49 protein-coding genes and 1 riboswitch (1 of these 50 cut by a window edge) are annotated in these 56,485 nt (G+C 65.3%); of the genes, 20 read left to right on the top strand and 29 right to left on the bottom strand.

From position 1 onward, the window contains the following. The 3 genes from ACCQ08_RS22315 to ACCQ08_RS22305 all read right to left on the bottom strand — a co-directional run. On the bottom strand, positions 1-25 hold the 5' end (the start) of the coding sequence (locus ACCQ08_RS22315) for an ArnT family glycosyltransferase (RefSeq protein ID WP_373451034.1). The gene continues 1,580 nt to the left of window position 1, outside the view; only the first 25 of its 1,605 coding nucleotides appear in the window; it begins with the start codon at positions 23-25; its stop codon lies beyond the left edge, outside the window. A 3-nt stretch (positions 26-28) separates the two neighbouring features. Next, positions 29-625: a phosphatase PAP2 family protein gene (locus ACCQ08_RS22310; RefSeq protein ID WP_373451033.1), complete on the bottom strand. Its 597-nt coding sequence runs from the start codon at positions 623-625 to the stop codon at positions 29-31. A 126-nt stretch (positions 626-751) separates the two neighbouring features. After that, positions 752-1,465: an ABC transporter ATP-binding protein gene (locus ACCQ08_RS22305; protein WP_312835949.1), complete on the bottom strand. Its 714-nt coding sequence runs from the start codon at positions 1,463-1,465 to the stop codon at positions 752-754. 79 nt (positions 1,466-1,544) lie between these two features. Between ACCQ08_RS22305 and ACCQ08_RS22300 the strand changes: the two genes are divergently transcribed. Further along, positions 1,545-2,159 (top strand): arylesterase, encoded by a 615-nt coding sequence (locus ACCQ08_RS22300; protein ID WP_312415481.1) that lies wholly within the window; start codon positions 1,545-1,547, stop codon positions 2,157-2,159. A 145-nt stretch (positions 2,160-2,304) separates the two neighbouring features. Here ACCQ08_RS22300 and ACCQ08_RS22295 read toward each other — a convergent pair whose 3' ends face one another. The 6 genes from ACCQ08_RS22295 to ACCQ08_RS22270 form a co-directional block, all read right to left on the bottom strand. Beyond that, entirely contained in the window at positions 2,305-3,546 is a 1,242-nt protein-coding gene (locus tag ACCQ08_RS22295; protein ID WP_373451032.1) for a PLP-dependent transferase, read from the bottom strand. A gap of 58 nt (positions 3,547-3,604) precedes the next feature. Then, a complete protein-coding gene (tadA, locus tag ACCQ08_RS22290) occupies positions 3,605-5,119 on the bottom strand; it encodes a tRNA adenosine(34) deaminase TadA (protein WP_373451031.1) in 1,515 nt (504 codons plus the stop codon). After that, positions 5,116-5,361 (bottom strand): hypothetical protein, encoded by a 246-nt coding sequence (locus ACCQ08_RS22285; protein ID WP_373451030.1) that lies wholly within the window; start codon positions 5,359-5,361, stop codon positions 5,116-5,118. The genes tadA and ACCQ08_RS22285 overlap by 4 nt, the downstream gene beginning before the upstream one ends. Before the next feature lie 32 nt (positions 5,362-5,393). Then, positions 5,394-6,329: an ADP-ribosylglycohydrolase family protein gene (locus tag ACCQ08_RS22280; RefSeq protein WP_373451029.1), complete on the bottom strand. Its 936-nt coding sequence runs from the start codon at positions 6,327-6,329 to the stop codon at positions 5,394-5,396. A gap of 108 nt (positions 6,330-6,437) precedes the next feature. Continuing rightward, positions 6,438-7,052, bottom strand: coding sequence for an HAD family hydrolase (locus ACCQ08_RS22275; protein ID WP_373451028.1), 615 nt, complete (start codon positions 7,050-7,052; stop codon positions 6,438-6,440). Further along, positions 7,049-7,642, bottom strand: a complete 594-nt coding sequence (locus ACCQ08_RS22270; protein WP_373451027.1) for an RNA 2'-phosphotransferase — start codon at positions 7,640-7,642, stop codon at positions 7,049-7,051. The genes ACCQ08_RS22275 and ACCQ08_RS22270 overlap by 4 nt, the downstream gene beginning before the upstream one ends. Positions 7,643-7,783: 141 nt before the next feature. Between ACCQ08_RS22270 and ACCQ08_RS22265 the strand changes: the two genes are divergently transcribed. Beyond that, the gene (locus ACCQ08_RS22265) at positions 7,784-8,512 is read left to right on the top strand and encodes an NUDIX domain-containing protein (protein WP_373451026.1); all 729 of its coding nucleotides are present in this window, start codon (positions 7,784-7,786) and stop codon (positions 8,510-8,512) included. A 93-nt stretch (positions 8,513-8,605) separates the two neighbouring features. Beyond that, positions 8,606-10,609 carry a U32 family peptidase gene (locus ACCQ08_RS22260; RefSeq protein ID WP_373451025.1) on the top strand — a complete coding sequence of 668 codons (2,004 nt, stop codon included), beginning with the start codon at positions 8,606-8,608 and terminating at the stop codon, positions 10,607-10,609. Between the two features lie 135 nt (positions 10,610-10,744). On the opposite strand, the gene ACCQ08_RS22255 is transcribed toward ACCQ08_RS22260, so the two are convergent. Then, on the bottom strand, positions 10,745-12,097 hold the full coding sequence (locus ACCQ08_RS22255) for an MFS transporter (protein WP_239808721.1): 1,353 nt from the start codon (positions 12,095-12,097) through the stop codon (positions 10,745-10,747). A gap of 187 nt (positions 12,098-12,284) precedes the next feature. Between ACCQ08_RS22255 and cyoA the strand changes: the two genes are divergently transcribed. The 7 genes from cyoA (at position 12,285) to ACCQ08_RS22220 (ending at position 19,195) form a co-directional block, all read left to right on the top strand. Continuing rightward, positions 12,285-13,340 carry a ubiquinol oxidase subunit II gene (cyoA, locus tag ACCQ08_RS22250; RefSeq protein WP_373451024.1) on the top strand — a complete coding sequence of 352 codons (1,056 nt, stop codon included), beginning with the start codon at positions 12,285-12,287 and terminating at the stop codon, positions 13,338-13,340. Positions 13,341-13,370: 30 nt separating this feature from the next. Beyond that, positions 13,371-15,374, top strand: coding sequence for a cytochrome o ubiquinol oxidase subunit I (gene cyoB / locus ACCQ08_RS22245; protein ID WP_312460241.1), 2,004 nt, complete (start codon positions 13,371-13,373; stop codon positions 15,372-15,374). Continuing rightward, on the top strand, positions 15,367-15,996 hold the full coding sequence (cyoC, locus tag ACCQ08_RS22240; protein WP_239808723.1) for a cytochrome o ubiquinol oxidase subunit III: 630 nt from the start codon (positions 15,367-15,369) through the stop codon (positions 15,994-15,996). The genes cyoB and cyoC overlap by 8 nt, the downstream gene beginning before the upstream one ends. After that, the gene (cyoD, locus tag ACCQ08_RS22235) at positions 15,997-16,425 is read left to right on the top strand and encodes a cytochrome o ubiquinol oxidase subunit IV (RefSeq protein ID WP_239808724.1); all 429 of its coding nucleotides are present in this window, start codon (positions 15,997-15,999) and stop codon (positions 16,423-16,425) included. Between the two features lie 69 nt (positions 16,426-16,494). After that, positions 16,495-17,250 carry an SURF1 family protein gene (locus ACCQ08_RS22230; RefSeq protein WP_373451023.1) on the top strand — a complete coding sequence of 252 codons (756 nt, stop codon included), beginning with the start codon at positions 16,495-16,497 and terminating at the stop codon, positions 17,248-17,250. A gap of 81 nt (positions 17,251-17,331) precedes the next feature. Then, the gene (locus tag ACCQ08_RS22225) at positions 17,332-18,690 is read left to right on the top strand and encodes an ATP-binding protein (RefSeq protein WP_312460258.1); all 1,359 of its coding nucleotides are present in this window, start codon (positions 17,332-17,334) and stop codon (positions 18,688-18,690) included. Beyond that, on the top strand, positions 18,653-19,195 hold the full coding sequence (locus ACCQ08_RS22220) for a response regulator transcription factor (protein ID WP_239808726.1): 543 nt from the start codon (positions 18,653-18,655) through the stop codon (positions 19,193-19,195). Before ACCQ08_RS22225 ends, ACCQ08_RS22220 begins: the two co-directional genes overlap by 38 nt. Before the next feature lie 7 nt (positions 19,196-19,202). On the opposite strand, the gene ACCQ08_RS22215 is transcribed toward ACCQ08_RS22220, so the two are convergent. Further along, on the bottom strand, positions 19,203-20,102 hold the full coding sequence (locus ACCQ08_RS22215; RefSeq protein ID WP_312415446.1) for a LysR family transcriptional regulator: 900 nt from the start codon (positions 20,100-20,102) through the stop codon (positions 19,203-19,205). 164 nt (positions 20,103-20,266) lie between these two features. Here ACCQ08_RS22215 and ACCQ08_RS22210 point away from each other — a divergent pair, with 164 nt between their 5' ends. Then, positions 20,267-21,358: a YeiH family protein gene (locus ACCQ08_RS22210; protein WP_373451022.1), complete on the top strand. Its 1,092-nt coding sequence runs from the start codon at positions 20,267-20,269 to the stop codon at positions 21,356-21,358. Between the two features lie 115 nt (positions 21,359-21,473). Then, a complete protein-coding gene (locus tag ACCQ08_RS22205) occupies positions 21,474-22,757 on the top strand; it encodes an O-acetylhomoserine aminocarboxypropyltransferase/cysteine synthase family protein (RefSeq protein ID WP_373451021.1) in 1,284 nt (427 codons plus the stop codon). Between the two features lie 87 nt (positions 22,758-22,844). Here the strand turns inward: ACCQ08_RS22205 and ACCQ08_RS22200 are convergent, their stop codons facing one another. The 3 genes from ACCQ08_RS22200 to mntP all read right to left on the bottom strand — a co-directional run bounded on the left by ACCQ08_RS22200 (position 22,845) and on the right by mntP (position 25,734). Next, positions 22,845-23,456 (bottom strand): OmpW family protein, encoded by a 612-nt coding sequence (locus tag ACCQ08_RS22200; protein ID WP_230773008.1) that lies wholly within the window; start codon positions 23,454-23,456, stop codon positions 22,845-22,847. A 271-nt stretch (positions 23,457-23,727) separates the two neighbouring features. Then, positions 23,728-24,723: a DUF808 domain-containing protein gene (locus ACCQ08_RS22195; protein WP_313333016.1), complete on the bottom strand. Its 996-nt coding sequence runs from the start codon at positions 24,721-24,723 to the stop codon at positions 23,728-23,730. Between the two features lie 441 nt (positions 24,724-25,164). Further along, positions 25,165-25,734: a manganese efflux pump MntP gene (gene mntP, locus ACCQ08_RS22190; RefSeq protein ID WP_312415422.1), complete on the bottom strand. Its 570-nt coding sequence runs from the start codon at positions 25,732-25,734 to the stop codon at positions 25,165-25,167. A 17-nt stretch (positions 25,735-25,751) separates the two neighbouring features. Further along, positions 25,752-25,917: riboswitch (yybP-ykoY riboswitch) on the bottom strand. A 421-nt stretch (positions 25,918-26,338) separates the two neighbouring features. Here mntP and ACCQ08_RS22185 point away from each other — a divergent pair. Continuing rightward, entirely contained in the window at positions 26,339-27,871 is a 1,533-nt protein-coding gene (locus ACCQ08_RS22185) for an NCS1 family nucleobase:cation symporter-1 (protein WP_373451020.1), read from the top strand. Between the two features lie 15 nt (positions 27,872-27,886). Then, on the top strand, positions 27,887-28,621 hold the full coding sequence (locus ACCQ08_RS22180) for an aspartate/glutamate racemase family protein (protein ID WP_021027627.1): 735 nt from the start codon (positions 27,887-27,889) through the stop codon (positions 28,619-28,621). An 85-nt stretch (positions 28,622-28,706) separates the two neighbouring features. Here ACCQ08_RS22180 and ACCQ08_RS22175 read toward each other — a convergent pair whose 3' ends face one another. The 13 genes from ACCQ08_RS22175 to ACCQ08_RS22115 all read right to left on the bottom strand — a co-directional run bounded on the left by ACCQ08_RS22175 (position 28,707) and on the right by ACCQ08_RS22115 (position 45,475). Further along, the gene (locus ACCQ08_RS22175) at positions 28,707-29,828 is read right to left on the bottom strand and encodes a VWA domain-containing protein (protein ID WP_373451047.1); all 1,122 of its coding nucleotides are present in this window, start codon (positions 29,826-29,828) and stop codon (positions 28,707-28,709) included. Between the two features lie 116 nt (positions 29,829-29,944). Beyond that, positions 29,945-32,503, bottom strand: a complete 2,559-nt coding sequence (locus ACCQ08_RS22170) for a DUF5682 family protein (protein ID WP_373451019.1) — start codon at positions 32,501-32,503, stop codon at positions 29,945-29,947. Positions 32,504-32,551: 48 nt separating this feature from the next. Then, positions 32,552-33,634 carry an AAA family ATPase gene (locus ACCQ08_RS22165; RefSeq protein WP_312415408.1) on the bottom strand — a complete coding sequence of 361 codons (1,083 nt, stop codon included), beginning with the start codon at positions 33,632-33,634 and terminating at the stop codon, positions 32,552-32,554. A 43-nt stretch (positions 33,635-33,677) separates the two neighbouring features. Next, positions 33,678-35,387, bottom strand: a complete 1,710-nt coding sequence (locus ACCQ08_RS22160) for a DUF5691 domain-containing protein (protein WP_373451018.1) — start codon at positions 35,385-35,387, stop codon at positions 33,678-33,680. Beyond that, complete coding sequence (locus tag ACCQ08_RS22155; protein ID WP_373451017.1) at positions 35,384-36,796, bottom strand: SWIM zinc finger family protein; 1,413 nt, start codon at positions 36,794-36,796, stop codon at positions 35,384-35,386. The genes ACCQ08_RS22160 and ACCQ08_RS22155 overlap by 4 nt, the downstream gene beginning before the upstream one ends. A 126-nt stretch (positions 36,797-36,922) precedes the next feature. Then, positions 36,923-37,210, bottom strand: a complete 288-nt coding sequence (locus tag ACCQ08_RS22150) for a DUF3325 domain-containing protein (protein WP_373451016.1) — start codon at positions 37,208-37,210, stop codon at positions 36,923-36,925. After that, positions 37,207-38,913: a PepSY-associated TM helix domain-containing protein gene (locus ACCQ08_RS22145; protein ID WP_373451015.1), complete on the bottom strand. Its 1,707-nt coding sequence runs from the start codon at positions 38,911-38,913 to the stop codon at positions 37,207-37,209. Before ACCQ08_RS22145 ends, ACCQ08_RS22150 begins: the two co-directional genes overlap by 4 nt. Then, positions 38,910-39,236 carry a DUF3649 domain-containing protein gene (locus tag ACCQ08_RS22140; protein ID WP_373451014.1) on the bottom strand — a complete coding sequence of 109 codons (327 nt, stop codon included), beginning with the start codon at positions 39,234-39,236 and terminating at the stop codon, positions 38,910-38,912. Before ACCQ08_RS22140 ends, ACCQ08_RS22145 begins: the two co-directional genes overlap by 4 nt. After that, complete coding sequence (locus ACCQ08_RS22135; RefSeq protein ID WP_373451046.1) at positions 39,233-39,958, bottom strand: cobalt ABC transporter substrate-binding protein; 726 nt, start codon at positions 39,956-39,958, stop codon at positions 39,233-39,235. Before ACCQ08_RS22135 ends, ACCQ08_RS22140 begins: the two co-directional genes overlap by 4 nt. A gap of 120 nt (positions 39,959-40,078) precedes the next feature. After that, positions 40,079-42,424: a TonB-dependent siderophore receptor gene (locus tag ACCQ08_RS22130; protein WP_373451013.1), complete on the bottom strand. Its 2,346-nt coding sequence runs from the start codon at positions 42,422-42,424 to the stop codon at positions 40,079-40,081. Positions 42,425-42,550: 126 nt separating this feature from the next. Next, a complete protein-coding gene (locus ACCQ08_RS22125; RefSeq protein ID WP_373451012.1) occupies positions 42,551-43,864 on the bottom strand; it encodes a sigma-70 family RNA polymerase sigma factor in 1,314 nt (437 codons plus the stop codon). A 216-nt stretch (positions 43,865-44,080) separates the two neighbouring features. Further along, positions 44,081-44,881, bottom strand: coding sequence for an anti-sigma factor domain-containing protein (locus ACCQ08_RS22120; protein WP_312415390.1), 801 nt, complete (start codon positions 44,879-44,881; stop codon positions 44,081-44,083). Between the two features lie 18 nt (positions 44,882-44,899). Continuing rightward, positions 44,900-45,475, bottom strand: coding sequence for a sigma-70 family RNA polymerase sigma factor (locus ACCQ08_RS22115; protein WP_239808744.1), 576 nt, complete (start codon positions 45,473-45,475; stop codon positions 44,900-44,902). Here ACCQ08_RS22115 and ACCQ08_RS22110 point away from each other — a divergent pair. The 3 genes from ACCQ08_RS22110 (at position 45,474) to ACCQ08_RS22100 (ending at position 47,306) form a co-directional block, all read left to right on the top strand. After that, positions 45,474-45,674, top strand: a complete 201-nt coding sequence (locus ACCQ08_RS22110; protein ID WP_373451011.1) for a hypothetical protein — start codon at positions 45,474-45,476, stop codon at positions 45,672-45,674. The genes ACCQ08_RS22115 and ACCQ08_RS22110 overlap by 2 nt on opposite strands. 138 nt (positions 45,675-45,812) lie before the next feature. Then, positions 45,813-46,601, top strand: coding sequence for an SDR family NAD(P)-dependent oxidoreductase (locus ACCQ08_RS22105; protein ID WP_373451010.1), 789 nt, complete (start codon positions 45,813-45,815; stop codon positions 46,599-46,601). Between the two features lie 3 nt (positions 46,602-46,604). Then, positions 46,605-47,306, top strand: coding sequence for a glutathione S-transferase family protein (locus tag ACCQ08_RS22100; RefSeq protein WP_373451009.1), 702 nt, complete (start codon positions 46,605-46,607; stop codon positions 47,304-47,306). Positions 47,307-47,373: 67 nt separating this feature from the next. On the opposite strand, the gene purL is transcribed toward ACCQ08_RS22100, so the two are convergent. After that, entirely contained in the window at positions 47,374-51,384 is a 4,011-nt protein-coding gene (gene purL / locus ACCQ08_RS22095; RefSeq protein WP_373451008.1) for a phosphoribosylformylglycinamidine synthase, read from the bottom strand. Positions 51,385-51,566: 182 nt separating this feature from the next. Between purL and map the strand changes: the two genes are divergently transcribed. After that, complete coding sequence (map, locus tag ACCQ08_RS22090) at positions 51,567-52,382, top strand: type I methionyl aminopeptidase (RefSeq protein WP_239808748.1); 816 nt, start codon at positions 51,567-51,569, stop codon at positions 52,380-52,382. A 209-nt stretch (positions 52,383-52,591) separates the two neighbouring features. Continuing rightward, complete coding sequence (locus ACCQ08_RS22085; RefSeq protein WP_373451007.1) at positions 52,592-55,210, top strand: [protein-PII] uridylyltransferase; 2,619 nt, start codon at positions 52,592-52,594, stop codon at positions 55,208-55,210. Between the two features lie 12 nt (positions 55,211-55,222). Here ACCQ08_RS22085 and def read toward each other — a convergent pair whose 3' ends face one another. Next, positions 55,223-55,762, bottom strand: coding sequence for a peptide deformylase (def, locus tag ACCQ08_RS22080; protein ID WP_373451006.1), 540 nt, complete (start codon positions 55,760-55,762; stop codon positions 55,223-55,225). Between the two features lie 127 nt (positions 55,763-55,889). On the opposite strand from def, the gene ACCQ08_RS22075 reads away from it, so the two are divergent. Then, a complete protein-coding gene (locus tag ACCQ08_RS22075) occupies positions 55,890-56,333 on the top strand; it encodes a YbaN family protein (protein WP_373451005.1) in 444 nt (147 codons plus the stop codon). Positions 56,334-56,485: the final 152 nt, after the last annotated feature.

Raw genomic sequence — 56,485 nt, 5'->3', positions numbered from 1 at the left:
CGCGTGCAGAAGCAAGACTGTGCATGGCTTACTCCACCGGTGCGGGCTGCGGCGATGGGCGGGGCGCTGCGGCGTCTGGCAGCGCCAGCGCAGCAGGCTCTTGCACCACCGGACCGGCATGCCGCCACAGCCAGCCATACAACAGCGCGATCACCCCGCCCAGCGCTGCGCCGGCAGCGATATCGAATGGAAAGTGCACACCGCAGTAGACACGGCCCCAGCTCACTGCCAGCGCCACCGCCACCACTGCCACGCCACCCAGGCGCAGCTGGCGCAGCCACAGCAGGCAAAAACCCAAGGTAAACAGTGCGCTGGCATGCGCGCTCGGGAGTGAGCCCCGGGCGGCATGGTCAATATAGGCGGGGCTCAGCCCCATCACGAAGGGGCGGGGATGCCCCACCCAGATGGCGAGCTGGTGCGCCAGCAGCACCGCAGCGGCGCAGCACAGCATGCTGCCCAGCAGGTACAGGCGGTCCGCCGGCCGCTTCCACCACAGCCACAGCAGCGCCGCGCCTGCCAGCGCAACGCCGTCCATGCCCAGCCAACGGGCCAGCTCCAGCACCCAGGCCGTCGGTGCAAAGCCCCCGGCCATCCATGCAAACCACTGCAGATTCCATGCATCCATCGCAAACCCCTCGCACAGAAGGCCGCTCTGGATGGGTGTTCACCCGGCACCGCGCATTCTGTAGGTTGGCACTGTCGCGGGCGGAACTTACCGATGTCTTAATGCATTAAAAAAGCGATAAAGAATTTAAATTCGGCTGTCCTGCACGACCGCGCCGGCGGCAATCGTGATCACGCGCTGGCACTGGGCGGCAATGGCCCGGTCGTGCGTGACCATGACCAAGGTCGTGCCCGCCTCGCGGTTCAGGTCCATCACCAGCTGCATCACCGCCTCGCCGGTGGCAAAGTCCAGGCTGCCGGTGGGCTCGTCGGCCAGCAGCACGGCAGGCTGCACCACAAAGGCGCGCGCCAGTGCCACGCGTTGCTGCTCGCCACCCGACAGCAGCTTGGGGTAGTGCGACAGGCGCTGGCCCAGGCCCACGCGCTCGAGCATCGCAGTCGCCTGCTTGCGGGCATCGCGCTGTCCGGCCAGCTCCAGGGGCAGCATCACGTTCTCCAGCGCTGTCAAATTGCCCATCAATTGAAAGTTCTGAAACACAAAGCCCATCGTACGCGCACGCAGCGCGGCCCGGTCATCTTCGCTCAGCGCAAACAGGTCCTGGCCAGCAATGCACACCGTGCCCACGCTGGGCGTATCCAGGCCCGCCAGGATCGACAGCAACGTGCTTTTGCCCGAGCCCGATGCACCGACAATCGCTACGGTTTCCCCTTGGGCGATGCTAAAGTCCACATCACGCAGAATGGTCAGACTGCCGGTCGAATCCGAGACCGATTTGCCCAGGCCCTGGGCCACCAACACCGCTTCAGGCGCCTGCGATTGAGAAAGCACTGCATCTGTCATGACAACCAATCTTTCCTCCAATGGTCGAGCACCCGTCACACGACGCCGGTGTCTGCGCAGCATCGTAACGGGGGCGATGATGACCTCCATCGCTATAGGTTTTACAGCACAGGCGGCTGCACCACAGGCGCCTGCCACAATTTTGGTCGTGGGCGACTCGATCAGCGCCGAATACGGCATCGCACGCGGAACGGGCTGGGTGGCGCTGCTGCAGGACAAGCTCGAAAAAAGCAAAACCGCCAACGCCTACCAGGTGCACAACGCCAGCATCAGCGGCGACACCACCGCCGGCGGCCGGGCCCGTTTTGGCCAGCTGCTGACGCAGCACAAGCCCGGCATCGTCGTGCTGGAGCTGGGCGCCAACGATGCGCTGCGCGGCCTGCCGCTGGCCAGCACCCAGGCCAACCTGGCAGCGATGGTGGACAGCGCGCAAAAGGCCGGTGCCCAGGTGCTGCTGCTGGGCATGCAGGTGCCCCCCAACTACGGCACCAAGTACACCACGGACTTTGCCCAGGTCTTCACCACCTTGGCGCGCGAGAAGAAAACCGCTGTCGTGCCCTTCTTGCTGCACGGCGTGGCCGATGTGCCCAACGCCGAGAAGAACTTCCAGGCCGACCGCATCCACCCGCTGGCCAGCGCCCACCCGCAGCTGCTCGCCAATGTCTGGCCCGAGCTGCAAAAGCTGATGAAATAAAAAAAGCCGCCAGCGCAATGCGGGCGGCATTCATGGGTTTGGCTCCACGGATCCTCTGCAAGACCCTCGCCAAGCGGGATGGACGCGGATCGCCCGAGCCCGCTTTCAGACCACGGCAGGGCGTTCTGCAGAGGGTCCCTTGCGTTCAGCCAAAGGCTTTTTGCAGCGCCTGGGCCAAATCCTGCTGCAGGTCGCTCACATCCTCCAGCCCGATCGCAAAGCGCACCACCATGCCGGGCTGCAACTGCGACTCGCCCAGCGCGCGCATGCTGCCGATCTTGTAGGGCACGACCAGGCTGACCGGGCCGCCCCAGCTGTAGGCCAGCTTGAACAGACGCAGGCTTTCGCAGAACAGGTCGATCTGCTTCTGGCCGTAGCGCGGATCGATCACCACGCTGAAAAGACCGGCTGCCGTGCCCTGCTTGCCGGCCACCGCACCAGCGCCGCACAGCTGCTGCCAATGCGCGTGGCCGGGCGATCCAGCAAACGCCGGATGCAGCAGTTGCACGACGGCGGGATGCTCGGCCATGAAGGCGGCCAGCTGCCGGGCAGCGGCATCTTGCGCGTGGTAGCGCAGCGCGATGCTGGGCAGGCTGCGCAGCACGGTTTCGATATCGTTCACCCCCACGCCCAGGCCCAGGTGCATATGCGTGGCCTGCACCTTGCGGTGCACGGCGGCATCACGGGTCACGATGGAGCCCATCAGCACATCGCCACCGCCGCTGGGGTACTTGGTGAGCGCATGCGCCGAGACATCCACGCCCAGGCGGTAGCTGCCATCGCCATCCAGGTCAAAGCAGTTGAAGGCCAGGCCCGCGCCCCAGGTGTTGTCCAGCGCCGTGGCAATGCCTTTTTGCCGGCATAGGCGCACGAGGCCCACCAGATCGGGGAACTCCATGCTGACCGAGCCGGCCGCTTCCAGCCACACCAGCCGCGTGTTGTCCTGGATCAGGCTGGCGCAGTGGTCCACACGCATCGGGTCGTAGTAGCCGACACTGACGCCATAGCGCTGCAGCTCGCTCTCGGCAAAGCCCTTGCTTGGGCCGTAGACGTTGTCGGGCAGCAGCACATGGTCACCGCTCTTGAGCAGCGCCAACCCGATCACCGAGACCGATGCCAGGCCACTGGGCACCAGCACGCAGTGGGTGCCGCCTTCCAACGTGGCAATGCGCTCTTCCAGGATATAGGTGGTGGGCGTGCCGTGCAGGCCATAGGTGAAGGCGCTCTTGTCCTTCCACTCCCAGTTGCGCATCGCCGCCACGTTCGGGAAGAACACGCTCGATGCCTTGAACACGCCGGGCTGCGGCGCGGCAAAGGGCGCATCGACCGTGTAGGGGTGGTGGATGATGCCGGTGATCGGCGCCTGGTTTTTGGGGGTGGAGCTCATAACAAAAAATGTCGGTCAGAAAACAGAACAGCTGCGGGCTATTGTGCAGCAGATAGGCTCAGCGCAAAGCCGCTGCCGCCAAGCCCAGTGCTGCGGGCTGCGCACCGGCGTCAAAGAAGCGGCTGGCCTGCAGCAGTGCGGTGCTGTTTTGCAAGGGCAGCCAGTCGCCGCCAGCGCAACGCTGCCAGGCCAGCGGCCCGGTGCCGCCCGCTTTGGTAGCGACATCCGCCAGCCAGGCATCCAGTCCGTCCACAGGTGCAGGCCACCAGCGGGCCTGCTCGCCCAGGCTGACCAGCACAGGCAGCGCTTGCACTGATGCGGCCGGCGCCATAGCCGGGGCATCCAGGGCGGCCAAGGCATCACGCGCCCAGGCACGCAGCGCTGCGCGGTAGCCCTTGTCAGGAAACTGCGCCGCCCATTGCTGGCGGTCCGCATCCATCTCGGCACCGATTGCGCTGCTGCCCAGCGCGGCGGCCATATCCAGCGCCGGCTTGCGCGCCAGTTGCTCCAGCCAGAGCCGGTAGTCCGCACTCGGCACTGCGGCATTGGGCGGGTTGACCAGCCACAGCCCTTGTACCGGCCGGCCCAGTGCCGCCAGCTGCGCCACCAGGGCCTGGGCCAGGCGCGCGGCATCGCCATGGGCGACGACGACCAGCCCCTGCTCGCCATCCAGATGCAAATGCTCGATGAGGTCCTGCAGCATCGCCAGCTGCTGCGCATCGCCCAGGCGCTGGTCCTTTTTGGGCTTGTCGCTGCGTCCCAGGCCCAGCCAATCCGGGGCCACGACGCGATCACCCCGCGCGGCCAGGCCTGCCGCCAATTCACGAAAAAGCCCTTGATGGGCCGGCATGCCGGGCAACAGCAGCCATTGCCGGGCTGCGGCGGCTGGCAGGGGGTTCTGGCCCGCGCTGTCTTTGACATGCAGGCGCAGGCCCGCCAATGCGGGCCAATCGCTGTAGAAGCAGCTGGGGCAGCCGCAATCCAGCGCCGCTGCAAACAGCGTGTCGGGCGTGCGCAGTGCGTCGTCGCGCAGCGGGTGGCTGGCCAGTGCCTGCTGCCTTTGCTGCACGCGGCGTTTGCCAAAAAATGCCGTCAGCAGCGCTGCAGCCTCGTCCGCCAACACCCCCGGGGTCACCGCGGTGTGGTGGTTCAGCGCGGCCTGCGCAAACAGGTCCAGCACCGAACCGCCGGCACCGGTGCGCGGCTCGGCAGCGCCCCAGACCACGCGGTCCAGGCGCGCATGCAGGATGGCGCCTGCACACATGGCGCAGGGCTCCAGGGTCACATACAAGGTGCAGCCCTCAAGCCGGTAATTGCCCAGGCGCTGGGCCGCATCGCGCAGGGCCTCGATCTCGGCATGGGCGCTGGGGTCATGGGCGCCAATCGGGTGGTTGAAGCCCTGGCCTACGATCTGGCCATCACGCACCACCACCGCCCCCACCGGCACTTCACCCGCCTCAGCCGCAGCGCGCGCCTGCGCCAGCGCGGCGCGCATCCAGTGCACATCGCCAGGCTGGTGGGGCAATGGGCTGCCGGTAGCGGCGGGAACGAGGCTGTCGGCCAATGCGGTCATTCTTCGGCCTGTTTCAGACGCTGGGCATCCTGCTGCAGCGCCTGGTTCAGCTGGTCCTGCACCTGCTGCTGGATCTGCCGGCTTTGTGCATTCACATCCTTGCTGGTGTCGATCTGCGGCACGGGTACGCCTTCCACGGCGGCCGGTGCAGGCGCCTTGGTCACGGCCATGTTCTGTTTCATCAACAGCGCGACAATCGCCATCACCACCAGCAACCCGGCCAAACCCAATACAGCCCGCATAGCATCCTCCCTCATTCCGCATGCGGGTCTGATTATCGCGCGGCATTGCAGCCCGTGGCCGGCAGGCCCTGGTTGGCCTGCCACAGCTGCCCAGCCAGCGCCCGGATGTCATCGGCCAGGTGCAGGCGCTGCAACCAGTGGCTTGGTATGCCCTGCTCGCCCCAGAAGGCGCCCGCTATCTGCCCGGTGATCGCCGCCGTGGTGTCGGCGTCATCGCCCAGATTTGCGGCCTCCAGCACGGCATCCTCAAAGCAGCCATGCCGGGCAAAGCACCACAGCGCCGCCTCCAGGCTGCGCACCACATAGCCCGAACCGCTGATGTCCTCCCGGCTTTTGGCCAGGTAATGGCCCTGCGCAATCTGCTGCAGCGGGGGGCTGGCCAGCCGCAGATCCGCCAGCGCCAGCACCTCGTGTTTGGGGCTGCCCTGCAGCGCGCGGGCGATCGCTACGGCCAATAGGCGGCAGGCATCCACGCACTCGGCCGCGCCGTGGGTGGTTTGCGAGCTGAGCGCCGCCTGGTCCTGCAATCGCTGCGCATCACCGCAAAAGCGCAGCGCCACAGGCGCCAGCCGCATGATCGAGCCATTGCCAGCGCTGTGCGGGTCGGTGCTGCCCGCCAGCGGATTGCCGGTGAGCAAGAACCTTTGCAAAGCTTCCCGCGTGGCCATGCCAATGTCAAAGCAATGGCCGGTGGAACTCCAGTAGCCCCACTGGTACCAGTTCGCATAGCGCGCCATCTGGTCTGCCGGGTCGCAGCCGCCCTTGGTGACCAGGCTCTCGGCCAGGCACAGCGCCATCGAGGTGTCGTCGGTCCACTGCCCCGCCCGCAGCGAGAACGGCCCCCCGCCCACCATGTCGGTCAGCGGCACAAAGCTGCCGCGCGGCTGAAACTCGACCGTGGTGCCCACCGCATCGCCACAGGCCAGGCCCAGCAATGCGCCTTGAAAGCGGTCCAGGCTGGGCGGCATCACTGGCCTCCGGCGCGCAGCTGCGCGCGCGCCGCCATGAAGAACCTGGCCCGGCGATAGGCACGCCGCGCCAGCGCGGGCCGCTGGATGGGGTTGGTGTATGTCATGTCAATTCTCTTGTCTCTCCGCCAGCCACCAGTGCGCAAACGCGGCCAGGCTGGCATGGGTGGAATGCAGTTGTTGCAATGCCGGCCCGCAGTTGGGGCTGCCCTCGGGTTCGCGCAGCACCAATGCGCGATGGATACCGTCTGGCAGGCCCGCAAAGTTCGGTAAATAGTCATCCACAAAGGCCAGCGGCTGCAGTTGGGCGAGCGCTGTCGCCTTGGGACTGCCGGAGCTGCCACCACTGCCAGTAGCGATCACCCGCTCAATCGGAAAGCCGAGGGCCCGCAGGTTGCCAAGCCTTGCCTGGGCAAACTGGGGCTGCAGGGCAGTCAGGCAGACCAGCTCAAAGCCGCCGGCCACCAGCTGCTGGCAAGCCTCTAGCGCACCGGGTACAGCAGGCAAAGCGGACCAGAACTGCACATCCAAGCCTGCACGAAACTGGTGCAGCGCCTCGCCACTCAGGCGCTCGACATCCCAGCGGTCTGCTGCCCAGTAGGCGTGGGGATTGCGCAAGGCAGGCCGGCGGCCGAAAGCGCGCTGCCAGGCACCGGCATAAGCCAGGTTGTAGTCGAGCAGCACGCCGTCAGCATCCAGCGCCAACACGCGATGGCTGCTCATGCGTCCAGCCTCTGCAGGTAGGCCACGGGTACAGCGTCAGTCAACCAGACGCCATTGTCCGAGCAATAGAACACATGGCCATCGGCGACCATGCCTGCCGCATCTACCCGCAGCAGGGCCAGCTTGCCATGGCGCCGCCCTACCGCGCCAGCCGTCTCGATGCTGGCCGACAGGTGCACATGGTGGCGCTTTTGGCGTTGCAGGCCTTGCGCCAGGATCGCGTCAAGAAAGCGGGTCGCCGTGCCATGGTAGAGCGCGTCCGGTGGGGTGCTGGGGGCCAATTGCAGCTCGACGGTGACCGAATGCCCCTGGTTGGCCCGGATGCGCTTGCCATCCGCGCTGAACGCAAAGCGCTGCTTGGCGCAGCTTGCCACCACCGCGTGCAATTGCGTCAGGCTCATGGCTTTGCCACTGCGGGCCAGGCAGGCGAGCAGTTCGTCCGTATGCGCCCAACCTGCATCATCGAGCTGCAGCCCGATGGTCTGGGGGCTGTGCCGCAGCACCAGACTGAGCAGCTTGCTGCGGCGGGTCATGGCGGCGGACTGCTCGCCGGCCTGGATGCCGTTGGTTGGTGGGTTAAAAGTCATCATCTATCTTTCTTTTGTTGTAGTTATGCATCCTTGGGAGCGCCCGCCTTCGGGCTGCTCCACGCTTTCAAGCCTTAAGTTGTATTAGGCAACTTATAAGAGTTGTACAATACAACTAGCTTTTTCATCCGTCAAGGTTTTTCTATGGCCTCCAGCACTGACAGCCTCCAACCCGTTGATTTTGAACGCCCCTACACCACGGTGGATGTGGTGATCTTCAGCGTGGTGGACGGGGCCTTGAAGGTTTTGCTGGTGCAGCGTCCGGCGTCCGGCTCGGAGCCGTTCCCGGGGCTGTGGGCGCTGCCCGGTGGCTTCGTCGATGTGGCGCAGGACAGCGATCTGCAGGCCTGCGCCCACCGCAAGCTGCGCGAGAAGACCAATGTCGCCAGCCCCTACCTGGAGCAGCTGGGCAGCTGGGGCGGCCGCAGCCGGGACCCGCGTGGCTGGTCGGCCACCCATGTCTACTTTGCGTTGATTGCTGCGCAGCCGCTGACCTTGGCCAAGGGCGCCAATGCGGCCGATGTGGCCTGGTTCGAGGTCGATGCGCTCGGCGGCGAGCCGGCACTCGCCTTTGACCACAGCGAGATCCTGCGCGCTGCGGTCGAGCGCCTGCGCGGCAAGGTGGAGTACACCTCGCTGCCCGCCTTTTTGCTGCCCGAGCCCTTTACGCTGCCCCAGCTGCAGCAGGTGTACGAGACGGTGCTGGGCCGGCCGGTGGACAAGAGCGGCTTTCGCACCCGCATGCTGGCGGCGCAGTTTCTGCATGAGGCCGGACATGTCGCGGGCCCCTCCAACCGCCCGGCGATGGGCTACCGCCTGGCCGACCGCAGCGCGCCGGTGGTGTTTCCGCGCACCTTCAGCCCGCGCGGCTGAACGAGGCTGCCAGGGTGCTTGGGCTGGCACGGCAGTCAGCTTATCGCCCAGCAACGAAGGCATAGTGCAGCGACCTGAGATAATCCGGCCCCTATGTCCCTCCTGCCCCACCAGCTCGAACTGCTCTCCCCGGCCCGTGATGCCGATATCGGTATGGAAGCCATCAACCATGGCGCCGATGCCGTCTATATCGGAGGTCCGGCCTTTGGCGCACGCGCCACGGCGGGCAATGACATCCGCGACCTGGAGCGCCTGATCAACCACGCGCACCGCTTTGGCAGCCGCATCTTCATCACGCTCAACACCATCCTGCGCGATGATGAGCTCGAAGGCGCGCGCCAGATGGCCTGGCAGGTATATGAGGCCGGCGCCGATGCGCTGATCATCCAGGACATGGGCCTGCTGGAGCTGGACCTGCCCCCGATCCAGTTGCATGCCTCCACCCAGAGCGATATCCGCACGCCCGAGAAAGCCCGCTTTCTGCAGGATGCCGGCCTGTCGCAGATCGTGGTGGCGCGTGAGCTGGATCTGAAACAGATTGCCGCCGTGCGTGCCGCGACCGACCCGGCGCGCACGACGATTGAATTCTTTGTCCATGGCGCCTTGTGCGTGGCCTATTCGGGCCAGTGCTACATCACCCACGCCCACACGGGCCGCAGCGCCAACCGGGGCGATTGCAACCAGGCCTGCCGCCTGCCCTATGAGGTGCTGGACGCCCAGGGCCGCATCATTGCGCATGAAAAGCATGTGCTGTCGATGAAGGACAACAACCAGAGCGACAACCTGCGCGCGCTGATCGATGCCGGTGTGCGCAGCTTCAAGATCGAGGGGCGCTACAAGGACATGGGCTATGTGAAGAACATCACCGCCCACTACCGCAAGCTGCTCGACGAGATCATCGAGGAGCGCGAGTTCTCGGATGCGCCACTGGCACGCTCGTCGTCGGGCCGCACCAGCTTCAGCTTCACGCCCGACCCGGACCAGAACTTCAACCGCGAGTTCACCGACTACTTCGTCAATGGCCGCAAGGACGATATCGGCGCCTTTGACACCCCCAAGACGCCGGGCCGTGCGATCGGCTGGGTCACCAAGGTGGGCGAGAACTTTGTCGAGCTCGAAGCCTCCAGCCGCGACACCGTGCTGCACAACGGCGATGGCCTGTGCTACTACGACCTGCAAAAAGAGCTGGTCGGCATGCAGATCAACCGCGCCGAATCGGTGGATGCGAAGAAATCGCTGTGGCGCGTATTCCCCAAGGACCCGATCGCCGGCTTCAAGGACCTGCGCAAGGGCCTGGAAGTGAACCGCAACCGCGACATGGCCTGGGTGCGCACGCTGGACAAGAAATCCAGCGAGCGCCGCATTGGCCTGTGGGCCCAGCTCAGCCAGACCCCGGACGGCTTTGCACTGATCCTGACCGACGAGGACGGCTTTGTCGGCAGCGCCAGCCTGGTGCAGCCGCACCAGCCCGCCACCGACAGCGAACGGGCCGAGGCGACCTTGCGCGACCAGCTCGGCCGTTTTGGCGCAACGATCTTCTCGGTGCATGACATCAGCCTGCAGCTGGACCAGCCCTGGTTCATTCCGGCTTCGGCGCTGAACCAGCTGCGCCGCGATGCGGTGGCCGCGCTGGAAGCGGCCCGCGAGGCCGGCTTTGTGCGCCTGCCGCGCGCGCTGCCGGTGGAGCCACCGGTACCCTTCCCGGAAGACACCTTGACCTACCTGTCCAACGTGTTCAACCAGAAGGCGCATGACTTCTATGTGAAGCATGGCGTCAAGGTGATCGACGCGGCCTACGAGAGCAAGGAAGAGGAAGGCGAAGTCTCGCTGATGATCACCAAGCACTGCGTGCGCTTCTCGATGAGCCTCTGCCCCAAGCAGGCCAAGGGTGTCATCGGCGTCAAGGGCACCATCAAGGCTGAGCCGCTGCAGCTGATCAATGGCAAGGAAAAGCTGACCCTGCGCTTTGACTGCAAGCCCTGCGAAATGCATGTGGTGGGCAAGATGAAGCGCTCGGTGATCAACCAGCATGCCAAGGAGATGCAGGAGTTCCCGATGCATTTCTATCGCACCCGGCCTGCGGTGGTGCGCAGCTGATCGCCGCTGCTGGCCTGCGCCCATAAAAAAAGCTGCAAGAGCTTCGCTCTGCAGCTTTATTTTCACCAAGGTCCAGGCACCGAGGTCAATCCTTGGCCTGGCTGCCCGCAATGGGCAGTCCCTTGATAAAACCGGTCACGCGCCGGACTCGGCGCTCTCGCGCGACTCCAGCGCGCGATTGATCCCCAGCGCAGCCAACGTACAGATGGCACCCGACAGCAGGTACAGGCAGACGGCGATCAGGCCGAACTTGGCCGACAGCCCCAGAGCCACCAGCGGTGCAAACGCAGCACCCACCAGCCAGGCCATGTCGGTGGACAGCGCGGCCCCGGTGTAGCGGTAACGGGCGGAGAAGTTGGCAGTGACCGTACCCGAGGACTGGCCGTAGGACAGGCCCAGCAGCACAAAGCCGACAATGATGAAGATGTTGTTACCGGTGACGCCGCTGGACAGCAGCTTCGGTGTGGCCAGGCTGAACAGTGCAATCAACACGGCCATCGCACCCAAGGTATTGCGCCGGCCAAAGCGGTCTGCCAGCGTGCCCGAGGCCACAATGGCCAGCGCCGCACAGAAGGCGCCCAGTATCTGCACGCCCAGCACATGCGTGATGGGCTGCTGGGAGTACAGCGAAATCCAGGACAGCGGAAACACCGTGACCAGATGGAACAGCGCAAAGCTGGCCAGCGCGGCAAACGCACCGATGGCCACGTGGCTGCCTTCCTCGTCAATCAGGCGGGTGACGCTGACAGGCTCCAGCTCCCGCTCCTGCATGGCCTGGGTGTAGGTCTGGCCCAGCACCAGCTGCAGCCGCGCAAACAAGGCCACCACGTTCACCGCAAAGGCGACATAGAACGGATAGCGCCAGCCGAAGCTGAGAAACTCGGCCTTCGACAGCGCGCTGTACAAGTAGGCAAACAGACCGGCCGCCAGCACAAAGCCCAGCGGCGCACCCAGCTGCCCAATCATCGCGTACCAGCCTCGGCGGTTGCTGGGGGCATTCATCGCCAGCAGCGATGGCAGCCCGTCCCAGGAGCCGCCCAGCGCCAGCCCCTGGGCAAAGCGAAACAGCGCCAGCAGCCAGATGGCCGTACGGCCCAGCACGTCATACCCGGGTAAAAAGGCGATGCCGACCGTGGAGACACCGAGCAGGAACAAAGCCACGGTCATCTTGGCGGCCCGGCCCCAGCGGCGCTGGATGGCCATCGAAATCGCAGTGCCCACCGGTCGGGCAATGAAGGCGATTGCAAAGACCGCAAACGACAGCAAAGTGCCGTTCAGCTGAGAGAAATTGGGGAAGAAAACGCTTGGAAAGACCAAGACGGCCGCTATACCAAATACGAAAAAGTCGAAGTACTCTGACGAACGGCCGATAATAACGCCGACCGCGATCTCGCCAGGTGTTACATCTTCGTCAGAATGGGCACGGGAATGGGGATCAGCACCGGGGGTGCCGCCGACAGGAGATGCTGTGTAACCGAGACTACTCATACAAAAGCTCCTTCCTCAAGCTGTTACCGGCCTGCTGAGACCGTACCTTCACCAGGAGCCTAGCTGGGTACTTTCTGAGAGGGCGTAGGACAAAATGTCCAATCGACAGGCCTGCCTCTAGCATTTACATTTGGGGGGATTTTGCAATCCATGTTTATACCTAAGCGCGCTTGCCGTGCCCTTTCGCATGCCTGATCTCAAAAAACTTCGCGGGCCTTCACGGCTCGTTGCGGCGTTACTGGTTGCCGCCAGCCTTGCAGGCTGTAATACCGTTGTCCTCAACCCTGCGGGAGACGTGGCGGCGCAGTCCGGCAATCTGGTGATCATCGCCACGTTGCTGATGCTGATCATCATCGTTCCGGTGATCGTGCTGATCCTGCTCTTCGCGTTCAAGTACCGCGAAAGCAATGAGCCCGCGGACTACGATCCCGAATGGCACCACTCCACGGTGCTGGAGCTGGTGATCTGGTCGGTACCGCTGTTGATCATCATCGCGCTGGGCGCGCTGACCTGGATCTACACCCACAAGCTCGATCCCTACCGCCCTCTGGACCGCATTGACGCCAACCGCCCTCTGGCCGCTGACGTCAAGCTGCTCGAAGTGGAAGTGGTGGCGATGGACTGGAAGTGGCTCTTCATCTACCCAGAGCAAGGCATTGCGACCGTCAACGAGCTGGCTGCACCTGTCGACCGCCCTATCCGCTTCAAGCTGACGGCGACCACGACGATGAATGCTTTCTACGTTCCTGACCTGGCAGGCATGATTTATGCCATGCCTTCGATGCAGACGCAGCTGAACGCCGTGATCAACAAGCCCGGTGTGTACAAGGGCATGAGCTCGCACTACAGCGGCTCGGGTTTTGCCGGTATGACCTTCAAGTTCCATGGCCTGAGCAATGGCGATTTCGACGCCTGGGTGCAAAAGGCCAAGACCGAAGGCGCTACCTTGGACCGCGCCGAATACGTGAAGCTGGAAAAGCCCAGCGAGCGCGATCCGGTCCGTTTGTTCGGCACCGTTGACAACACCCTGTACCACGCCGTGCTCAACCGCTGCGTTGAAGCCGGCAAGATGTGCATGGACGAGATCATGGCCAAGGATGCCATGGCCAACATCAAGGCCCGTGCAGCTGCAGGCAAGAGTGTTTCGCTGATCCCTGAAGACGACGTGTGCACGGTGGCCAACGCCCCTGCGGTGGTCGCCTCCCTGGGCGAGCAGGCGCCTGGCACCCCCGTGGCGCAGTAACCCCATCGAGAATTTTCAAAGAGACTCAATATGTCCGTAGCTACAAACGTAAGCCATGACCCGCTCCTCGGGCGGCTGACATGGAATGACATACCGATGGTGCATGAGCCCATCGTGTTGTGGACCTTCATTGCCGTGGTCCTGGGCGGCCTCGTCGTCTTCGCCGGTATCACCAAGTTCAAGCTTTGGGGTCCGCTGTGGAAGAACTGGATCTGCTCCATCGACCACAAGAACATCGGGATCATGTACATGATCCTCGGCCTGGTCATGTTCCTGCGCGGCTTTGCCGATGCGATCATGATGCGTGGCCAGCAGGCGCTGGCTGCCGGTGAATCGATGGGCTACCTGCCTCCGCACCACTACGACCAGATCTTCACCGCCCACGGCGTGATCATGATCTTCTTCGTGGCTATGCCTTTTGTGACCGGCTTGATGAACTACCTGGTGCCGCTGCAAATCGGTGCGCGTGACGTGGCCTTCCCGTTCCTGAACAACTTTAGCTTCTGGATGACCACCTCCGGTGCCGTGCTGGTGATGGCCTCGCTGTTCGTCGGTGAGTTCTCCACCCTGGGCTGGCTGGCACTGTCGGGTCTGGGCGAGTACCACCCGGGCGTCGGTCTGGATTACTACATCTGGGCGCTGCAGATTGCCGGTGTCGGGACGACCTTGTCCGGTATCAACCTGATCGTGACCATCATCAAGATGCGCGCACCTGGCATGAACCTGATGAAGATGCCTATCTTCACCTGGACCTCGCTGTGCACCAACGCGCTGATCGTGGCCTCGTTCCCGATCCTGACCGCCGTGCTGGTGCTGATGACCCTGGACCGCTACGTCGGCACCAACTTCTTCACCAACGAGCTGGGCGGCAACCCCATGCTGTACGTGAACCTGATCTGGATCTGGGGCCACCCTGAGGTCTACATCCTGATCCTGCCTGCGTTCGGCGTGTTCTCCGAAATCGTCGCCACCTTCTCGCGCAAGCGCCTGTTCGGCTACACCTCGATGGTGTATGCGACCGTCTGTATCACCATCCTGTCCTGGCTGGTGTGGCTGCACCACTTCTTCACGATGGGGTCCGGTGCCAGCGTGAACTCGTTCTTCGGCATCACGACGATGATCATCTCGATCCCGACCGGCGCCAAGATCTTCAACTGGCTGTTCACGATGTACCGTGGCCGCATCAAGTTCACCGTGCCCATGCTGTGGACCGTGGGCTTCATGCTGACCTTCACCATCGGTGGTATGACCGGTGTGCTGCTGGCCGTGCCGCCTGCTGACTTCGTGCTGCACAACTCGCTGTTCCTGATCGCCCACTTCCACAACGTGATCATTGGTGGCGTGGTGTTTGCCGTGTTTGCCGGTATCAACTACTGGTACCCCAAGGCCTTCGGCTATCGCCTCGACGAGTTCTGGGGCAAGGCGTCGTTCTGGTTCTGGTTCATCGGTTTCTGGGTGGCCTTCACCCCGCTGTACGTGCTGGGCCTGATGGGTGTGACCCGCCGTGTCAACCACTACGAAGACACCTCGCTGCAGATCTGGTTCATCATCGCTGCGTTCGGCGCCGTGCTGATCGCTCTGGGTATCGCGTGCTTCTTCATCCAGTTGTTCGTCAGCTACCTCAAGCGCGACCAGCTGCGTGACGTGACCGGTGACTGCTGGAACGGCCGTACGCTGGAATGGGCGACCTCTTCGCCTCCTCCTCAGTACAACTTCGCCTTCACGCCAGCGGTGCATGACAGCGACGCCTGGTGGGACATGAAGAAGCACGGCTTCAAGCGCAAGCTCGACGGTTTCGTGGAAATCCACATGCCCAAGAACACCGGCGCAGGCTTCGTGATCTCGATGATCGCCCTGGTCTTCGGCTTTGCCATGATCTGGCACATGTGGTGGCTGGCGGGTCTGAGCTTTGCCGGCATCGTGTTGGCCTCGATCATCCACACCTTCAACTACAAGCGTGACTACTACATCCCTGCAACGCAGGTAGCAGCCACCGAAGAAGAACGTACCCAACTGTTGGCCCGCCATGTCTAATCACAACACACTCGCTGGGGCGCCCGGCGCCCTGAACCGCGACTACTTCCTCAAGGAAGAGCCGCATGTTGAAAATGGCACCGCTCTGGGCTTCTGGCTCTACCTGATGAGCGACTGCCTGATCTTTGCAGCCCTCTTCGCCACCTACGGCGCGCTGGGCCGCAACTATGCCGGCGGCGCCGGTGGTGCCGAGCTGTTCGACCTGAGCCTGGTGGCCATCAACACGGCATTGCTGCTGTTCTCGTCCATCACCTTCGGCTTTGCGATGCTGGCCAAGCAAAAGGGCTCGGTCAAGGGCACCGTCGTCTGGCTGATCATCACCGGCCTGTTCGGTGCGGGCTTCCTGGGCGTGGAACTGTATGAGTTCCACCACCTGATCCATGAGGGCGCTGGCCCGCAAAGCAGCGCTGCGATGTCGGCCTTCTTTGCACTGGTGGGCACCCACGGTCTGCACGTGACCTTCGGTCTGGTGTGGCTGGTGGTGCTGCTGCTGCAAATCGGCAAGCACGGCCTGACCCGTGAGAACAACCGCCGCCTGATGTGCCTGTCGATGTTCTGGCACTTCTTGGACGTGGTCTGGATCGGCGTCTTCTCCTTCGTTTATCTGATCGGAGTGCTGTAAATGAGCGCACAACACCACCACGCTGCACACGGCCATGACGACCACCACGGTCATGACGATGGCCCGCACAGCACCTTCTCGGGCTACATGATCGGCTTTTTCCTGTCGATCATCCTGACGGCCATCCCCTTTGCCGTGGTCATGGGCGATGTGTTTGAGAACCGCACCACCACCGTCGTCGTGATCGCCTTCTTCGCAGTCGTGCAGATCATCGTGCACATGATCTATTTCCTGCACATGAACGGCAAGGTCGAAGGCGGCTGGACCCTGATGTCCACGATCTTCACCATCGTGTTCGTGGCCGTGACCCTGGCCGGTACCTTGTGGGTCATGTACCACATGAACACCAACATGATGCCGGGCCACAACCACAGCCCCACGGTCGTGAACCCGCAGCAACCTGCCGGCGAAGGCCACACCAACCACTAAGCTGTTTTGACCAACGAAACGCAACGGAATGCACCGGGTCTGCCCCGGCATTCCGCACTTTTTCAGGCGATGCTCGCGACCGTGGGCATCGCCTTGTTCTTGGGCTTTATCGCCTTGGGCACCTGGCAGGTCTACCGCCTGCAGTGGAAGCTGGACCTGATCGAACGGGTCGAGCGCCGGGTGCACAGCGCGCCCCAAGCGCTGCCCGCCCCGGCCAGCTGGTCCCAGCTCGATGCCAAGGCGGTGGAATACCAGCCCAGCAGCCTGCAAGGCCAGTGGCTGACCGACAAGACCGTGCTGACCCAGGCCGCCACCGCGCTGGGCTCGGGCTTTTGGGTGCTGACCCCTTTGCAGCAGGCCGATGGCAGCCAGGTGCTGGTCAACCGGGGCTTTGTGCCTGATGCCTTGCGCCGTGACTGGGCAGGCGGCCCGCAGCTGGCAGCTGCTACGCCAACGGACGAGGTCCGCGTGACGGGCCTGCTGCGCGCCACCGAGCCCAAGGGCGGCTTTCTGCGTGACAACGACCCGCAATCCCAGCGCTGGTTCTCCCGCGATGTGCAGGCCATTGCACAGGCCCAGGGCCTGACGCAGGTGGCACCCTTCTTCATCGATGAAGGCCTGCCCGATGGCAGCGCCGAGCTGGTGGGCGAGCAAAAGCGCAGCAGCGCCAGCGACCTGCAAAGCCAGCAATGGCCACGCGCCGGTCTCACGCAGGTGCGCTTTGTCAACAACCACCTGGTCTATGCGCTGACCTGGTACGGCCTGGCACTGATGGTGGCAGGCGCGACCTGGCTGGTGCTGCGCAAACGCAAGCGCGCGCGTTAATCACCCTCAGACTTACCGGCGCCTGGCGGCGCTGGTAACACTGGCAGGCGCAAGGCCTGCCGACTGCGGCACAATCGCACGGTGCCACTGTCCATCCCCTCCCCCTTTCAGGTCACCCACACCACCGACCGCCAGAACATGCAGCTGCTGATCCAGCTGCGCTGGCTGGCCGTGGTGGGGCAGGTGGTCACCATCTCGCTGGTCCGCTGGGGCTTTGACATCTACCTGCCGCTGTACGAGATGCTGGCCGTGCTGGCCGGGCTGGTCATCACCAACCTGATCTGCATCTGGTGGCTGCGCTGGCGCCAGCACGATATCTCGTCGAGCGATCTGTTCGTGGCACTGCTCGCCGATGTCGGTGCGCTGAGCCTGCAGCTCTACCTCAGCGGCGGCGCCAACAACCCCTTCATCACGTTGTTCCTGCTGCAGGTCACGCTGGGGGCGGTACTACTCAAGCCCTTCTATGCCTGGGGCATTGTGGTGGTCACCGGCTGCTGCGCGGTGGCGCTGGCCTTTTTCTACCAGCCGCTGCAGATCATGAGCCACCGCAGCGGCGCGATGCACTCGCTGTACCTGCTGGGGCTGCTGATCAGCTTCGGGCTCAATGCGATCTTGCTGGTCTCGTTCATCAACCGCATCATGTCCAACCTGCAGCTGCGCGATACGCGCCTGGCGGACCTGCGCCAGCGCGCCGCCGAGGAAGAGCACATCGTGCGCATGGGCCTGCTGGCCAGCGGCGCAGCCCATGAGCTGGGCACGCCGCTGTCGACCCTGGCGGTGATTCTGGGCGACTGGCAGCGCATGCCCTCGATCGCGCAAGACAGCGAGCTGATGGAGGACCTGCACGAGATGGAGCACCAGGTGCAGCGCTGCAAATCCATCGTCACCGGCGTGCTGCTGTCGGCCGGTGAGACGCGAGGCGATGCGCCCGAGACCACCACCCTGGTCACCTTCATGGACCGCGTGGTGGCGCAGTGGCAAAGCCACCGCCAGCCCGGCAATTTTGTCTACCGCAAGCAGGTGGCACGCGACGTTCCCATCATCTCGGATACCTCGTTGCAACAGATGATTTTCAATGTGCTGGACAATGCACTGGAGGCCTCGCCAGATTTTGTCCAGCTGGTGGTGGAATGCCCCGCGCAGGACGACGCCCAGCTGGTGCTGCAGGTGACCGACAGCGGCCCGGGTTTCAAGAGCGAGATCCTGGCCCATCTGGGCAAGCCCTACCAGTCGACCAAACAACGCCCCGGCGGTGGCCTGGGCCTCTTTCTGGTGATGAATGTGGCCCGCTCGCTGGGCGGCCATGTCGAGGCCCGCAACCGCGAGCAGCACCTGGGCGGCGGTGCAGCTGTACGCATCAGCCTGCCGCTGGCCTCCATTGCCCTGGATGATGAACCACACCATGACCTCCACCCAAGAACGCCTGCTACTCCTGGTTGAAGACGATGCCGCTTTTGCCCGCACGCTGCGCCGCTCCTTTGAGCGCCGTGGCTACCGCGTGCTGCATGCCAGCAGCGCTGACGAGGTGGCCCAACTGCTGCAGACTGAGCGCCCGCAGTACGCGGTGATGGACCTGAAGCTGGCCGGCCATGCCTCGGGCCTGTCCTGCGTGCAGCTGCTGCATGCGCAAAACCCCGATGCGCTGATCGTCGTGCTCACCGGCTACGCCAGCATTGCCACCGCGGTCGAAGCCATCAAGCTCGGCGCCTGCCACTACCTGGCCAAACCGTCCAACACCGATGACATCGAAGCGGCCTTCAGCCGGGTCGAAGGCAGCACCGAGGTCGACCTGACTGCCGCCACGACCTCGATCAAAACGCTGGAGTGGGAGAAGATCCACGAGACCCTGGCCGAGACCGGCTTCAACATCTCCGAAACCGCACGCCGCCTGGGCATGCACCGCCGCACCCTGGCCCGCAAGCTGGAAAAGCACCACGTCCGTTGAACAGCGCTCAGGCAGCGTCCTCACAGGCCTGCACCAGCGCCTGCAATACCGGTGAGCGCTGCTTGCCCTGGCGCTGCAACAGCGAGAACTGCCGCCGCATCGGCGGCAACAGGCTGTGCAACACGGCCAGCTCGCCCCGGTCGATCCAGGGCTGGGCAATCACCCGCGACAGACAACTGATGCCCGCCCCCCGCGCAACGGCGGTGCAGATCGCCTCCGAGCTGCCCAGCACCGCCGCAATCGGCCATTCCCGCAACTGGGAGAGCACGCTGAACTCCACGGCCTCGCGCGTGCCCGACCCCTCCTCACGCAACAGCCAACGGCAGGCGCCCAGCTGCTGCGCGCTGACAGGGCCGTGGCCTGCTGCCGCCACCAGCGCATGGCCAGGCGCGGCAATCAGCACCAGCTCATCCTCGCGCCAGGGCTGGACCTCCAGTGCCGGCCAGTGGCTCACCCCTTCGATAAAGCCCAGGTCCACACTGGCCTCGCTGACCGCCTCGGCCACCTCGCGGGTATTGCCGATCACCACCTCAAACTGCACCTGGGCATAGCGCTGCATGAAGTCCGCCAGGATGGCCGGCAGCACATGGTTGGCAATGGTGGTGCTGGCCGCCAGCCGCAGCACCACGGGCGCCATGGGCTCGCTGTGCTGGGTGGCCTGCTCCAGCTGCAAGGCCAGCTCCAGCAAGGCCTGTGCTTGCGGCCACAGGCTGCGGCCCAGGTCGTTGAGCACCAGGCGCTTGCCGCTGCGCGCAAACAGCTGCGCGCCCAGGCCTGCCTCCAGCTGCTGCAGGGCGGCACTGACCGCCGACTGCGACAGGCCGATGGTCCGCGCCGCAGCGACGGTACTGCCGCTATGGGCAATGGCGCAGAAAACCTCCCACTGGCGCAGGCTGAGATGGAGCATGGTGAACAGAAACTCGGTCGGTTGATGGGCCTATATCTACCTATTTTATCGATAGAACTTAATCAAACAATCCGTTATACAGATATAAGAAGAATTTCTATAGTGACCCCATACCGCCCAGCAGCCTGCCGCTTCCGGCCCTGCCTGGGCCTCTGGAACCGCCCATGTCACTCGCCCACCTCCCCCTCCCCCGGCTGCGCCACGGCCACTGGCTCGATACCGCCAGACGCCTGGCGCCCGGCCTGCTGCTGTGCGCGGCCATTGCCTGGCTGGCCAGCGGGCTGGCGGCACTGCCCTGGTTTAGCAGCCATGGGCTGAGCGCGCTTACGGTGGCCATCGTCATCGGCATGCTGGTGGGCAATACCGTCTATGGCGCGGTACAGGCGCCGGCGGCAGCGGGGGTCGGGCTGTCCAAGCAGCAGCTGCTGCGCCTGGGCATCATCCTCTATGGCCTGCGCCTGACCTTCCAGGACATCGCCGCCGTGGGCCTGGCCGGAGTGCTGACCGATGCGCTGATGCTCATCAGCACCTTTGTGCTGGCGCAATGGCTGGGCCGGCGCTGGCTGGGGCTGGATGCACGCACCAGCATGCTGGTGGGCGCAGGCAGCGCCATCTGCGGCGCAGCGGCCGTGCTGGCCACGGCTCCGGTGGCCAAGGCGCGTGCCGATGATGTGGCGGTCGCGATTGCCACCGTGGTGGTCTTTGGCACGGTGGGCACCTTTCTGTACCCCGTGCTCTACCAATGGCTCGCACCCAGTCTGCAGATGACCGAGGCCGGCTATGGCCTCTGGGTCGGCTCGACGGTGCACGAGGTCGCCCAGGTCGTGGCGGCTGGCGGCGCCGTCAGCAGCAGCGCGGCCGATACTGCCGTGGTCGCCAAGATGGTGCGGGTGATGATGCTGGCCCCGTTTCTGATCGCGCTGTCGCTGTGGCTGGCCAGGCGCCCTGGCAGCGCTGCAGCGGTCCGGCAGCCGGCAGCCGGTGGCGCCGTGCAGGCCCGCCAGATCACCATTCCCTGGTTTGCGTTGGGCTTTGTCGCAGTCGCGGGCATCCATTCGCTGGGCGTCATCCCTGCGCAGGCGCTCGCCATCGGTGTGCAGTGGGACAACGCCTTGCTGACGATGGCGATGGCCGGCCTGGGGCTCACCACCCATGTGCGCGCCGTGCGGGCTGCGGGCATCAAGCCCTTGCTGCTGGGGCTGGTGCTGTTTGTCTGGCTGGTGCTGGGCGGGCTGGCGGTCAATACTTGGCTCTGAGCGTGTTGATGGCGCTGAGCGCTCATAAGCTCATACCCAAAAAATCGTTGGTCTGCCGCACAAAACTGCTACAACCGGGAGGCATATTTCTGCCCACAAAAAGGATTCCAACACCATGCGCATCGAGACATTGGCCGTTCACGCAGGCTATTCGCCCGACCTGACCACCAAGGCTGCGGCCGTGCCCATCTACCAAACGGTGGCCTACGCCTTTGACAGCGCGCAGCATGGCGCCGACCTGTTTGACCTGAAGGTGCCGGGCAATATCTACACCCGCATCATGAACCCGACCACCGATGTGCTGGAAAAGCGCGTGGCCGCGCTGGAAGGCGGCATTGCCGCGCTGGCACTGGCCTCGGGCATGGCAGCGATCACCGCAGCCATCCAGACCTTGGCCGAAGCGGGCGACAACATCGTCTCGGCCAGCACCTTGTATGGCGGCACCTACAACCTGTTTGCCCACACCTTTCCGCAGCAAGGCATCGAGGTGCGCTTTGCCGATCCGCGTGACCCGGCCAGCTTTGGCGCACTGATCGACGACAAGACCAAGGCCGTGTTCATCGAGTCCATCGGCAACCCGCTGGGCAATGTCACCGACATCCGCGCGCTGGCCGATGTGGCCCACCGCCATGGCGTGCCGCTGATCGTCGACAACACCGTGCCATCGCCCTACCTGCTGCGCCCCATCGAGCATGGCGCCGACATCGTCGTGCACTCGCTCACCAAGTACCTCGGCGGCCATGGCACCAGCGTCGGTGGCGCCATTGTCGACAGCGGCACCTTCCCCTGGGCGGAGCACAAGGCGCGTTTCAAGCGCCTCAACGAACCCGATGTGAGCTACCACGGCGTGGTCTATACCGAAGCGCTGGGCCCTGCGGCCTACATCGGCCGCGCGCGCGTGGTGCCGCTGCGCAATATGGGCGCGGCCATCTCGCCGCAGAACGCGTTCCAGATCCTGCAAGGCATCGAAACACTGGCGCTGCGCATGGACCGCATTTGCGAGAACACCCAGAAGATTGCCGAGACCCTGCAAAAGCACCCCAAGGTCGCCTGGGTGCGCTATGCGGGCCTGCCAGACCACCCGGACCATGCCATTCTGCAAAAGCAGTCGGGCGGCCGCGCCTCGGGTATTTTGTCGTTCAGCCTCCAGGCCGCCGATGGCGAAGGCCGTGCCGCAGGCGCCCGCTTTCTGGATGCTTTGCAGCTGTTCACGCGCCTGGTCAATATTGGCGATGCCAAATCACTGGCCACGCACCCGGCCTCGACCACCCACCGCCAGCTCGACAGTGGCGAGCTGGAGAAGGCCGGCGTCAGCGAAGGCATGGTGCGTCTGTCCGTCGGCATCGAGCATGTCGATGACCTGCTGGCCGATCTGGAGCAGGCGCTGGCCAAGGTCTGAGGGGCCGTCGCACGCAAAAAAAGAGCCGCTTGCAACAAGCGGCTCAATCACAGTGCTCTTTGATCCGTGGTCGGCTTCAGACCCCGTTTAGAAGCGGTAGCCCACACCGACACCCAGCAGCCAAGGATCGACCTTGAAGGTTCCCACCTTGGTGCCCGCCGAGCGCACATCGGTCTTGATGTAGACCTTCTTCACATCCACGTTGATCGACCAGTTCTTGTCGAGCATGTAGTCAAAGCCGATCTGCAGTGCGGCGCCAAAGCTGTTCTTCTTGATCGATGGATCGAGCGCGGCCTCAACCGCCGGTGCGAAGTTCACGTTCGAGAAGCGCGTGTAGTTCACACCAGCGCCCAGATAGGGCTTGAACGCGCCCATGTTGGTGAAGTGGTACTGCGCCAGCAGGCTGGGCGGCAGGTGCTTGAGCGTGCCGATCTTGGCGCCGTCAGAGCGCAGGTCGTGCTTTTGCGGGTAGGTCAGCACCAGCTCGGCCGCGATGTTGGGCGTGAAGAAGTAGGTCACATCCACTTCGGGAATGGTCTTGTCATTGATCGACAGACCCAGGCCGGTGGAGTCCTTGTTGGCGCTGTCCAGGTGCACCGCACGCAAACGCACTTGCCAGGGGCTTTGCGCCTCCTGCGCCATCGCGGCGCCCGACGCCATTGCACATACAGCCGCCGCTGCCAACATCATCTTTTTCATCATCATTGCCCTCGCTGCGATCTTGCTCGCATGGATTGAAAAGTAGCTGAAACGAGCCAGCATCTGCATGCCCGGCCAGCGCCAAGCGCCGGATAGGTGGGTGGCAGATCTGCCTGCTGTCCATGCCCTGCATCTTCTTCCTCTGCGCGCCAGGCGGCCCTGACCCAGATCAACGAGACAAAACATGCCATGAAAAAAGGCGGCCCGCTGTTGCGATGCCGCCTTGAGGTCTTACTGCAGCCGCATCCCAACGATGCGGCGCTGCTGCTGGTCAGTGCCCGCGCAGCTTGTGCCAGGCCTCCACCGCCAGCACCACCAGGCCACCAATGGCCGCGCCGACGGCCACATGCACCAGCGTCGGTGCCAGCAGGGCCACCACGCCGCCCATCGGCGTGACCGTGCTCTGCAGCCAGTGCTCGATCGGGCCGATGCCATGCACCAGCAAGCTGCCGCCCACCATGAACATCGCAGCCGTACCCACAATTGACAAACCGCGCATCAGCCAGGGCGTAAAAGCGATCAGGCCCCGGCCAAACGCCTTTGCGGCGGCACTGGTCTTGCGCATCAGCCACATGCCCACATCGTCCATGCGCACAATGCCGGCCACCAGGCCGTAGACAAACACGGTGATCGCCAGCGCCACAGCGACCAACACCACCAACTGCTCGGCAATCGGCTTGCTGGCGACGGTGCCCAGCGCAATCGCCATGATCTCGGCCGACAGAATGAAATCGGTCCGGACGGCACCCGCCACCTTGGCCTTTTCATAGGCCACCGGGTCCATGTTCTTCTCGTTGGCGGCCTTGACCGACGAAGGGGCTACACCCATTTGTGCAGCCTGCTCTGACTCCTTGACGGCGTCATGGGTGTGCTTGGGCTTGTGGAACAGGCTGAGCACCTTCTCCACCCCCTCAAAACACAGGAAAGCGCCGCCAATCATCAACAGCGGCGTGATCAGCCAGGGCGCAAAAGCACTGATCAGCAACGCTGCCGGCACCAGAATGGCCTTGTTCTTCAGTGAGCCCTTGGCCACCGCCCAGACCACCGGCAACTCCCGGTTGGCCTTGACGCCGGTTACCTGCTCGGCATTCAGCGCCAGGTCATCGCCCAGCACCCCCGCCGTCTTTTGCACCGCCACCTTGGTCTGCGTGGCCACATCGTCCAGGATGGCCGTGCTCTTGCCCGCAGCCGTCTTGGTCATCAGCGCCACATCGTCAAGCAAGGTCGCAATATCATCGAGCAACATCAATAAACCAGCACCAGCCATTACGCACTCCCTGTCTAAATTCGGTGGCAAATCATAGCGATTTCACAATGCAATGCCGTCTCAAGCCCCGTAAAACGGTGATTTCTACGTTTTGTTGGAGGTTGTTCACAAAACTTTATGCAGGCCTTGTCAACCACCTCAGCGCGCGGCCCGTTGTACACCCATCTACACCAGAAAGGTGAAAGGACTGAAATGACTGAAGTGTTTGCTATTTGGCCTGAAGACGAACGTGACCGTAAGCGTGCTCCTGCCCGCTTCTGATACCAGCGCAGCTTGCCAGCGGTTGAGCCAGAACTGAAACCCGGCACCCGCAGCGATTGCAGGCTCACTGATCTCTCTCACTTTAGCCCCGCTCTGCGGGGCTTTGTTTTGTCTGGCGCCGTCCTCCTACAGGGCCGCACACCAAAGCCCTCTGCCGTGGCAACCGCAGACGGCCTGCTTTTATACCGCCACCAGGTGCTCGTACAGAATCAGCGAGCCAATCGCGATCAGCACCACGCCACCCACCGCCTCTGCCCAGCGGCCGGTGATATGGCCCAGCACACGGCCCACCATCACCCCCAAGGTCACCATTGCAAAGGTCGCAAAGCCGATGCTCAGCGCGACCACGGTGATGTTCACATCCAGGAAAGCCAGGCCCACGCCAACCGCCATCGCATCAATGCTGGTGGCAAAGCCGGTGGCGACCAGCAGCCAGAAGCCATGGCGCGCCGGGCGGCCCATCTCGGGTTCATCGGCACTTTTGAAAGCGCCCAGCACCATGCGGCCACCCAGAACCAGCAGCAGCACAAAGGCAATCCAGTGGTCCCAGGCCTTCACATAATCGGCAGCGGCGTAGCCCAGCGCCCAGCCCACCAGCGGGGTGATGGCTTCGATGACACCAAAGATCAGGCCGGTGCGCAGCGCCTCGGACCAACGGGGTTTGACAAGGGCAGAGCCTTTGCCAATCGCCGCGGCAAAGGCATCGGTAGACATGGCAAGCGCCAACAGGGAAATGGAAGCAGCATTCATCGGAGGTTCTTCTGGGACAGTCGGGCATGAGCACAACGGCATGCCACCACTGCCCGACCGAGGTCGTGCTGGCATGCCGATGGTCTCGCCAACCGAAGAACGGATGTCTGCGCCACAGCATGCGAAATGCCGAGTATGTTGACGCAGACGCTTCCAGCGCGGAAGCAGGCTACTCCCCAAGGGAGCCCGCAGTCTAAACCTTGCGCAGCGCGTTGCGGCGCATGGCCCCAGAGGCGCCAGGCTCTTTAGAAATGGATCGCATTTCTGCCTGGTGCCCAAGCGTTGGTGCAGCGAAACGGCCGATAGCTACAGGCCGAAACAAGAGCAACCTCATGTACTCGCGCTGCTGCGATGCGCCCTCTGGCAGCGCCGGTAAACGCGTCTCCCAGGCAACAGCAACGGCGCCCTTTCAGGGTTGGCCCTAGTTCATTTTTAGACGCTTTGTATACACTTAATGTATGCATATGTGCACACAAAGCATAGCCATTGAGGCCCCGCTTCTCTGCTGCACATGCCATGCATGGACCCGCGCACATGACGAGACAAATCAGGCCGCCAGGCCGTTACTAAGGCGCACCTGGATGCGCCCGATCCAAGGATGTCAATGACCGATCTTGCAGCAGACCAGAACGCAGGCTTTGCCTTCAACCCCGCCCAGCAGCGGCCCGCGGCCACCACCGATTTGCCCGCTGGTGTATGCCCCTCGCTCTACAACAAGGACCTGGCACCCACCCGGAAAGACAGCCGGTCCTGGGGCGCTTACAGCCTGTTCACGCTGTGGGCCAATGATGTGCACAGCCTGGGCAACTATGCCTTTGCCATCGGCCTGTTTGCGCTGGGCCTGGGCGGCTGGCAGATTCTGACGGCGCTGATGATGGGCGCCGCACTGCTGTTTGTGCTGCTGACCTTGTCGGGCTTCATGGGCCCCAAGACGGGCGTGCCCTTTCCAGTGATGAGCCGCATCAGCTTTGGCACGCGGGGCGCGCAGATCCCGGCGCTGATCCGGGGCGGCGTTGCGATTGCCTGGTTCGGCATCCAGACCTACCTGGCCTCCAAGGTGCTCGATGTGCTGCTGATCACCCTCTTTCCCAGCCTGCAGGCGCTGCTGGCGCACCAGGTGCTGGGCCTGCCGGTGCTGGGCTGGATCAGCTTCAGCCTGCTGTGGGTGGTGCAGACGATGATTGCCTGCTGGGGCATGGAGAGCATCCACAAGTACGAGGCCTTTGCCGGCCCGGTGATTCTGGTGACCTTCATCTCGCTGGCCGGCTGGGTGCTGTACAGCTCGGGCGGCAAGATCCAGTGGACGGCGCCCCAGCCCAGCACCGGAGGGGCGATGTGGGTGCAGATCATGGGTGCGGCCTCGCTGTGGGTCGCCATCTATGGCACCTTTGTGCTCAATTTCTGTGACTTCACCCGGGGCGCCACCTCGCGCAGCGCCGTGGTCAAGGGCAACTTCTGGGGCATCCCCATCAACATGCTGATCTTCGGCCTGATCGTCGTCGTGCTGACCGGCGGCCAACTGGCCATCGATGGCACCCTGATCCTCAGCCCCACCGACATCGTCGAGAAGATCCCCAACAAGCCGCTGCTGATCCTGGCCAGCCTGTCGCTGCTGATCCTGACCATCGCCGTGAACCTGATGGCCAACTTTGTCGCCCCTGCGCTGGCCCTGGCCAACCTGCTGCCGCGCCAGCTCAACTTCCGCCGCGCGGCGCTGGTCAGCGCCATCCTGGGCTTTGTGATCCTGCCGTGGAACCTCTACGATTCGCCGCTGGTGATCCTGTATTTCCTCGGTGGCCTGGGCTCCTTCCTGGGCCCGCTGTTCGGCATCGTGATGGCCGACTACTGGCTGATCCGCAAGGAGCGCGTGCATGTGCCTGCACTGTACAGCGATGACCACCGTGGCCCTTACCATTACCACAACGGCGTCAACCGCCGCGCCATCCAGGCCCTGGTGCCCTCGGCACTGATTGCGCTGCTGTTCGCCTTTCTGCCGGCGCTGGAGTCGGTGTCCCATTTCTCCTGGTTCATTGCAGCCGGGCTCGGCGGCCTGTTCTACTGGCTGCTGACCCCCAAGGGCCAGCACTACGAAGACCAGGACGGCGAGGCCATTGCCGTGAACCATGCCCAACATTGAGACGGAGTTTTTTGCATGCGCATTCTGATCGTGAACGTCAACACCACCGAGAGCATGACCGAGGCCATTGGCGCCCAGGCGCGCCGGGCAGCGGCACCGGGCACCGAGATCGTCGCCCTCACCCCGCGTTTTGGCGCCGAGTCGGTGGAGGGCAATTTTGAGAGCTACCTCTGCGCTGTCGGTGTGATGGATGCGGTCATGCGCTATGACCAGCCCTTTGATGCCGTCATCCAGGCCGGCTACGGCGAGCATGGCCGCGAAGGCCTGCAAGAGCTGCTGGAAGTGCCGGTGGTGGACATCACCGAGGCAGCGGCATCGACGGCCATGTTCCTGGGCCACAAATACGCCGTGGTCACCACCCTGGACCGGGCCGTGCCGCTGATCGAAGACCGTCTCAAGCTGGCCGGTCTGGATGCGCGCTGCGCCTCGGTGCGCGCCAGCGGCATGGCCGTGCTGGAGCTGGAGAGCCAGCCCGAGCGCGCGGTCGATGCCATCGTGCAGCAGGCGGCCAAGGCTGTTGAAGAAGACCATGCCGAGGTGATCTGCCTGGGCTGCGGCGGCATGGCCGAGCTCGAAGACAAGGTGCGCAGCCGCACCGGCGTGCCGGTGGTCGATGGCGTGGCTGCAGCGGTGACGATTGCCGAATCGCTGGTACGCCTGGGCCTCAAGACCTCCAAGGTGCGCACCTATGCACCGCCGCGCGCCAAGCGGATTACCGGCTTTCCGCTGCCCGATTCGCTGGGCCGCTGAACGTCTTCAACCACCCCTCCCTGTTTACTCCAACCGCCCTGCTCCGCAGGGCTTTTTTCTGGCCGCTGTTGGCCGCTGCTGTCCTTTATTGGCTGGTCTTGAAGCCCTGGGTCGCCGCCCAGGCGGCCACATCATCGCGGCGGATCGCAGCGGCCATCAGTTGCGGGAAGGCGTCCGGCGTGCAGGCAAAGGAAGGCACGCCCAAGGCGGCCAGCTTCGCCGCCAGTGCGGCATCGTAAGCGGGGGCACCTTCGTCGCTCAGCGCCAGCAAGGTGATGAACTGCACGCCCGACTCCACCAGCTCATGGGCGCGGCGCAGCAGGCCTGACTCCACGCCCCCCTCGTACAGGTCCGAGATCAGCACCAGGATGGTGTTGCGCGGCTCGCTGATCAGGCTCTGGCAATAACCCACGGCGCCATTGATGTCAGTGCCGCCGCCCAGCTGCACGCCAAACAGCACATCGACCGGGTCGTCGAGCTTCTCGGTCAGATCCACAACCGCCGTGTCAAACACCACCAGCTTGGTCGCGACCGCAGGCAGGCTGGCCATCACCGCACCAAAGATGCTGGAATAGACCACCGAGTTGGCCATGGAGCCGCTTTGGTCGATGCACAGAATCACTTCGCGCTGCGGGCGGCGCGCCTTGCGGCCATAGCCGATCAAGGTCTCGGGAACGATGGTCTTGTACTCGGGCTGCCAATGGCGCAGGTTGGCGCGTATTGTGCGGTTCCAGTCGATCTCGGCATGGCGCGGGCGGCGGTTGCGCTGGCTGCGGTCCAGCGCGCCGGCCACGGCACTGCGCATCGGCTCTTCGAGCTTTTTCATGAGCTCGTCCACGACCTTGCGCACCACCAGGCGCGCGGTGGCCTTGGTGTTTTGCGGGATGACCGAACCCAGCGACATCAGGTTGGCCACCAGGTGTACATCGGGTTGCACGTTCTCCAGCATCTCGGGTTGCAGCAGCAACTCGCGCAGCTGCAGGCGCTCCATCGCGTCGCGCTGCATCACCTGCACCACCTGGCTCGGAAAGTACTTGCGGATATCGCCCAGCCAGCGCGACACCGACGGCGAAGAATTGCCCCGGCCACCCTTGCGTGGGCCCAGCTGGCTGTCGCCCTCGTAGAGCGCGGCCAGCGCCTGGTCCATCTCCTGCAGGCGCCCGCCCACGGTCCCGCAGCTGGCATCGGCTGGGCTGCCCAGCACCATGCGCCAGCGTTGCAAGCGGGTGGTTGGCTGCAGCGCCTCTGCCGCGTCGGCGGCCAGGGTTTGGCTATCGTTTTGCGCCGGGCCTGGCGCGGAATGGGTGGCATTCGTCATCGTCATCACTCCAGCGTGGGGGCGTCGTTGCGGGGGGCCGAGGCAGCGGCTATCTGCGCCAGCAACTCGGGCGGCAGCTCCAGCCCCAGCAAGGTGTTGAGCAGCGGCAGCGCCAGCACGGCGCGCGCCTCGTCCCAGGGCGAATGGTCATCCCCCGCAGCCAACGCAGCAGGCGCGGCAGCACCGGCCACCGGCGCGCGCCGGGCCTTGTCGCCCAGGCTCTGGCGCTCATGCTTGCTGAAGTGGGCAAAACTGCGCCGCACCAGCGGCAAGATCTGTGCAAACTGCACTTCGCCCAGTCCGGCCAGCCAGGCATCGACGGCGCCCCAAATCGCCTCGTCGTGCAGCAGCACCAGCGCCTGCTGGTTCAAAAAGCCATCCAGCCAGGCGGCCACATCCAGCGGCGCCGCGCCCAGCGACAGGTTGCGGTTGAACTGCAGCACCACCTCGGCGCTGTCCAGCAGGTGCTCGTCCAGCAGCAACCGGCAGGCCATGCCGCGCAGCAAGGCCGCAGCGGCATCGCCCATCGCCAGGCTGCGCAGCGCAGCGCGCCAGGCGTCCACGGCGGCCTGGGCATCGGTGCCGCGCAGGCGCAGTGCCTCGTGCGCGGCCAGCACCTTGCCCTTCATCGCCGCAGCAGCCTCTTCGTCCATCGCCATGCAGGCCACTGGCAAGCCAATGGCTGCGCGCAGCACCAGCGAATCGATGACCGTGGCCAGCAGGGCGGTATCGGTCTGGCGCACGCTGCCATAGCGGTACACATTGGCCAGTGGCGGCAGGGTCTGCAGCAACTGGGCCACATCACCGGTGGTGGCCGCGCGATCAGCCAACGTGGCAATCAGCGACTCGACCAGCTGCGGCAGGTTCGCCAGCAGCGCGTCGTCAATCGCCTGTGCAATCTCGGGCAAGGGGGTATCGGGCGAGAGGCTGGCGCGCAGGCGCGCGGTGGCGGCCTGCGCCACGGTGGCGCCATGCACGCTGGCCTCGATGATGCACACGGCCAGCTCCGGCTCCCACTGCATCTGCCAGCTCTCGCGGAAGGTGCCGCGGTTGCGCTGCGCATCGGCGGCGCGGGTGCCCCAGCCAATGCCCAACAAACGCAGGCGGTGCAGAAAATGGCTGCGCGCCAGGTCGGTCTCCTTGCGCAGATCCAAGGCCAGCAGCTTGCTGGCTGCCTCGGGCTTCATGCGCAGCGATTTCTGCTGCTGCTCGATATCGCGCTGCAACGGCACCTGCGGCACATCGGCGGGCACCGTGCCCAGCACATGGCCGACGGTCAGCTCGTCGTCGATCAGGTTCAGCGGCGCGGTCTCGCCCATGCAGACCACCGTGACGATGGCCTCGTTGATCTCCTGCAATCCCGGTATCGGCTGGCCGCGCATGGCAGCCAGGCCTTCGGCCAAGCGGGTGGCCTCGATGATGTGGGCGCTGGAGCAGTCCAGGTCCTTGTCGCGCAGCAGCCGTGCCACGCGGGTCAGCCAGCCTGCGGTGCGCAATGTGGCGGCATCGCGGGCGCTGCGCGCAGGCACGGGCAGACCTTCTGCCACTTGCTGGGCTAACGCCGCATCGGCCCGGTAGCACTGCCACAGGTGCTCGTACCAGCCCGGCGAGGTGACGCCTGCGCCATAGCCGCTGCGGCTGGCCAGGTTGCGGTAGGTCCAGGGCGCCCAGGTCGCCAGCACCTTGGCCTTGGGCAGGCCCTTGAGCACGGCGCTGTCGGCCTTGGCAGTGGTGCTTTGCTGCAGCGCCGGCACATGCCAGGCGCCGCAGACCACCGCAATGCGCTGGTAGCCCGCCTTGACCGCCTCGCGGATGCACTGGCGCATATGCGCCTCCCGCTGGGCCTCGCGCAGCACATGGTGGGGGCCGCGCCAGGCCTCGCCCTCGTCGCCCAGTTCGCTGCGCACCGCCGTCATCGCCTCGTTGATGCTGGTAAACAGCGCTTCGCTGTTGCCGCGCTCTTCCACCAGGCGGTTCCACCAGCTCTCGCCATCCTCAAAGCCGGCCGCATGGGCGAGCCAGTCGAACGGGTCGCGCATCGGCGCCTGCGGGGGCGCAGTGGTATCCGCTGCATCGCTGTCCACATCCGCGGCCGGGGCCGTGTCGGCGCTGGGCTCGGCGGCATCGCCTGGCGCCTCGTCCGCTGCGTCCACCGCATCGTCCTCGCCCTCTTCGCCATCAACGTCTTGCGCAGGCTCCGGCTTTTTCAGCGCCTGGCGCCGTGCCCAGTCCTGGGCCATCGCATGGGTTTGGGGCAGGTCGATAAAGCGAGTGGCCACCCCCTGCGCGCTCGCCCATTGCAGCGCCTGCCACTCGGGCGAGAACTCGGCAAAGGGGTAGAACGCCGCCTGGCTGGGCTCGTCCTGCATGTACACCAGCATGGCCACTGGCGGACGCAGCTCGGCACTGCGCAGCATCGGCAGCAGGGCCTCGCCCTCGGGCGGGCCTTCCACCAGCAGGCAGTCGGGCTGCAGTTGCGCCAGCGCTTGCACCAGGCTGCGCGCACAGCCCGGGCCGTGGTGGCGAATGCCAAAGAAATGGACGTTGTCAGCAGAAGTGGCCATGGGCTCGGTCAGCGTTGTCGGGGGCAGAAGAAGAACGGTGTCAGCGGCTTAGATTTGCTCGCGGCAGGCGCGGTAGAGATCCTTCCACTCCGCGCGCTCCTTCACCACCGTCTCCAGGTATTCCTTCCAGACCACGCTGTCCTGCACCGGGTCCTTGATGACGGCGCCCAGCAGGCCGGAGGCGACATCGTGCGCACGCAGCACGCCATCGCCAAAATGGCCGGCCAGCGCCATGCCGCTGTTGATCACCGAGATCGCTTCGGCGGTCGACAAGGTGGAGCTGGGCGACTTGATGCGCACGGTCTTGCCGTCTTCGGTCTGGCCATTGCGCAGCTCGCGGAAGATCTGCACGACGCGGCGCACTTCTTCCAGCGCCGGGGCCTCGGCAGGCAGCTGCAGCGCGCGGCTTTGCTCGCCCACGCGCTTGGTGACGATCTGCACCTCCTCATCCTGCGACGCAGGCACAGGCAGCACGACGGTGTTGAAGCGGCGCTTCAACGCGCTGGAGAGTTCGTTGACGCCCTTGTCGCGGTTGTTGGCCGTGGCGATCACCGAGAAGCCGGCGACGGCCTGGAATTCGGTCGAGAGCTCGGGCACCGGCAAGGTCTTTTCGGACAGCACGGTGATCAGGGTGTCCTGCACATCGGCAGGGATGCGGGTCAGCTCTTCGATGCGGGCGATCTTGCCCAGCTTCATCGCATGTACCAGCGGGCTGGGGATCAGCGCCTTTTCCGACGGGCCGTGGGCCAGCAGCTGGGCATAGTTCCAGCCATAGCGCAGCTGCTCTTCGCTGGTGCCGGCCGTGCCCTGGATCAGCATGGTCGAGTCGCCACTCACTGCCGCCGACAGATGCTCGGACACCCAGGACTTGGCGGTGCCGGGCACCCCGTACAGCAACAGTGCGCGGTCGGTGGCCAGCGTGGAGACGGCAATCTCCATCAGACGCGGACTGCCGATGTACTTGGCGCTCACTTCAAAACCATTGCTCAGCGTGCCGCCCATCAGGTACTGCAGCACGGCCCAGGGCGAGAGCTTCCAGTTCGGTGGACGCGGACGGTCATCGGCCTTTTGCAAGGCATCCAGTTCTTCGGCAAATTGCTGCTCGGCGTGCTGGCGGAGTACTTGGCTCATGGTGTGCTTCCGGTAGAGATCAAAAGGTTCGTGGTGGGCGCCATCAGGCGATTCGGGCCGCTTGCAGCGCCAGGCGCAGATCGACAATGCGGTTGAGTTGGGCGAGCACCTGCTCGTCATCCCAGGGGCGCAGGCGCGAGCGCTCCAGGCGCGCCTGCTGCTCCTGTTGGAGCTTGGCGATGTCGGCCTCGCCGCTGCCTTCGGGCACCACCAGTGCGCTAGCGTCGTCGGACGCCACGGGCTCGGCGGGCGCTGCCGCAGGTGGCGCACGCCACAGCTGCGCAAAGCGCTCCAGGTCGCCCGCCTGCAGGCGGCGTGCGCAGGCAAGAATCGCATGGTCTGCCTGCCAGCTGTGCCAGTTGCCCGCAGGCTGGCGCGACTGCAAGGTGCCGAGCAAGGCCTCGAGCAACCAGCGGGACATCGCAGGCGACAGCAACTCGGTGCGGCCCATGCCCTCGTCGATGCGGTGGATGGCCTCGATGAATGCGCTCTTGCCCAGCTTGGCCTGCAGCTGTGCCAGCCACTGGGTTTCGCGTTCTTCGGCGCTCAGCTCGGCCATCAGCAGCGGCAGCACATCGCTGCTGCGCGAGTCGCTCTCCATGCTCTGGATCAGTGGCAGCCAGCGCACATCGCACTGGGCGCGCAACGCCGCGATCCAGCCCTGGCGCAGCGCGCTTTTCCAGTCGCTGCGCCGGCTCCATTCCCACAGCTGCTCGGGCGTCTTGTTCAGTTGCTGGTGCCAGAAATCGAGGGGCGTGAGCTCCACCAGCTGCTGCAGCCACCAGGCGCGATGGCCCTTGATATAGGCGGGCGGCTGCAAAGTGACGCCGTCGCGCTCCCAGTCCTTGTGGCCTTCCTGCGGTGGCTCGATCTGCCACTCGCCCTGGGCATCCTGGCTCAGCATGGCCTGCAGCGCGGCGCCCATGCGCTGGCTGTGCGGGCTGTGCGACAGGCGCGCGAGCAGGCTGGCGGCCGATTCGCGCACCTCCTTGCTGCGGTCGCCGAGCAGCTTTTCCAGCAAGGCCTCATCGTCTGCCGACAGTCCGCGCGCCAGGCTCTGCACCATCGGTGCGCGTTCGCGGGCACCCAGCTCCTTGAGGCTGGCTTCCAGCCGCGCGCGGGCGCCTGCCGGGTCCGTGGCACGCTGCTGCTGCAGCAAGGCCACGCGCTGCTCCAGCGAGCCTTCCTGCCAGATCTGCTCGGCATCGGCTGTCTCTTGCACGCCATGCGCATAGGCCCACTGCGGGTTCTGGGCGGCCAGCCAGCGGCCGCGCTCGCCCAGCACCGGGGTCAGCCACTGGCGCAGCTCGACCGATTGGCGGCCTTGGTGCAGCGCATCCACCAACAGCGCATAAGGCAGGCGCTGGCCGGCTTCATCGAGGCTGGCCAAGGCCAGCGCGAGCAGCTCGGGCGCATTGCCCTGCAGCACCTCGCCCAGCAACCGCAACAGCGGCTCGCCCTGCGGCGCCGGGCGCGATTCAGCGGCCGGTGGTGGCAAAGCGGCAGTTGCCACCGTCGCAGCGGGTTGCGCGGGGCGCCAACCGGCCCGCTCCAGCACCGCCGCCACCGCGGTGGCGCGCAGCAACTGCTGCGCCTTGCTGTCTGCCGGTTGCAGCAAAGCCGCCTGCAGCGCCTGCTGGCTGGCGGGCGCCGTGCGGTCGATGCCCTGGGTAAAGATGGCTGGCAGCGCCAGCCGCTCGGCGCCGACGAGCGCCGATTGCTGCAGCGCAGCCCAAAGATTTGCATGGCTCACAGCACTTCACCCCGGTTCTGCCAGATGTTGGTCCACGGCGCCTGGCCATCGCCGGCCTGCCAGGCACTGAGCAGGCGCCAGCGCCCTGATGGCTGGCCGCCCTCCCATTCGCCAAACAGCGCCATCGGCGCGCCTCCACCGAGCGCCTGCAGCTGCCAGGCATGGTCATCGGCCACGGCCAGCGGCACCAGCGCGGCGGCCGCGTCCCCTTGCGGCCAGACCGCATACCACTGGCCCGCGCTGACCTGCAGACGCGCCTGGCCGCACCACAGCGGCTGCACCGGCTGCAAGGGATTGGCGGCAATGCGCCGGCTCAGCTGCGCCAACGCATCGCGCCATGCGCCCTCGCCCAACGGGGCGCCAGCGCCGGGCGCCAGCAGTTCGATATCAGCCCCCGCGATGGCGCGCGGCGGTGCCTGGCCGGGGTAGAAATGCAGGCTGCCCCGGTAGCTTTGCGCCGGCACCCAGGCGGTCTCAAAACCACGCCCGCCCTGGGCGTAATCCAGCAACCAGGCGATGCGCCCGCTGTGCTGGCCCTGCAGCCATACGCGGCGCTCCAGCAGCCGGCCCTCGCGTTCGATCTGGCGCAGGCCCACGACCAACCAGTCGTCGGCCAGCGCCTCGCCCCGTGCCTGCACCTCGGCCTTGTCCATCGGCCAGCCCAGCGCGGCCATCACATCGGCACGGGTTTCGGCGCTCAGCGCATCGCGGCGTGCCACCGCATCAGCCAGCAGTTGCCAATGTCCCAGCTGCACCAGCAGGTCACGCGACCATTGGGGGTGGCTGTCCACCAGCTCCCAGGCGTCCTTGATGCGGGCGGCCATGCCGCTGGCCTGCGCATCGACCATGCGCGCGGCCATGGTGTTCCAGTGCTGGCGCGCCTGCTGGTCGCCCGAGAGGTTGGCCAGGCCGTTGCGCAGCATGTCCTGCATCCACAGTTGCAGCTCCTGCATGCCGGCGGCCACCTTGTCCCAGCGCTTGTCGTCACGTTTGGCTTGCTGCTTGGCCAGCAGCGCGGGATCGGCCGGGGGCGCTGCGGCAATGGCAGCGGCCTTGGCTTCTTTTTTCTCGGCTTTTTCAGCGCGGCTGTCCAGCCAGGCGCTGACCCAGGCGGGTGGCTCGGCGTTGTCGGCCACCTGGCCGGCAGCGCGCAGCAGCATCAGCGCCAGGCCATGTTTGCAGGGGAACTTGCGGCTCGGGCAAGAGCACTTGAACGACGGCCCGCTCAGGTCGACCTGGGTCTGGTAGGGCTTGGAGCCGCTGCCCTGGCATTCGCCCCAGGCTGCCGTTTCGTTGCAGCCCAGGCTGGGCCATTTGCTGGGGTTCTTCAACCCTTGTGCCGCCTTGGTGGAAGAGGCATCCGGGGACAGCGCCACCACCTCGGCTTCGGTTGCTAAGACAGGTGACAAACCGCCTCCCCTTCCGTTCAATCTGTTAGTTACCCGCTATATGTGTTTATTAGTCGCGGCAACGGAGATTGTAGGCAGGGTCGAAGACGAAATGAGGCAAGACGGGCCCCCGGCCCGCCTGGCGTGTCACTTTTTTACAGATTTGCGGCGTTCCCAGGCCACCATCGTGAGAAGGACAATCGCGGCGCTGAGCGAGATATGGCCGCACCAGGTGACCAGGCCGAGCGACCAGCCCTTGAGCCCGACGGCGATGGCCAGCGAGGCGAGCAGCGCCAGCCAGCCGGCCATGCGCAGGCGCCGGGTGGGGCCGGCTGGCAGCTCACGGCCCAACAGGTCGAGCTGGTGGCGGTCCATCGCCAGCGCCAGCAGTGCAAACGCGGGCAGCGACACCAGCTGAATGGCAAGGTGGTTCATGGCCGGGCCTCCTGCAGATCGGGCGCCATGGCCGCGCTGGCGGCCGTTGCGCCGGACTCCACATCCCGGGCGGCAGGCACCGGGGAGTTGGCAGCCGGGCGCGGTGCCGCCTGGCGCTGCGGCTTGCGCTTGGGTTGGTGGCGCCAGGTACGGATCGCCAGCCAGCCATGCAGCGCGGCCAGCGCCAGCAAGGTCAGCTCCAGCCCGGTGAACACCCAGTCACCGTCGATGGCGCTGCGCCACAGCGGGCGGTCGGTGGTCAGCACATTGACGACCGGCAGCAAGGCCAGCGCCGCGCAACCGGCCCAGAGCAGCTCCACCCAGGCGCGCTTGGCAGGCCGCAGCATGGCCCAGACCAGGCTGGCCCCCCAGAGGATGAAGAACCAGTGGATCTCCCAGTCGCTGCGCTTTTCCATGCCCAGCGGCAGCAGGCGGTTGGCCCAGAGCATGGCGGCCATGCCGATGCTCAGGCCGGCAATTGCAGCGATGTTGAGCCGCTCCACCAGCCAGAAGCCAAAGTACGGCTTGTCCGGATGGGGCAGCTTGGTGCGTCGCTTGACGGTCCACATCACCAGGCCCGTGCCCACCATGGCTGTGCCCGCCAGGCTGGTGAGGAAGTAGAGCCAGCGCACGGTGGTGTCGCCAAAGCGGCCTAGGTGCAGGGCATAGAGCACGCCACGCGTCTCGGCTGCCGCGCCCACCTGGTCCTTGACCTCCAGCAGCTTGCCGGTGCTGCCCTCGAACAGCATGTATTTGGGGCTGATCGACACGCGCTCGAAATCGCCATAGGTGACGATCACGCGTGCCGAGGCGTCGCCGGCGTTGTTGACGGTGACGCGGCCAATGCGGTCCGCGCCCCAGCGCTGTTGGGCCTGGCGCACCATATCGCCCAACGGGGCGAGCGGCACAGCCTGGCCGCTGGGCTTGCCGGCAGGAACGAAGGCGCTGATCTCGCTTTGCATGGCCTGGCGCTCGGCCTGGGTCTTGAAGGCGGCACTGCTGGCCCAGGGCATGGTCATCGCCATCAGCGTGACCAGGCCGGTATAGGTGATCATCGCGTGGAAAGGCAGGCCGAAGACCGACAGCGCATTGTGCGCATCCAGCCAGGAGCGCTGGCCCTTGCCCCAGCGGAAGGTGAAGAAGTCGACAAAGATCTTCTTGTGCGTGATCACGCCGCTGACAATGGCCACCAGCATGAACATCGCGCAGAAACTGGCCAGCCAGCGGGCCCAGAGCACCGGCATGTAATGGAACTGGAAGTGGAAGCGGTAGAAGAACTCGCCGCCCACAGTCTCGCGGCTGCTGACCTTCTGGCCGGTTTGCGGATCGAACACCGCGCTGCCAAAGCCGCGCTCGCCCTTCGCGGGCTTGGCGATGCGCCAGAACGCACTCACGACATTGTTGCGCGCATCGGCCATGCCCAGGCTCCATTGCGAGCTGCCGGGCACCATCTGCTGCAGCTCCTCGGCGATGCGGGGGACCACTTCAGCGGCATCGGGCACGGCGGCCTGGTGGGCCACCTCGGGCCGCATCCACTGCGAAATCTCTTCCTTGAAATAGCTCACCGTACCGGTGAGAAACATCGCATACAGAATCCAGCCCACCAGCAGGCCGGCCCAGATGTGCAGGTCGGACATGGCCTGGCGAATGCCGCGTGCGGCGGGCTTACCGGGTTTGCTATGTTTTTTATCGTTGGCAGTCATGCCGGAGTCACTCCATTCCATACCGGCCAAGCGGCCAGCAGCAGCGGTATCGCTGCCAGCAGCAGCCCCAGCCAGGCGCGGGTGGCCGAGCGCACGGCGAACACCCAGATCACCGCGCCGGTGTAGACCAGAAAGCTGGCCATCGTGCCAGCCAGCACGGCCTGGGGCTTGTCCATCGGCAGCGCCAGCGCGGCAACACTGGCCACCGCCGCCAGCGCATAGCCGCCGCCGATGGCGGCGACGATGCGCGAGAGCAGCGGCCCGACCTGGCAAGCCTTGGTCAGCGCGGCGCGCAACGCGCCGCTCAGCGCTGGGCTGGTCATTTGGCCGGGTTAGGCGTGGCAACCGGGCCGGCCGCCAGCGGGGCCAGGCCTTGTGGCTTCACATAGGTGACCGACGTCACATAGCTCACGCCGTCGTACTTTTCGCCAGCGCGTTCGCCGGGCGTGCGGTCGTTGTGCTTGATCTCGGCCACGTACTGGCCTTGCCAGGGCAGGTCGAACTGCACCAGGCCTTGCGCGTCAGTGTGGCCTTCCTTCATCCAGCCCGATTGGGTGACCAGCGCGACCTGGGTCTTGGCCAGCGGCTGGCCCTTGAAGGTCGCCTTGAACTCGCCGTCCTTGCCGGTCGGGGTCAGGTCCAGCGCCAGCTTGGGCTTTTGCGCGGCAAAGCCGGTGACCAGGCGTGCAGCAGGGTGGTACCAGTTGGTGACATCCTTGCCATCGCGCTTGAACTTGGACAGCGGGTAGTTGGCATCTTCAGCGACGATGGAGACCCCATCCTGGACGTTGAAAGGCAGGGTAAAGCCATGGGCGGTCTTGTTGCCGGCAGCAGCCTTTTCTTCGCCGTTGGCGCTGATCAGCACGCCCTGGGGCTTGCCAAAGTGGTCCAGCAGGCCAGGAGACGCTTCGCGCAGGTTGTCGCCAAACTCACCAAAGCGCAGCACCACGGCCTGGTCGGCACCGGCAGGCTCCAGCCAGACCTGGTGGGCCTGGGCGGACAGGGCCAGCACGGCCAGACTCAGCGCAGACAGGGATTTCTTCAACATATGCTCTCTCTCCTTTTTTGATAAACATGCTGCCGGCGCCTTGCGCGCTCCCGCAGCCCACTCCCCAGAACCGGTGGGCGGTCTCTACGCCACTGCGCGGAGACCACCCGCAGGTTCTCAAAAATCAACCGTCGCCGACAGCACCACGGTACGCGGCGCGCTCAGGGTCAGGTAGTTGTTGCCACTGATCAACCAGACGTTCTTGCCCGTCAGGTTTTCGACATTGGCGCGCAGCACCACCGCCTTGCCGCTGACCTGGGTGCGGTAGCGCGCGCCCACATCCAAGCGGGTCCATCCCGAGAGCTTGAGGGTGTTGGCATTGCTGGCCCAGGCCGAGCCGGTGCGGATCACCCGGCCGTTGACGGACAGGCCCTGCACGCCGGGCACATCCCAGTCGGCGCCCAGGTTGGCATTGATCTTGGGCACGCCGTAGGCATCGTTGCCCTGGTACTGCGCCGCCTTGGTGACCTTGGCACGGTTGAAGGCAAGGCCTCCCATCCAACGCAGACCGCGCTGCAGCTCACCATAGGCGGCCAGCTCCAGGCCCCGGTTGCGCTGCTCACCATCAAAGCTGTAGATGTTGGTGGCCGGGTCGGTCATGCTGTTGGGGCGGCTGATCTGGAACAGGCTGGCCGTCGTCATGACGCTGCCCCAATCCACCTTCACACCTGCTTCGTACTGCTTGGACTTGAATGGCGGAAACACCTCGCCGGCATTGACGGCCGTGTTGGGGGCGATGCCACCACGCGAGAGACCGGCCGTGTAGTTGCTGTAGACGGAGACCTGGTCATTGGCCTTGACCACCAGGCCGACCAGCGGCGTGGTCGCGCTCTTGGCGTAGCTGCTGGTCTGCGCGCCGGTAGCGGTGCTGAAGTTGCGCAGGTCCACGGTCTGGCGGCGCAGGCCCAGGGTCAGCAGCAGGCGGTCATCGGCCAGGGCGAGGGTGTCCGTCACCGCGATGCCGTAGTTGTGCGCCTTGGAGGCCTTGTTGGGCGCGGTGCGCGCACCTTCCACCGGCGGCAGTGGCGCGGGGTGGTAGATGTTCGATGGCGACGTGGTCAGGCCGGCCACATAGGTATTGCCGGATTCCTGGCGCAAATCGGAAGCGCTGACCACCAGCGAGTGCTTGACACCGCCGGTCGCGAACTTGGCCCGCAGCCCCGCATCGGCGCTGCTGGTGTCGGTGTACGAATCGTAGAAGCTGCTGCGCACCGTGAAGTCGCCGGCCGCATTCATCGACGTCGTCGTGGTCGGGAAAATCTGCTGGGCCTTTCCCTTGCGGTAGCCAATGCCCGCAAACGCCGTGACCTGGTCGTTCAGATCCACTTCGAGGCGCGAGGTGATGACCTTGTCGTCCAGCGACAGATCGGTATCGGGAAACCAGTTGCTGCGCGCATTGGGCGGCTTGGGCAACGACGTGAGCGCCGGGTTGAAGCCAATCTGCGGGCGGAAATCCTCCATCTCTTCGCGCTGCGCATAGGCGTCGAGCGACCAGCGCAGCTGGCTGCCCCGGTAGTCCACCGCGATCGCGCCCACGCCCAGCTTCTGGTCGCCACCACGGATGCTGGCCTCGCCACCGCGCGCTGCGCCATTGACGCGCACGCCCCACTCCTTGTTTTCGCCAAAGCGGCGCGAGATATCGACACTGGTGCCGAACTGCGCACGGCCCAGGTACTGCAGGCCGACGCGGTTCAGCGGCGCATCGCCTGCACGCTTGGTCTGCACATTGATCGCGCCACCAATGCTGCCGCCCGGCGGCATGCCGCCCACCATCGCGCCCGGGCCCTTGAGCAGCTCGGCACGCTCCAGAATCTCGGCCGGCACCCGGCTGGCGGAGGTCAGGCCATAGAGGCCATTGAGGCCCACATCGCCACCGCTGATGCCAAAGCCGCGCACCTGGATGTCTTCGCTGAAGCCCTGCGAGGCGGTGGTCAGGCGCACCGACGCGTCATTGGCCAGCACCTCACCCAGGGTGCGTGCCTGCTGGTCGGCCACCGCTTCTGCGGTATAGGCCACGGTGGAAAACGGCGTGTCCATCACATCCTGGTCGCCCAGCATGCCAATGCGGCTGCCGCGTGCCTGCTTGCCACCGGCATAGGCTTCGGGGCGGTCGCCGGCGCGGGTCGCCGGGGCCGTCACCACCACCGGGTTCAGTGCCACTTCACCGGCGGTCTGGCCGTTGTCGATGACCAAGGTTGTGCCCTCGATGCGCGCCACCAGGTTGGTGTTGCGCAGCAGCTGGCGTACGGCGTCCTGCGCGCTCATGCTGCCCTTGACGGCGGCGCCGGGGCGGCCCTGCACCAGTGCAGGAGGTGCCATCAACTGCAGCCCGGCCTGGCGGGCCAGCTGGGCCAGCGCGCTGTCGAGCGGCTGGGCAGAAATATCAAAATCAGCGGCCGAGGCCGCGCCGGCCAAGGCGGCCATCGCCAGGGCCATCAGGTGGCGTTTGCAGGGGTGCGACATAGCAGTGGGTACTTTCCTCATGTGGTTCACACGAGGTAATACGAACGAGACGCAGTTTTCCCTCAGCGCTTGCGCAAGTATTTTTGAATGGCCGGACAGCGGCCCATAGTGCTTGCACGCCATCGCTCAACTCTGCGCTCTGCGCCGTGCAATCATGATGCGGCGCGCAGCGCCCTGGCCTTCTTCGCGCACCACGACCGGCACGCTGCGCGGCAGCAGCTGCAGCCAGGCGCGGGCATCGGCAATGCGCACCCGGCCAAAAATCGCCATATGTTCGGCATCGGGCGCCACCTGCAGGGGCACGTCGCAATAACGGGCCAGGCGCTGCACCGCCAGGCCCAGCGGTTCGTGGCGGAAGTCCAGCCAGCCATTGCGCCAGGCCGCCACCTCTCCCGCGCTGGCATCGCGCCGGGGCGGTTGTCCTGGCTGCCAGTCCAGGGTCTGGCTGCCCGTCAGCTCCCAGCCATCACCCGCATCGGCCAGATCACCATCGCTGCCCCGCTGCTGCACGCGCACCCGGCCCTCTTCAACCGCCACGCGCAGCCCGCCCTGGGCATCGACTGCGACTTCAAACCGGGTGCCCAGCACGGTGATACGGGCCGGGCCAGCATCGACGATGAAAGGCGCATCGGCATGGCGTGCCACCTGGAAGAAGGCCACGCCTTCGTGCAACTGCACATGGCGGCGGCTGCCGTAGTAGCGCACCTCCAGCCGGGTCTGCGCATCCAGCGCAATGCTGCTGCCATCGGGCAGGGCCTGGTTGAGCTGGCGGCCGGTGGCCGTGGCCAGCTGGATCTGCCATGTCACCACCTGGCTTTGGTAGATGCGCCAGGCCAGGCTGCCGCTGGCACCCAGCCCTGCCACGCCGAGCAAGGCCGACAGCGCACGGCGCCGCCCCTTGCGCGGCAGCGCCGGCACAACGCCATCACCACGCCATGCGTGCAAAGCGGCCTCGATCGCATCCATGGCGCGCATGATCTCGCGCTCCACCGTCTTGACCGAGACGCCGTGCGCTGCGGCAATCGACGCCTGCGATTCGCCATCGAGCCGATCGGCCAGCAACATGCTGCGGCAGCGCTCAGGCAAGGCGGCTATTGCGGCATCGACGGCTGCCAGCGCTTCGCGCCGCAGGCTGGCCTCAGCCACATCCTGGCCCAGCGCCTGCACACCGGCGCTGCCGTCATCGAAGCGGCTGTCAAAGCGCTCGGAGGTGCGCGCGGCCCGGCGCAGGTGGTCAATCACCAGATGCTCGGCCACCGTGTACAGGTAGGCGCGCGGCGCCGGGTGAGGGCTCTGCGCCAGGGGCCCCGCTTCCACCACGCGCAGCCAGGCGTCATGCACGATGTCCTGCGCCGATTGGCGGCTGCCGGTACGGCGTGCGACAAAGGCAATCAGCTCGCGATAGCTATCGCGAAAGGCTTCCAACGGGAGGGCGGACATGGCGGAACGGGCGGGCAGTAAAAATGACGAGGCGCGCCAGTATATTACGAATGAGAATAAATCTCATTTGTTATACAAATTTTCTTTTAAAACAGGAGCTTAAATCGCCCGCCCGGGAAGGCGGGTACTGGTGCCTGTACACCTTTTCCGCTGTGGAATAAGCGCTAAAAACGCCCTGCAGCGCCAGCCGCAGGGCGTGGGGGCGGGCAAAACCGCTTACAGATCGCGCTTGATCAAAGCCCCGCTGAACAAGACCGGCCCGGTGGGCCCCGTCTCGCTGGGCACGCCGCCCTTGGGCTCCAGGCTGACCGCCAGTGCCGGGACGGCCTGCACCTGGGCCAGCTGCGCCTGCAGTTGCTCCAGCCGCCCCTCCCCCATGACGCCCAGCGACTGCGGCGCGCCCTGCGCCGGCAAGGCCCACAGCTGCAGTGACCGGTCGGCCGCCTCCTGGTAGCCACCGACGCGCTGCAGCACCAGCCGGCCCTGGCGGGCATCGAAGGTCACCAGCATGGAGGCCTGGGCCTTGCCATCGGCCAGTACGGCCACGTACTGGACCTGAGGGGCGGCCTGCAATGCGGTCTGGGTCTTTTGCAGCTCGGTTTGCAAGGCGGCCAGCTGCTGGCCCGTGTTGCGTTGCAGGCTTTGCTGCGCATACAGGCCAATGGCCACCGCAGCGACGGTGGCCACGGCCCCCGTCAGCGCCAGCGAACGCCACCAGGCCAGCGCCTTGGGGCTGCGGGCGTTGGCAGCGCTGCGCTGCTGCTCGAGGGCCAAGCCAGCCTTGTCGGCATCGACCAGGTTCTGGATACGGGTCCAGACGGCGGCATCGGGCTGCACCGGCGACTGCAGCTCGGAAAGCGCCGACCAGCGGCCCTGCCACAGCAGTGCGGCCGAGCGCACCTGCGGATGCGCGCGGGCCATCTGCTCAAAGCGGCGGCGGGCGCCTGCGCGCAAGGTGCCCAGCGCATAGGCGGCGGCCAGGCGGTCGAGCAGTTCGGGGTGTTGTACCAGGTTCATCAGAGCGCTCCTTTGCGCCTACACGTGGCGGTCCATGCACTTGCGCAGTTGCTCCAGACTGCGGCGCATCCAGGTTTTGACGGTGCCCAGCGGCAGCTGGAAATGGCTGGCCAGCTCGCTGTGGCTCAAATCTCGCAAATAGGCCAGGCTCACCACCTGGCGCTGGGCCTGCTGCAGGCGCTCCATGCACTGCTGCAAGACCGTCGCCTGCTCACTCGCTTCCACCGACTGCATCGGGCTTTGTGCGTCGTCGCCCTGCGGCAGGTCATCCATGTCGTCCACCACCGCATGCTGGTCGAGCCGCTCGGCCTTGCGCCGGCGCAGAAAATCCAGCGCCCGGCTGCGCACCAGCAGACCCATCCAGGCCAGCGGCGGGCTGAGCGAATCGCGGTAACTGCCGGCATGGCGCCAGATGGCGACAAAGCTGTCCTGCAGCACGTCTTCAGCCCAGGCCTTGTTGCCCAGAATGCGCAGCGCCAGGCCATACAGCCGCGAGGCGGTATCGTCGTACAACAGCCGCAGCGCTTTTTCGTCGCGGGCGGCAATGCGGTCTAACAAGAGCATCAGTTCAGTGTCAGTGGTAGGTGTGCGCATGCAAGCATTGTGGGGCGAAGGCCGGGTGGCCGGTGCATCCGTTGTATTGCTGCCAAGCAACAAGCGGCGCAGCCTGATCGGCAATCGCCCACAGGTAAGTACTCGCACACCCCCAAAACTTTCAGGTATCTGGCCGCTATACGCAGCAAACGGCCCACTGGATGCAGAAACGATGCAAAAAAATAATCGGCAGCCCTGAATCCAAACCAGCTGCTGATGCGTAGTGAAGGACGTAGACCTTGCCCAGACAGGGTCGGAAAACGGAGCACCCTATGAAAACAGCCACCACCGCAGTTGCCATACCCCCGGGCCCCTGCGCGCCCGCCCGGAGGCCACCATGCCGCTGAACACCCCCATCGAGCGCTGGTACGGCTTGCGTGTCTGGCTGATCGGCGCCAGCTCGGGCATCGGCCTGGCGCTGGCAGAGCAACTGCATGCCGCAGGGGCCCGCATTATCGTGTCGGCGCGCCGGCAGGAGGTGCTGGACGCCTTCGCCGAGCAGCACCCTGGCTGTCTGCCTCTGCCGCTGGATGTCAGTGACCGCGATGCCGTCGTCAGCGCCGTACACCAGTTGCTGGAGGACGGGCCCCTGGACATGGTGTGCTACTGCGCAGGCCAGCGGCAGACGATGAGGGCCGATGATCTGGACCTCAACCGCATGCTGCAGCACCGGGAGGTCAATCTGACTGGCGCGCTGCATGTGATCACGGCCGTCACCCCCCACCTGCTGGCAGCGGCACGCGACGGGCGGCAACCCCATCTCAGCCTGGTGGCCAGCGTCGCCGGTCTGCGTGGCCTGCAGGGCAACCTGGCCTATGGACCCAGCCAGGCGGCACTCATCAACCTGGCCCAGACCTTGCAGCTGGAGTTGCCGGCGCAAGGTGTGGGCGTTAGCCTGGCCGTCGTCAAGCCCGCGCTGACCGCGACCTCGTTGACCGAACCCCATCCCGCCAGCCTGCCGGTCTGGCAGCACCCGGCACAGGCGGCCGAGGCCATGCTCAAAGGCTGGGCCCACGGCCACTTTTTGCTGGGTGCGCCGTGGCGCTCTAGGCTGAGCTGGCGCCCAGGGCTCACCTCCCCGGCACCCGGCCTGTTCGCCTGGGTGCGCCGCTTGCAGGGGAACTGAACCATGCTGACGCTGCACCATCTGGAAACCTCGCGCTCGCAGCGCGTGCTGTGGCTGCTCGAAGAGCTGAACCTGCCCTATGCGCTGCAAACCTACCCGCGCGATGCCAAGACCCGCCTGGCACCGCCGGCGCTCAAACGCGTCCACCCGCTGGGCCTGTCGCCCATCCTCTGCGACCGGGGGCTGGTGATCGCCGAATCCGGCGCCATCATCGAGTACCTGGCCGAGCGCTATGGCGCCTGGGCGCCCCCGGACATGGCCTACCTGGAGCCCCCGCGCGGCAGTCCCGAGCATCTGCAGTGCCGCTACTGGATGCACTTTGCCGAGGGCTCGCTGATGAACTGGCTGCTGCTGCAGCTGGTGTTCGACAGCATCGCGGCCAAGCCTTTGCCGCTGCTGGTGCGCCCCGTTGTGGCACCGGTGCTGCGCACCCTGCGCCAGCAGGTGCACAAACAGCTGATCAGCCCCCACATGGAAGCAGCGATGGCCTATATGAACAACCACCTGGCCCACCAGCCCTGGTTTGCCGGGGAACACCTGACGATGGCCGATTTCCAGATGGGCTTTGCGGTGGAAGCGGCATTGGCCCGCTGCGCCAATGCGGCCGATTGGCCCCATCTGCATGCCTACCGCCAGCGTATGCAGGCCCGCGAGGCCTACCAGCGGGCCATTGCCAAAGGCGGCCCGGTGGTGATGAAGCTCTGAGCGCTCGACACCCGCCCTGTAAAAGGGCCCTGCAGTGCAGGGCCTTCGTCATGGGTGGTTGCGCAGATCAGCCCAGCCAGTGGCGGGCATTGCGCCAGACGCGCATCCAGGGGCTGAGGGCCGAGCGGTCGCCGTCGGTCCAGCTCATCTGCACGTTGCGGAACACGCGCTCGGGGTGCGGCATCATCGCGGTGAAGCGGCCATCGGCCGTGGTCACAGCCGTCAGACCGCCGGCCGAGCCGTTCGGGTTGAACGGGTACTGCTCGGTGGCCTGGCCATGGTTGTCCACATAGCGCATCGCGGCGATCACCGTGTCGGCATTGCCGCGGAAGCGGAAGTTGGCATAGCCCTCACCGTGCGCCACCGCGATCGGCAGGCGCGAGCCAGCCATGCCTTGCAGGAACAGGCTGGGCGACTCCAGCACCTCGACCATGGACAGACGCGCCTCGAAGCGGTTGCTCTGGTTTTGCGTGAAGCGCGGCCAGTCTTGCGCACCGGGGATGATGTCGGCCAGCTCGGCAAACATCTGGCAGCCATTGCAGACGCCCAGCCCGAAGGTGTCCTTGCGGCTGAAGAAGGCCTGGAACTGCTCGGACAGCGGCTCGTTGAAGGTGATCGAGCGGGCCCAGCCAATGCCGGCGCCCAGCGTGTCGCCGTAGCTGAAGCCGCCGCAGGCGACGATACCGGCAAAGTCACGCAGCTGGGCGCGGCCGGTCTGCAGGTCGGTCATGTGCACGTCCACCGCTTCAAAGCCGGCTTCGCCAAAGGCGTAGGCCATTTCTACGTGGGAGTTCACGCCCTGCTCGCGCAGCACCGCCACGCGGGGCTTGGCCGCCACATTGACGAAAGGCGCAGACAGCGCTTCCTGCGGATCGAAGGTCAGGTGCACATGCATGCCGGGGTCGGACGGCACACCGACCGAGGCGTGCTCGCTGTCGGCGCAGGCGGGGTTGTCGCGCTGCTGGGCAATCTTCCAGCTCACGGCATCCCAGACCTGGTGCAGATCGCTCAGGCTGGCGCCAAACACCTTCTTGGCATCGCGCCAGACTTGCAGCTCACCCTTGCCCATGTCCATGCTGGACGAGGCCGGACGGGTCTTGCCCACGATGTGGCTGCAGGTGGACAGGCCATGCGCGCGCAGGGTCTCCAGCACCTCGGCGCTGTCGCTGGTCTTGACCTGCAGCACGACGCCCAGCTCTTCGTTGAACAGCGCGCGCAGGGTCAGGTCTTCGCGGCGGCCCGATACCTGGGCGCCCCAGTTCTTGCCTTCGCCACTGTCCATGCGGCTGTCGGAGATGCCATCGCCTTCGGTGATCAGCATGTCCACATTCAGTGCCACGCCGACATGGCCGGCAAAGGCCATTTCGGCCACGGTGGCCAGCAGGCCGCCGTCGCCCTTGTCGTGGTAGGCGAGGATCTTGCCCTGGGCGCGCAGCGCGTTGACGGCATCGACCAGTGCGATCAGGTCCTTGGCGTCGTCCAGGTCGGGGGTCTCATTGCCGCTTTGGCCCAGCACCTGGCCCAGGATGGAGCCGCCCATGCGCATCTTGCCGCGCGAGAGATCGACCAGCACCAAGGTGGTGTCAGGCTCGCTGGCATCCAGCTGGGGCGTGAGCGTGCCGCGCACATCATCGATCGAGGCAAAGCCGGTGATGATCAGGCTGACCGGCGAGGTGACCTTCTTGGTCTCGCCGCCTTCGCTCCACTGCGTGCGCATCGACAGGCTGTCCTTGCCCACGGGGATGGAGATGTTCAGCTGCGGGCACAGCTCCATGCCGACGGCCTTGACGGTGGCGTACAGATCCGCGTCTTCACCGGGCTCGCCGCAGGCGGCCATCCAGTTGGCCGACATCTTCACCTTGGACAGCGCAATCGGCGCGGCCAGCATGTTGGTGATGGCTTCGGCAACGGCCATGCGGCCCGAGGCAGGTGCATTGATCGCTGCCAGCGGGGTGCGCTCGCCCATGGCCATCGCTTCACCCTTGAAGCCCTGGAAATCGGCCAGGGTCACGGCCACGTCGGCCACCGGCACCTGCCAGGGGCCCACCATCTGGTCACGGTGGGTCAGGCCGCCCACAGCGCGGTCACCAATGGTGACCAGGAAGCGCTTGGACGCCACCGTGGGGTGGGCCAACACGTCGATCACGGCCTTTTCCAGCGGCACGCCGGTCAGGTCGATGGCGGGCAGGCTGCGCGCCACGGTCTGCACATCCTTGTGCATCTTGGGCGGCTTGCCCAGCAGCACATCCATCGGCATATCGACCGGGAATTTCTGGTCGTCCGCAGTCGCAGCCGGGTCTTCGAGCACCAGCTGGCGCTCTTCGGTGGCCGTGCCGATGACGGCAAACGGGCAGCGCTCGCGCTCGCAGAAGGCGGTGAACTGCGTCAACGACTCGGGCGCAATCGCCATCACATAGCGTTCCTGGCTTTCGTTGGACCAGATTTCCTTGGGCGCCAGGCCCGATTCTTCGAGGTTGACCTTGCGCAGGTCAAAGCGGGCACCACGGCCGGCGTCATTGGTCAGCTCGGGGAAGGCGTTGGACAGGCCACCGGCACCCACATCGTGGATCGCCAGGATGGGGTTGGCCGCGCCCTGCTGCCAGCAGTGGTTGATGACTTCCTGCGCACGGCGCTCGATCTCGGGGTTGCCGCGCTGCACCGAGTCAAAGTCCAGCTCGGCTGCATTCGTGCCACTGGCCATCGAGCTGGCCGCACCGCCGCCCATGCCGATGCGCATGCCCGGGCCGCCCAGCTGGATCAGCAAGGTGCCGGCGGGGAACAGGATCTTCCGGGTCTGCTCGGCATCAATCACGCCCAAGCCACCGGCGATCATGATGGGCTTGTGGTAGCCACGGGTGATATCACCGACTTGCTGCTCGTACTCGCGGAAGTAGCCGGTCAGGTTGGGACGGCCGAATTCGTTGTTGAATGCGGCGCCGCCCAGCGGGCCTTCGATCATGATCTGCAGCGGGCTGGCGATGTGCTCGGGCTTGCCGACCTCGCTGCCCCAGAGCTTGGAGACGGTGAAGCCGGTCAGGCCGGCCTTGGGCTTGGAGCCCCGGCCGGTTGCGCCCTCGTCACGGATCTCACCGCCCGCGCCGGTGGAGGCACCGGGGAAAGGCGAGATGGCCGTCGGGTGGTTGTGGGTCTCGACCTTCATCAGCACATGGCTGGTGGCCGCCTGCTTCTGGTAGCTGGGCGCCGTCACGGCATCGGCCTGGATGTTGAACGGTGCCACAAAGCGCTCGACCTGGTGGCCTTCCATGATGGAGGCATTGTCCGAATACGCCACCACGGTGTGCTGGGGCGATACCGCCTCGGTATGGCGGATCATGCCGAACAGGCTCTTGTCCTGCGCCACACCGTCGATGGTGAAGTGGGCATTGAAGATCTTGTGGCGGCAGTGCTCGGAGTTCGCCTGGGCAAACATCATCAGCTCGACATCGCTGGGGTTGCGCGCCAGGCCCTTGAAGGCGTTTTCCAGGTACTCGATCTCGTCCTCGGCCAGTGCCAGGCCCCATTGCTTGTTGGCTTGTTCCAGCGCGCTGCGGCCGCCGCCCAGCACATCGACAAACTCCATCGGCTGCGCTTGCAGTGCGGAGAACAGCTGCTCGGCTTCGGCGCGGGTGCCAAACACCGACTCGGTCATGCGGTCGTGCAGCAGCGCGGCGATCTGCGCGGTCTGCTCGGCGCTCAGCTCGGGCTTGCCGCCCAGCAGGCCGGCCTTGAGCTCGATGCGGTACTCGGTCAGGCGCTCGATGCGGAACACCGCCAGGCCGCAGTTGCGGGCGATGTCGGTGGCCTTGGAGGCCCAGGGCGAGATCGTGCCCATGCGCGGCGTGACAATGAAGGCCTGGCCGTCGCTGCCGCCTTCATAGGGGTCGCCATAGGTCAGCAGGGCTGCGACGCGCTCGGCCTGCGCGCCGGCCAGCGGCTGCTCGGTGGCGACCAGATGCACAAAACGGGCAGCAATGCCCGTTATCTTTGGATGGATCGCCGTCAATGCGGTCTGCAGTTGTTGGGCGCGGAAGGAGCTGAGGGCGTTGCCGCCTGGTAGCTGAGTCAGGTGCAGTGTCACGTGGCAGCCTATGTGGACTAGGAGGATGGGAAGAAAGCACGCATGCGCCTTGCCCACTGCGACGGGTGGACCGTGGCAGCACCATGACAAGGGCGGGATAACCCGGGATTCTACTGTGCCCCGCCAGGACACGTAGCCGCATGGACAACAGGCCAATGGCGGCGGTGGGATAATCATGGGCTATGACCATCAAAATCAATACCGAAGAAGATATTGCGCAGATGCGGATCGCAGGCCGTCTGGCCTCGGAGGTCCTGGACTACATCACCCCCCACATCCAACCGGGCATCACGACCAAGCAGATCGATCTGCTGTGCGCCGAGGCGATGGAAAAGCAAGGCACCAAATCGGCCTGCCTGGGCTACCAGCCTCCGGGCATGACGCCCTACCCGGCCTATGTCTGCACCTCGGTCAACCATGTGGTCTGCCACGGCATTCCCAATGACAAGCCGCTTAAGAAGGGCGATGTCGTCAATGTGGACGTGACCATCATCACGCCCGAAGGCTACTTCGGCGACAACAGCCGCATGTTCGTGATCGGCGAAGGCACGATTGCCGGCAAGCGCCTGTGCCAGCTGACCTTTGAAGCGATGTGGCATGGCATCGTGCAGGTCAAGAATGGCGCCCATCTGGGCGATATCGGCCATGCGATCCAGAAGTTCGCCGAAGGTCATGGCCTGTCGGTCGTGCGCGAGTACTGCGGCCACGGCATCGGCAAGGTGTTCCACGACGAGCCCCAGGTGCTGCACTATGGCCGCCCGGGCACCGGGGTGGAACTCAAGACCGGCATGATCTTCACGATCGAGCCGATGCTCAACCTGGGCAAGAAGGACATCAAGGACCTGGGCAATGACGGCTGGACCGTCATCACCAAGGACCACAGCCTGTCGGCCCAATGGGAAGTCGAAGTGCTGGTGACCGACACCGGCTATGAAGTGCTGACCTGGTCGGAAGGCTCGCCCACGCCGCCAAGCTTTGTGACCACGATCAAGTGCTGATGGCGCGCTGATCCGGCCCACCCCTCTGCACCGGGCCGGCGGCGGTCCCCGTACCCAAGGCGGCATCGCGACAAGCGTGCCGCCTTTGTCGTTTCGGGTGGCCGATCCCCGCCACGCCCTCATTTGGTGCGCCGTGGCATGGAATGTGCTTATTCGCATCCGCTGTTGAATGCTATGGCACACTGCCAGCGACAGCAGAATAGAGCACCATGAACGATCCTCGCATTCCGCAGCTGCGCGAGCAGTACCAGGCCCAACGCAGCGCCCTGTTTGACGACATCATGGCCGGGGGCAGCAGCACCCGGGGCATACAGACGCAGTTGCGCAAGCTGTCGCAGCTGGCCGATGGTTTGCTGCGTGAGCTGTGGCATCTGGCCGGCCTGCCCGGCCGCTTGAACCTGGTAGGGGTGGGCGGTTTTGGCCGGGGCAAGCTCTTCCCGTATTCCGATATCGATGTGCTGCTGCTGCTGCCCGAGGGCACGGACCCCGAGCAGGACAGCGAATTGCGCAGCGCGATCGAGCAGTTCATCGGCTCCTGCTGGGATGCGGGGCTGGAGATCGGCTCGAGCGTGCGCACCCTCAGCCAGTGCATCAGCGAGGCCCAGGCCGATGTGACGGTGCAGACGGCGCTGCTGGAGTCGCGCCGCATCATCGGCTCGCCACGCCTCTACCACCTGTTCCAGGCAGCGCTGGCCCAGTCCATCCAGCCCGATGCCTTTGTCGTGGCCAAGGTGCTGGAGATGCAGCAGCGCCACAACAAATACGAAAACACCGTCTATGCGCTGGAGCCCAATTGCAAGGAATCGCCCGGCGGCCTGCGCGATCTGCAACTGATCCTGTGGCTGGGCCGCGCCACGGGCCTGGGCAGCCGCTGGAAGGAGCTGGCCGACAAGGGCCTGGCGACCGTCTACGAGGTGCGCAACCTGCAGCGCAACGAGGACCTGATTTGCCTCATCCGCGCGCGGCTGCACATTGTGGCGCGGCGCCGCGAGGACCGGCTGGTCTTCGACCTGCAAACGCCGGTGGCCGAGTCCTTTGGTTTCAAGACGGTCACCCCTGCCGGCCAACGCTTTCCCAAGCGCGCCAGCGAGGAGCTGATGAAGCGCTACTACTGGGCCGCCAAGGCCGTGGCCCAGCTCACACAGATCCTGATGCTGAACATGGACGAGCGCCTGCACCCGGGCAACCACACCCTGCGCCGCATCGATGACGAGTTCTACGACAAGGCCGGCCTCATCGAGGTGGCCGACGACGAGGTCTACCAGCGCAACCCGCATGCGATCTTGCGCACCTTCCTGCTCTACGAGACCGAGCCGGGCCTGAAGGACCTGTCGGCCCGCACTTTCCGCGCGCTCTACCATGCACGCCAGCTGATGGATGCGCAGTTCCGGCGCGACCCGGTCAACCGCGCCACCTTCATGCAGATCCTGCAGCAGCCCCATGGCATCACCCATGCGATGCGGCTGCTCAACCAGACTTCGGTGCTCGGCCGCTACCTCTGGCCGTTCCGCCGCATCGTCGGCCAGATGCAGCATGACCTGTTCCACGTCTACACGGTGGACCAGCACATCCTGATGGTGCTGCGCAATGTGCGGCGCTTCTTCATGGCCGAGCATGCGCATGAGTACCCGTTCTGCTCGCAGCTGGCCGCAGGCTGGGACAAGCCCTGGATTCTGTACCTCGCCGCCCTCTTCCACGATATCGGCAAGGGCCGGGGCGGTGACCATTCGGAGATCGGAGCGCTGGAGGTCAAGCGCTTTTGCCGCGACCACCAGATTGCCAAGGACGACCGGCAGCTGGTCGAGTTTCTGGTGCGCGAGCACCTGACGATGAGCCAGGTGGCGCAAAAGCAGGACACATCGGACCCCGAGGTGATCACCGCCTTTGCCCAGCGCATGGGCAATGAGCGCAGGCTCACTGCCCTCTACCTGCTCACGGTGGCGGATATCCGCGGCACCAGCCCCGAGGTCTGGAATGCCTGGAAAGGCAAGCTGCTCGAAGACCTGTACCGCGCCACCTTGCGCGTGCTGGGCGGGCGGGCGCCCGATGTGGCTGCCCAGGTGGAAATCCGCAAGCGCGAGGCCTTGGTGCTGCTGGCGCTGTCGGCCCAGCCGCATGAATCGCAAAAAGCGCTGTGGGACACCTTGGGCCTGGACTATTTTCTGCGCCACGAGGCCGCCGACATTGCCTGGCACACGCGCCACCTGTCCCGGTCGGTGGGCAGCAAGGCCACGTTGGTGCGCGCCCGCCAGTCGCTGGCTGGCGAGGGCCTGCAGGTGATGGTGTATGCGCCCGACCAGCCCGATCTGTTTGCCCGCATCTGCAGCTATTTTGACCAGGCGGGTTTCTCGATCCTGGACGCGAGGGTGCATACCGCCCTCAACCGCTATGCGCTCGATACCTTCCAGGTGGTGGCCACCGATGCTCCGCAAAGCTACCGCGAGTTGATCAACCTGGTCGAGAGCGAGCTGACGCGCGTGCTGGTGGCCGCCCAGCCACTGCCCGAGCCGGCGCAGCGCCGGGTATCGCGCCGGGTCAAGAGCTTTCCGGTGGCGCCGCGCGTGCTGCTGCGCCCCGATGACAAGGGCCAGCGCTGGCTGCTGTCCATTTCAGCGGCAGACCGCGCAGGCCTGCTCTACACGGTAGCGCGCATCCTCGCCCGCCACCAGCTGAGTGTGGAGCTGGCCAAGATCAGCACCTTGGGCGAGCGGGTGGAAGACAGCTTTTTGCTGCAGGGCCCGGAGCTGCAGAACAATGTGAGCCAGATCGCGATCGAGACCGAGCTGCTGTGGGCGCTGGCCGCGACCGGCAGCGGCGCCGCTGGTTGACGCGGGTCCGGCTCAGTCGTCCTCAGCCGCGCTGATGCCAGGAAACAGCACTTCGGTGAAGCCGAACTGGCTGAAATCGCGCACCCGCATCGGGTAGAGCTTGCCCCAGAGGTGGTCGCATTCATGCTGTACCACCCGGGCATGGAAGCCTTCGGCCACGCGGTCGATCGGATCGCCATACTGGTCGAAACCGGTGTAGCGGATCTTGCGCCAGCGCGGCACCATGCCGCGCAGGCCCGGCACCGACAGACAACCTTCCCAGTCATCCTCTTCCTCGTCCGACAACGGCGTGATCACCGGGTTGACCAGCACCGTGGGCGGTACCAGCGGACGATCCGGGTAGCGCGGGTTGCGTTCGGGCGAGCCGAAGAACACCACCTGCAGATCCACGCCAATCTGCGGCGCCGCCAAGCCCGCGCCATTGGCATCGCGCATGGTGTCGAGCAGGTCCTGCACCAGCTGGTGCAGCGCATCGGTGTCAAACTCGGTCACGGGCTGCGCAGTGCGCAGCAAACGGGCATCGCCCATTTTCAGGATTGGATAGATCGCCATACCGGGATGGTAGCGCAGCAGGGCATGCGGTCTGGCGCCTTTTGCCACCCAAAGCAGCGCGATTCAGAATGCCTGGCTTGCCCAGCATCAAGACACTGTTATGCGGTGCGATGCACAATGCATGACCATGAACGAGCCCGGAGCCTCCTCCACTGCGCCGCAGGAAGTACAGACACCGGCCTACTGCCCCATCCGCAGCCCGGTGCTGCGCTGGCTGCTGCTGCTGGCTGCGGTGGCCTGCCTCGCAATGGGCATCATCGGCATCTTTGTGCCGGGCCTGCCCACGACGGTCTTCATCCTGATGGCCGGGGCCTGCGCCGCGCGCAGCTCGGCGCGGCTGCATGGCTGGCTGTGGCGCCACCGCCTGTTTGGCGGCATGCTGCGCAACTGGGCGGCAGGCGGCTTTGTCAGCCGTAAGGCCAAGTGGAGCGCCAGCATCACAATGGCGGTGTGTGCGGTCATCATGCTGCTGGTGCCAGCGCCCGGCTGGGCCAAGCTGTTGTCGATCAGCTGCATGGCCTGCGTGCTGGCCTGGCTATGGTGCCGGCCCGAACCGCCCGCACCCCGCTGAGCGTTCGGCCTGGCGGACAGCCTCGCGTACGGCCCCCGGCGGCAAAAAATGACCTGGTCCGTTTTTCGGGTCAAAAATTCGTTCTATAATCGCAGTCTTGTTCCTCAATAGCTCAGTTGGTAGAGCGCCGGACTGTTAATCCGTAGGTCCCT

Source organism: Comamonas sp. SY3 (assembly GCF_041730275.1).
Lineage (GTDB): Bacteria > Pseudomonadota > Gammaproteobacteria > Burkholderiales > Burkholderiaceae_C > Comamonas > Comamonas sediminis.
Note: the sequence above shows the minus strand (reverse complement) of the source record. Positions and strands in the feature narration are given on the sequence as shown.

Excerpts from the sequence above, each read along its gene's own strand:
- ACCQ08_RS22310 (WP_373451033.1), bottom strand. The coding sequence starts at position 625 with ATGGATGCATGGAATCTGCAGTGGTTTGCATGGATGGCCGGGGGCTTT.
- ACCQ08_RS22305 (WP_312835949.1), bottom strand. The coding sequence starts at position 1,465 with ATGACAGATGCAGTGCTTTCTCAATCGCAGGCGCCTGAAGCGGTGTTG.
- ACCQ08_RS22300 (WP_312415481.1), top strand. The coding sequence starts at position 1,545 with ATGACCTCCATCGCTATAGGTTTTACAGCACAGGCGGCTGCACCACAG.
- ACCQ08_RS22295 (WP_373451032.1), bottom strand. The coding sequence starts at position 3,546 with ATGAGCTCCACCCCCAAAAACCAGGCGCCGATCACCGGCATCATCCAC.
- tadA (WP_373451031.1), bottom strand. The coding sequence starts at position 5,119 with ATGACCGCATTGGCCGACAGCCTCGTTCCCGCCGCTACCGGCAGCCCA.
- ACCQ08_RS22285 (WP_373451030.1), bottom strand. The coding sequence starts at position 5,361 with ATGCGGGCTGTATTGGGTTTGGCCGGGTTGCTGGTGGTGATGGCGATT.
- ACCQ08_RS22280 (WP_373451029.1), bottom strand. The coding sequence starts at position 6,329 with ATGCCGCCCAGCCTGGACCGCTTTCAAGGCGCATTGCTGGGCCTGGCC.
- ACCQ08_RS22275 (WP_373451028.1), bottom strand. The coding sequence starts at position 7,052 with ATGAGCAGCCATCGCGTGTTGGCGCTGGATGCTGACGGCGTGCTGCTC.
- ACCQ08_RS22270 (WP_373451027.1), bottom strand. The coding sequence starts at position 7,642 with ATGATGACTTTTAACCCACCAACCAACGGCATCCAGGCCGGCGAGCAG.
- ACCQ08_RS22265 (WP_373451026.1), top strand. The coding sequence starts at position 7,784 with ATGGCCTCCAGCACTGACAGCCTCCAACCCGTTGATTTTGAACGCCCC.
- ACCQ08_RS22260 (WP_373451025.1), top strand. The coding sequence starts at position 8,606 with ATGTCCCTCCTGCCCCACCAGCTCGAACTGCTCTCCCCGGCCCGTGAT.
- ACCQ08_RS22255 (WP_239808721.1), bottom strand. The coding sequence starts at position 12,097 with ATGAGTAGTCTCGGTTACACAGCATCTCCTGTCGGCGGCACCCCCGGT.
- cyoA (WP_373451024.1), top strand. The coding sequence starts at position 12,285 with ATGCCTGATCTCAAAAAACTTCGCGGGCCTTCACGGCTCGTTGCGGCG.
- cyoB (WP_312460241.1), top strand. The coding sequence starts at position 13,371 with ATGTCCGTAGCTACAAACGTAAGCCATGACCCGCTCCTCGGGCGGCTG.
- cyoC (WP_239808723.1), top strand. The coding sequence starts at position 15,367 with ATGTCTAATCACAACACACTCGCTGGGGCGCCCGGCGCCCTGAACCGC.
- cyoD (WP_239808724.1), top strand. The coding sequence starts at position 15,997 with ATGAGCGCACAACACCACCACGCTGCACACGGCCATGACGACCACCAC.
- ACCQ08_RS22230 (WP_373451023.1), top strand. The coding sequence starts at position 16,495 with ATGCTCGCGACCGTGGGCATCGCCTTGTTCTTGGGCTTTATCGCCTTG.
- ACCQ08_RS22220 (WP_239808726.1), top strand. The coding sequence starts at position 18,653 with ATGACCTCCACCCAAGAACGCCTGCTACTCCTGGTTGAAGACGATGCC.
- ACCQ08_RS22215 (WP_312415446.1), bottom strand. The coding sequence starts at position 20,102 with ATGCTCCATCTCAGCCTGCGCCAGTGGGAGGTTTTCTGCGCCATTGCC.
- ACCQ08_RS22210 (WP_373451022.1), top strand. The coding sequence starts at position 20,267 with ATGTCACTCGCCCACCTCCCCCTCCCCCGGCTGCGCCACGGCCACTGG.
- ACCQ08_RS22205 (WP_373451021.1), top strand. The coding sequence starts at position 21,474 with ATGCGCATCGAGACATTGGCCGTTCACGCAGGCTATTCGCCCGACCTG.
- ACCQ08_RS22200 (WP_230773008.1), bottom strand. The coding sequence starts at position 23,456 with ATGAAAAAGATGATGTTGGCAGCGGCGGCTGTATGTGCAATGGCGTCG.
- ACCQ08_RS22195 (WP_313333016.1), bottom strand. The coding sequence starts at position 24,723 with ATGGCTGGTGCTGGTTTATTGATGTTGCTCGATGATATTGCGACCTTG.
- mntP (WP_312415422.1), bottom strand. The coding sequence starts at position 25,734 with ATGAATGCTGCTTCCATTTCCCTGTTGGCGCTTGCCATGTCTACCGAT.
- ACCQ08_RS22185 (WP_373451020.1), top strand. The coding sequence starts at position 26,339 with ATGACCGATCTTGCAGCAGACCAGAACGCAGGCTTTGCCTTCAACCCC.
- ACCQ08_RS22180 (WP_021027627.1), top strand. The coding sequence starts at position 27,887 with ATGCGCATTCTGATCGTGAACGTCAACACCACCGAGAGCATGACCGAG.
- ACCQ08_RS22175 (WP_373451047.1), bottom strand. The coding sequence starts at position 29,828 with ATGGTGCTGGGCAGCCCAGCCGATGCCAGCTGCGGGACCGTGGGCGGG.
- ACCQ08_RS22170 (WP_373451019.1), bottom strand. The coding sequence starts at position 32,503 with ATGGCCACTTCTGCTGACAACGTCCATTTCTTTGGCATTCGCCACCAC.
- ACCQ08_RS22165 (WP_312415408.1), bottom strand. The coding sequence starts at position 33,634 with ATGAGCCAAGTACTCCGCCAGCACGCCGAGCAGCAATTTGCCGAAGAA.
- ACCQ08_RS22150 (WP_373451016.1), bottom strand. The coding sequence starts at position 37,210 with ATGAACCACCTTGCCATTCAGCTGGTGTCGCTGCCCGCGTTTGCACTG.
- ACCQ08_RS22145 (WP_373451015.1), bottom strand. The coding sequence starts at position 38,913 with ATGACTGCCAACGATAAAAAACATAGCAAACCCGGTAAGCCCGCCGCA.
- ACCQ08_RS22140 (WP_373451014.1), bottom strand. The coding sequence starts at position 39,236 with ATGACCAGCCCAGCGCTGAGCGGCGCGTTGCGCGCCGCGCTGACCAAG.
- ACCQ08_RS22130 (WP_373451013.1), bottom strand. The coding sequence starts at position 42,424 with ATGTCGCACCCCTGCAAACGCCACCTGATGGCCCTGGCGATGGCCGCC.
- ACCQ08_RS22125 (WP_373451012.1), bottom strand. The coding sequence starts at position 43,864 with ATGTCCGCCCTCCCGTTGGAAGCCTTTCGCGATAGCTATCGCGAGCTG.
- ACCQ08_RS22120 (WP_312415390.1), bottom strand. The coding sequence starts at position 44,881 with ATGAACCTGGTACAACACCCCGAACTGCTCGACCGCCTGGCCGCCGCC.
- ACCQ08_RS22110 (WP_373451011.1), top strand. The coding sequence starts at position 45,474 with ATGCAAGCATTGTGGGGCGAAGGCCGGGTGGCCGGTGCATCCGTTGTA.
- ACCQ08_RS22115 (WP_239808744.1), bottom strand. The coding sequence starts at position 45,475 with ATGCGCACACCTACCACTGACACTGAACTGATGCTCTTGTTAGACCGC.
- ACCQ08_RS22105 (WP_373451010.1), top strand. The coding sequence starts at position 45,813 with ATGCCGCTGAACACCCCCATCGAGCGCTGGTACGGCTTGCGTGTCTGG.
- ACCQ08_RS22100 (WP_373451009.1), top strand. The coding sequence starts at position 46,605 with ATGCTGACGCTGCACCATCTGGAAACCTCGCGCTCGCAGCGCGTGCTG.
- map (WP_239808748.1), top strand. The coding sequence starts at position 51,567 with ATGACCATCAAAATCAATACCGAAGAAGATATTGCGCAGATGCGGATC.
- ACCQ08_RS22085 (WP_373451007.1), top strand. The coding sequence starts at position 52,592 with ATGAACGATCCTCGCATTCCGCAGCTGCGCGAGCAGTACCAGGCCCAA.
- def (WP_373451006.1), bottom strand. The coding sequence starts at position 55,762 with ATGGCGATCTATCCAATCCTGAAAATGGGCGATGCCCGTTTGCTGCGC.
- ACCQ08_RS22075 (WP_373451005.1), top strand. The coding sequence starts at position 55,890 with ATGAACGAGCCCGGAGCCTCCTCCACTGCGCCGCAGGAAGTACAGACA.